55 protein-coding genes, 1 tRNA gene and 2 rRNA genes (1 of these 58 running past the window's edge) are annotated in these 57,671 nt (G+C 37.4%); 56 read left to right on the top strand and 2 right to left on the bottom strand.

Annotated elements, in window-relative coordinates; translation table 11 throughout:
* The 13 genes from rrf to rsmI form a co-directional block, all read left to right on the top strand.
* A 5S ribosomal RNA gene (gene rrf / locus D569_RS0120495) occupies nt 1-43 on the top strand (it extends 74 nt beyond the left edge of the window).
* Between the two features lie 185 nt (nt 44-228).
* The gene (locus D569_RS0120490) at nt 229-984 is read left to right on the top strand and encodes a class I SAM-dependent methyltransferase (protein WP_018934311.1); all 756 of its coding nucleotides are present in this window, start codon (nt 229-231) and stop codon (nt 982-984) included.
* 106 nt (nt 985-1,090) lie between these two features.
* Entirely contained in the window at nt 1,091-1,276 is a 186-nt protein-coding gene (locus D569_RS0120485; RefSeq protein ID WP_018934310.1) for a sigma factor G inhibitor Gin, read from the top strand.
* 87 nt (nt 1,277-1,363) lie between these two features.
* Nucleotides 1,364-2,800 carry an aminotransferase class I/II-fold pyridoxal phosphate-dependent enzyme gene (locus D569_RS0120480; RefSeq protein WP_018934309.1) on the top strand — a complete coding sequence of 479 codons (1,437 nt, stop codon included), beginning with the start codon at nt 1,364-1,366 and terminating at the stop codon, nt 2,798-2,800.
* Between the two features lie 2 nt (nt 2,801-2,802).
* A complete protein-coding gene (gene tmk, locus D569_RS0120475) occupies nt 2,803-3,423 on the top strand; it encodes a dTMP kinase (protein WP_018934308.1) in 621 nt (206 codons plus the stop codon).
* A gap of 152 nt (nt 3,424-3,575) precedes the next feature.
* A complete protein-coding gene (locus tag D569_RS0120470; protein ID WP_018934307.1) occupies nt 3,576-3,905 on the top strand; it encodes a cyclic-di-AMP receptor in 330 nt (109 codons plus the stop codon).
* A gap of 19 nt (nt 3,906-3,924) precedes the next feature.
* Nucleotides 3,925-4,365, top strand: coding sequence for a YaaR family protein (locus D569_RS0120465; protein WP_018934306.1), 441 nt, complete (start codon nt 3,925-3,927; stop codon nt 4,363-4,365).
* Nucleotides 4,366-4,643: 278 nt separating this feature from the next.
* Nucleotides 4,644-5,633, top strand: coding sequence for a DNA polymerase III subunit delta' (gene holB / locus D569_RS0120460; protein ID WP_018934305.1), 990 nt, complete (start codon nt 4,644-4,646; stop codon nt 5,631-5,633).
* Nucleotides 5,634-5,639: 6 nt separating this feature from the next.
* Nucleotides 5,640-6,467 carry a PSP1 domain-containing protein gene (locus tag D569_RS0120455; protein ID WP_018934304.1) on the top strand — a complete coding sequence of 276 codons (828 nt, stop codon included), beginning with the start codon at nt 5,640-5,642 and terminating at the stop codon, nt 6,465-6,467.
* 13 nt (nt 6,468-6,480) lie between these two features.
* Nucleotides 6,481-6,822: a DNA replication initiation control protein YabA gene (yabA, locus tag D569_RS0120450; protein WP_018934303.1), complete on the top strand. Its 342-nt coding sequence runs from the start codon at nt 6,481-6,483 to the stop codon at nt 6,820-6,822.
* A gap of 643 nt (nt 6,823-7,465) precedes the next feature.
* A complete protein-coding gene (locus tag D569_RS0120445) occupies nt 7,466-8,212 on the top strand; it encodes a tRNA1(Val) (adenine(37)-N6)-methyltransferase (protein ID WP_018934302.1) in 747 nt (248 codons plus the stop codon).
* Nucleotides 8,196-8,501 (top strand): GIY-YIG nuclease family protein, encoded by a 306-nt coding sequence (locus D569_RS0120440; protein WP_018934301.1) that lies wholly within the window; start codon nt 8,196-8,198, stop codon nt 8,499-8,501. The genes D569_RS0120445 and D569_RS0120440 overlap by 17 nt, the downstream gene beginning before the upstream one ends.
* Nucleotides 8,473-9,339 carry a 16S rRNA (cytidine(1402)-2'-O)-methyltransferase gene (gene rsmI / locus D569_RS0120435; protein WP_018934300.1) on the top strand — a complete coding sequence of 289 codons (867 nt, stop codon included), beginning with the start codon at nt 8,473-8,475 and terminating at the stop codon, nt 9,337-9,339. The genes D569_RS0120440 and rsmI overlap by 29 nt, the downstream gene beginning before the upstream one ends.
* A gap of 48 nt (nt 9,340-9,387) precedes the next feature.
* Here the strand turns inward: rsmI and D569_RS0120430 are convergent, their stop codons facing one another.
* Nucleotides 9,388-9,666, bottom strand: coding sequence for a transition state genes transcriptional regulator AbrB (locus D569_RS0120430; protein WP_018934299.1), 279 nt, complete (start codon nt 9,664-9,666; stop codon nt 9,388-9,390).
* A 292-nt stretch (nt 9,667-9,958) separates the two neighbouring features.
* Here D569_RS0120430 and metG point away from each other — a divergent pair, with 292 nt between their 5' ends.
* From metG to D569_RS0120300, 27 genes are all read left to right on the top strand, one after another.
* Complete coding sequence (gene metG / locus D569_RS0120425; RefSeq protein ID WP_018934298.1) at nt 9,959-11,911, top strand: methionine--tRNA ligase; 1,953 nt, start codon at nt 9,959-9,961, stop codon at nt 11,909-11,911.
* A 54-nt stretch (nt 11,912-11,965) separates the two neighbouring features.
* The gene (locus D569_RS24510) at nt 11,966-12,241 is read left to right on the top strand and encodes a hypothetical protein (RefSeq protein ID WP_156823020.1); all 276 of its coding nucleotides are present in this window, start codon (nt 11,966-11,968) and stop codon (nt 12,239-12,241) included.
* 50 nt (nt 12,242-12,291) lie between these two features.
* The gene (locus tag D569_RS0120420; RefSeq protein WP_018934297.1) at nt 12,292-13,065 is read left to right on the top strand and encodes a TatD family hydrolase; all 774 of its coding nucleotides are present in this window, start codon (nt 12,292-12,294) and stop codon (nt 13,063-13,065) included.
* Between the two features lie 188 nt (nt 13,066-13,253).
* Complete coding sequence (locus D569_RS0120415; RefSeq protein ID WP_018934296.1) at nt 13,254-14,498, top strand: G5 and 3D domain-containing protein; 1,245 nt, start codon at nt 13,254-13,256, stop codon at nt 14,496-14,498.
* 151 nt (nt 14,499-14,649) lie between these two features.
* Nucleotides 14,650-15,213: a ribonuclease M5 gene (gene rnmV, locus D569_RS0120410; RefSeq protein ID WP_018934295.1), complete on the top strand. Its 564-nt coding sequence runs from the start codon at nt 14,650-14,652 to the stop codon at nt 15,211-15,213.
* Nucleotides 15,210-16,100 (top strand): 16S rRNA (adenine(1518)-N(6)/adenine(1519)-N(6))-dimethyltransferase RsmA, encoded by an 891-nt coding sequence (rsmA, locus tag D569_RS0120405; protein ID WP_018934294.1) that lies wholly within the window; start codon nt 15,210-15,212, stop codon nt 16,098-16,100. The genes rnmV and rsmA overlap by 4 nt, the downstream gene beginning before the upstream one ends.
* A gap of 173 nt (nt 16,101-16,273) precedes the next feature.
* The gene (veg, locus tag D569_RS0120400; protein ID WP_018934293.1) at nt 16,274-16,537 is read left to right on the top strand and encodes a biofilm formation stimulator Veg; all 264 of its coding nucleotides are present in this window, start codon (nt 16,274-16,276) and stop codon (nt 16,535-16,537) included.
* A gap of 649 nt (nt 16,538-17,186) precedes the next feature.
* Nucleotides 17,187-17,366: a small, acid-soluble spore protein, alpha/beta type gene (locus tag D569_RS0120395; protein WP_018934292.1), complete on the top strand. Its 180-nt coding sequence runs from the start codon at nt 17,187-17,189 to the stop codon at nt 17,364-17,366.
* A gap of 92 nt (nt 17,367-17,458) precedes the next feature.
* A complete protein-coding gene (gene ispE, locus D569_RS0120390; protein WP_018934291.1) occupies nt 17,459-18,328 on the top strand; it encodes a 4-(cytidine 5'-diphospho)-2-C-methyl-D-erythritol kinase in 870 nt (289 codons plus the stop codon).
* A gap of 54 nt (nt 18,329-18,382) precedes the next feature.
* Nucleotides 18,383-19,201, top strand: a complete 819-nt coding sequence (gene purR / locus D569_RS0120385) for a pur operon repressor (protein WP_018934290.1) — start codon at nt 18,383-18,385, stop codon at nt 19,199-19,201.
* Nucleotides 19,202-19,367: 166 nt separating this feature from the next.
* Nucleotides 19,368-19,658: a septation regulator SpoVG gene (gene spoVG, locus D569_RS0120380; protein ID WP_018934289.1), complete on the top strand. Its 291-nt coding sequence runs from the start codon at nt 19,368-19,370 to the stop codon at nt 19,656-19,658.
* A gap of 865 nt (nt 19,659-20,523) precedes the next feature.
* On the top strand, nt 20,524-21,888 hold the full coding sequence (gene glmU, locus D569_RS0120375; protein WP_018934288.1) for a bifunctional UDP-N-acetylglucosamine diphosphorylase/glucosamine-1-phosphate N-acetyltransferase GlmU: 1,365 nt from the start codon (nt 20,524-20,526) through the stop codon (nt 21,886-21,888).
* A gap of 28 nt (nt 21,889-21,916) precedes the next feature.
* Entirely contained in the window at nt 21,917-22,864 is a 948-nt protein-coding gene (locus D569_RS0120370) for a ribose-phosphate diphosphokinase (RefSeq protein WP_018934287.1), read from the top strand.
* 82 nt (nt 22,865-22,946) lie between these two features.
* Nucleotides 22,947-23,585, top strand: coding sequence for a 50S ribosomal protein L25/general stress protein Ctc (locus tag D569_RS0120365; RefSeq protein WP_018934286.1), 639 nt, complete (start codon nt 22,947-22,949; stop codon nt 23,583-23,585).
* A gap of 156 nt (nt 23,586-23,741) precedes the next feature.
* Nucleotides 23,742-24,299: an aminoacyl-tRNA hydrolase gene (gene pth / locus D569_RS0120360; RefSeq protein ID WP_026287411.1), complete on the top strand. Its 558-nt coding sequence runs from the start codon at nt 23,742-23,744 to the stop codon at nt 24,297-24,299.
* Between the two features lie 184 nt (nt 24,300-24,483).
* Nucleotides 24,484-24,717, top strand: coding sequence for an anti-sigma-F factor Fin (fin, locus tag D569_RS0120355; RefSeq protein WP_245548532.1), 234 nt, complete (start codon nt 24,484-24,486; stop codon nt 24,715-24,717).
* 126 nt (nt 24,718-24,843) lie between these two features.
* The gene (gene mfd, locus D569_RS0120350; protein WP_018934283.1) at nt 24,844-28,377 is read left to right on the top strand and encodes a transcription-repair coupling factor; all 3,534 of its coding nucleotides are present in this window, start codon (nt 24,844-24,846) and stop codon (nt 28,375-28,377) included.
* A 135-nt stretch (nt 28,378-28,512) separates the two neighbouring features.
* A complete protein-coding gene (gene spoVT, locus D569_RS0120345) occupies nt 28,513-29,049 on the top strand; it encodes a stage V sporulation protein T (RefSeq protein WP_026287410.1) in 537 nt (178 codons plus the stop codon).
* 714 nt (nt 29,050-29,763) lie between these two features.
* Nucleotides 29,764-30,630: a glucose PTS transporter transcription antiterminator GlcT gene (glcT, locus tag D569_RS0120340; RefSeq protein ID WP_033405274.1), complete on the top strand. Its 867-nt coding sequence runs from the start codon at nt 29,764-29,766 to the stop codon at nt 30,628-30,630.
* 197 nt (nt 30,631-30,827) lie between these two features.
* Nucleotides 30,828-32,849: a glucose-specific PTS transporter subunit IIBC gene (ptsG, locus tag D569_RS0120335; protein ID WP_018934280.1), complete on the top strand. Its 2,022-nt coding sequence runs from the start codon at nt 30,828-30,830 to the stop codon at nt 32,847-32,849.
* An 806-nt stretch (nt 32,850-33,655) separates the two neighbouring features.
* On the top strand, nt 33,656-35,224 hold the full coding sequence (locus D569_RS0120330; protein WP_018934279.1) for a putative polysaccharide biosynthesis protein: 1,569 nt from the start codon (nt 33,656-33,658) through the stop codon (nt 35,222-35,224).
* A gap of 11 nt (nt 35,225-35,235) precedes the next feature.
* Entirely contained in the window at nt 35,236-36,693 is a 1,458-nt protein-coding gene (gene yabN / locus D569_RS0120325) for a bifunctional methyltransferase/pyrophosphohydrolase YabN (protein ID WP_018934278.1), read from the top strand.
* A 24-nt stretch (nt 36,694-36,717) separates the two neighbouring features.
* Nucleotides 36,718-36,978: an RNA-binding S4 domain-containing protein gene (locus tag D569_RS0120320; protein ID WP_018934277.1), complete on the top strand. Its 261-nt coding sequence runs from the start codon at nt 36,718-36,720 to the stop codon at nt 36,976-36,978.
* 70 nt (nt 36,979-37,048) lie between these two features.
* Nucleotides 37,049-37,348, top strand: a complete 300-nt coding sequence (gene yabP, locus D569_RS0120315; protein WP_018934276.1) for a sporulation protein YabP — start codon at nt 37,049-37,051, stop codon at nt 37,346-37,348.
* Nucleotides 37,345-37,908 (top strand): spore cortex biosynthesis protein YabQ, encoded by a 564-nt coding sequence (gene yabQ, locus D569_RS23205; protein WP_018934275.1) that lies wholly within the window; start codon nt 37,345-37,347, stop codon nt 37,906-37,908. Before yabP ends, yabQ begins: the two co-directional genes overlap by 4 nt.
* A 27-nt stretch (nt 37,909-37,935) precedes the next feature.
* Complete coding sequence (locus D569_RS0120305; RefSeq protein ID WP_018934274.1) at nt 37,936-38,313, top strand: FtsB family cell division protein; 378 nt, start codon at nt 37,936-37,938, stop codon at nt 38,311-38,313.
* A gap of 73 nt (nt 38,314-38,386) precedes the next feature.
* Nucleotides 38,387-38,797, top strand: a complete 411-nt coding sequence (locus tag D569_RS0120300; protein ID WP_018934273.1) for a S1 domain-containing RNA-binding protein — start codon at nt 38,387-38,389, stop codon at nt 38,795-38,797.
* Nucleotides 38,798-39,609: 812 nt separating this feature from the next.
* Here the strand turns inward: D569_RS0120300 and D569_RS0120295 are convergent.
* Nucleotides 39,610-39,683, bottom strand: a tRNA-Met gene (locus D569_RS0120295).
* 279 nt (nt 39,684-39,962) lie between these two features.
* Here D569_RS0120295 and spoIIE point away from each other — a divergent pair.
* The 16 genes from spoIIE to D569_RS0120210 all read left to right on the top strand — a co-directional run.
* On the top strand, nt 39,963-42,419 hold the full coding sequence (spoIIE, locus tag D569_RS0120290; protein WP_018934272.1) for a stage II sporulation protein E: 2,457 nt from the start codon (nt 39,963-39,965) through the stop codon (nt 42,417-42,419).
* Between the two features lie 83 nt (nt 42,420-42,502).
* Entirely contained in the window at nt 42,503-43,237 is a 735-nt protein-coding gene (locus D569_RS0120285; protein WP_018934271.1) for a vWA domain-containing protein, read from the top strand.
* Nucleotides 43,209-44,153, top strand: coding sequence for a serine/threonine protein kinase (locus tag D569_RS0120280; protein ID WP_018934270.1), 945 nt, complete (start codon nt 43,209-43,211; stop codon nt 44,151-44,153). The genes D569_RS0120285 and D569_RS0120280 overlap by 29 nt, the downstream gene beginning before the upstream one ends.
* 66 nt (nt 44,154-44,219) lie before the next feature.
* Nucleotides 44,220-45,629 (top strand): tRNA lysidine(34) synthetase TilS, encoded by a 1,410-nt coding sequence (gene tilS / locus D569_RS0120275; protein ID WP_018934269.1) that lies wholly within the window; start codon nt 44,220-44,222, stop codon nt 45,627-45,629.
* Nucleotides 45,630-45,640: 11 nt separating this feature from the next.
* The gene (gene hpt, locus D569_RS0120270; protein ID WP_018934268.1) at nt 45,641-46,186 is read left to right on the top strand and encodes a hypoxanthine phosphoribosyltransferase; all 546 of its coding nucleotides are present in this window, start codon (nt 45,641-45,643) and stop codon (nt 46,184-46,186) included.
* A 97-nt stretch (nt 46,187-46,283) separates the two neighbouring features.
* A complete protein-coding gene (ftsH, locus tag D569_RS0120265; RefSeq protein ID WP_018934267.1) occupies nt 46,284-48,308 on the top strand; it encodes an ATP-dependent zinc metalloprotease FtsH in 2,025 nt (674 codons plus the stop codon).
* A gap of 758 nt (nt 48,309-49,066) precedes the next feature.
* Nucleotides 49,067-49,846 carry a type III pantothenate kinase gene (locus D569_RS0120260; protein ID WP_018934266.1) on the top strand — a complete coding sequence of 260 codons (780 nt, stop codon included), beginning with the start codon at nt 49,067-49,069 and terminating at the stop codon, nt 49,844-49,846.
* Between the two features lie 17 nt (nt 49,847-49,863).
* Entirely contained in the window at nt 49,864-50,736 is an 873-nt protein-coding gene (gene hslO / locus D569_RS0120255; RefSeq protein WP_018934265.1) for an Hsp33 family molecular chaperone HslO, read from the top strand.
* A 15-nt stretch (nt 50,737-50,751) separates the two neighbouring features.
* Entirely contained in the window at nt 50,752-51,672 is a 921-nt protein-coding gene (locus tag D569_RS0120250; protein WP_018934264.1) for a peptidylprolyl isomerase, read from the top strand.
* A 96-nt stretch (nt 51,673-51,768) separates the two neighbouring features.
* Nucleotides 51,769-52,695, top strand: a complete 927-nt coding sequence (gene cysK, locus D569_RS0120245) for a cysteine synthase A (RefSeq protein ID WP_018934263.1) — start codon at nt 51,769-51,771, stop codon at nt 52,693-52,695.
* 870 nt (nt 52,696-53,565) lie between these two features.
* Nucleotides 53,566-54,393 carry a dihydropteroate synthase gene (gene folP / locus D569_RS0120240; RefSeq protein ID WP_018934262.1) on the top strand — a complete coding sequence of 276 codons (828 nt, stop codon included), beginning with the start codon at nt 53,566-53,568 and terminating at the stop codon, nt 54,391-54,393.
* 1 nt (nt 54,394) lies between these two features.
* Complete coding sequence (gene folB, locus D569_RS0120235) at nt 54,395-54,760, top strand: dihydroneopterin aldolase (protein WP_018934261.1); 366 nt, start codon at nt 54,395-54,397, stop codon at nt 54,758-54,760.
* Entirely contained in the window at nt 54,757-55,287 is a 531-nt protein-coding gene (gene folK, locus D569_RS0120230) for a 2-amino-4-hydroxy-6-hydroxymethyldihydropteridine diphosphokinase (RefSeq protein WP_018934260.1), read from the top strand. The genes folB and folK overlap by 4 nt, the downstream gene beginning before the upstream one ends.
* Nucleotides 55,239-55,481, top strand: coding sequence for a helix-turn-helix domain-containing protein (locus D569_RS0120225; protein WP_026287407.1), 243 nt, complete (start codon nt 55,239-55,241; stop codon nt 55,479-55,481). The genes folK and D569_RS0120225 overlap by 49 nt, the downstream gene beginning before the upstream one ends.
* A gap of 274 nt (nt 55,482-55,755) precedes the next feature.
* Entirely contained in the window at nt 55,756-57,237 is a 1,482-nt protein-coding gene (gene lysS / locus D569_RS0120215) for a lysine--tRNA ligase (RefSeq protein ID WP_018934257.1), read from the top strand.
* Between the two features lie 350 nt (nt 57,238-57,587).
* Nucleotides 57,588-57,671 (top strand): 16S ribosomal RNA (locus D569_RS0120210); the annotation flags it as partial.

The following is a 57,671-nucleotide window of genomic DNA, read 5'->3' as shown; positions in this document are numbered from 1 at the left end:
TAGTTGGGGCTCACGCCCCTGCAAGAGTAGGACGTTGCCAGGCCATTAATAAAAAACTTCTTAGTCATAGGGACTAGGGAGTTTTTTTGTATGTAAGGAAAGTATAAAAACAGCTGTGTTAATTCTTGCTAGCGTTGTAGATAAAAAAGTTTGAACATGATTTCTATAAATTTAATATCTTGTTCCATAATTTAGTATATAATAGGTGAAAAGATATGGAGGGGTTTTATGGATTTCTGGTCTTCTAATTTGTATGATGAAAGGCATAGCTTTGTATCGAACTTGGGCAAAGGTGTGTTGCGTTTACTTTCTCCCAAGGAAGGAGAGTGGATACTGGATGTAGGATGTGGTACTGGTGACCTTGCAAATGAAATAAACAAAATGGGGGCTAATATTACCGGAGTAGATCGCTCATCTAATATGATACTAGAAGCTCAAAATAAGTACTCAAACCTTCATTTTCAAACAATGGATGTATATGATATGGAATTTCATAATGAATTTGATGCTGTTTTTTCTAATGCTACATTGCACTGGGTGACGAAACCAAAGCAGGCATTGGAAAGGTTATATCAAAGCTTGCATTCAGGTGGAAGATTAGTAGTTGAGTTTGGTGGTAAAGATAATGTGTTATATATAAGACAGGCGATTCAAGAGTCCTATCATCAATTATTTCCAACATATGATCAATTAGAGGAGCCATGGTATTTTCCGAGTATAGGAGAGTACACTTCGCTAATGGAGGAGGTTGGGCTTACAGTTAGTTATGCAAGATATTTCACTAGACCAACTCCGTTAGAAGGGGAAGATGGATTGAAGAATTGGATTTTTATGTTTGCGGCAGGCATGTTAGCCCATTTGAATGATGCGGAAAAGGAACAATTAGTAAAGCGTGTTGAACAGGTATTAAAACCAACATTGTACAAAGATCAACAATGGCATGCAGATTACTGTCGAATTCAAGTGATTGGATACAAGAAATAAAAATGTTTCACGTGAAAAAACAATAAAATTGTCGAAGTGAAAAAATCTATTATTCTTTGTATATTATTTGCTAGATTGGCCATACTACTTAATGGAGGTGTGGCATATGGGGAAGAATATTCATATTTGTGGTATATGTAATCAAACAAAGGAAGACGGAATGTTTTTATATCAACTTTATATTTGTCAGGAATGTGAGGAAAAAATCATTTCCACGAGTCCCAAAGACGAAAATTATCAATTCTATGTAGAAAAATTACGTGCTATCAATCAATCATCTTATACTATATAATGGAGTCACTACTAGTGATTCCATTTATTTTTTTCTAAATTCACATAAGCTATCAATACAAATTATCTATAAAAGAGAGGCAATAGAATGGATAGCAAGCAAAATCAAATACCACTCTATCAAGCAATAACAGACTTTAAGGATAACCAAAATGTATCACTCCACGTTCCAGGTCATAAAAATGGAGAAATATTTGTCGCGAAGGCCAAGGAACAATTTCAAGCGTTTTTGCAAATGGATCTCACTGAATTAGATGGCTTAGATGATTTACATGCACCAGAGGGTGTGATTCAAGAAGCACAAGAAATAGCTGCTGATTGGTTTCGATCTAACTATACATATTTCTTAGTGAATGGCAGTACTGTTGGGAACTTAGCTATGATACTAGCAACATGTGATTCAGGTGATCAAGTCCTCGTGCAGCGGAATTGCCATAAATCGATTTTACATGGGATGGAGTTAGCAGGCGTTCAACCAATTTTCCTGCCTCCAGCTTATAACAAAATCAATCAGAGGTATACAGCACCTTCTGTAGCAACTGTAAAAAAGGCGATAGCCGAATACCAGGAGGCAAAAGCAGTCATCCTTACCTATCCAGATTATTTTGGAGACATATATCCAATTCAAGAGATTATTGATCTAGCTCATTCTTATAACATTACCGTTCTAGTAGATGAAGCGCATGGCTGTCATTTTTCTTTACCATCCTTACCCGTACCATCCGCTGTGGAACTGGGGGCAGATGTTGTTGTTCAGTCCGCACATAAGATGACACCGGCTTTAACTATGGCAGCATATCTTCATGTGCAAAGTAGTCGAGTAGCGCGAGAGAGGGTAAGCTATTATTTGCAAATGTTGCAATCAAGTAGTCCATCGTATCCGATTATGGCAAGTTTGGACTTAGCAAGATATTATTTAGCTACTTTTACGTCAGAACAAAGTAAGTATTTATTTGCTTATATAGAAAAAATTCGTGCATGTTTTAATGATAATAATGGCTGGGTCTTGGAACAAAGCGATGATCCATTAAAAGTATGTTTGCGTGTTAAAGAAGGAGTAAATAGTCAAGACGTCAAACAACTATTTGAGGAAGAAAAGCTTTACCCAGAATTAATAACGGACAAACATATACTATTTATTTTTGGGTTAGAGCCGACAATTGATCCTAACATTTTAATAGATAAAATAAGGAGAATTACTGATAGATTAATTTTTTGCTCTAAGCATGCTACAATAGAAGAAAAAAACCATTACTTTATCGAAGATATTACACCGCTAGCATTATCATATGCAGATATGCGACATCAAAAGCAAAAGTGGTGCATTTGGAAAGAAGCAGCTGGTAAAATTGCTGCAGAGGCAATTATTCCATATCCACCTGGAATTCCCTTGCTTGCAAAAGGTGAGGAAATTAGCGAAACAATAATAAAGAAGATACAAGGTTTATTAGACCAAAAAATAAATTTTCAACCAAAAAATCGAAGAAATGGTTTATATATTTATGATGTAACAGAAGGAGAATGAACGTGTTTATAACATTTGAAGGTGGCGAAGGTGCTGGAAAAACAACTATCATTAACCGACTGGCACAACGCTTAACAGAAGACGGACATCAAGTAATCCAAACAAGGGAGCCGGGTGGTATCCCGATTGCTGAAAGAATTCGTGACATCATTTTAGATACAAAAAATACGATGATGGATGCACGAACAGAGGCATTATTATATGCTGCTGCACGAAGGCAACATTTAGTGGAGATAGTAGAACCTGCATTGAAAGAGGGTAAAATTGTACTTTGTGACCGTTTTGTAGATAGCAGTCTTGCTTATCAAGGTGCAGCACGTGGTCTTGGCGTGGAGGAAGTTTTTCAAATAAATCAGTTTGCCATTGCAGACCAGATGCCAGATCTTACCCTGTTTTTTGATATACATCCGGAAGAAGGATTAAAACGAATTAATAAAAATGTGGAAAGGGAACAAAATAGGTTAGATTTAGAATCATTATCTTTTCATCAAAAGGTTTATGAAGCATATCAACAGTTACTTATAAAATTTCCTGATCGTATCGAGAGAATTGATGCAAACTTTGATATAATAGAAGTAGAAGAACAATCATATAAAAAGGTAAAAGCATATTTATCACGGTGAACGTCTATGGGCACCTATTTAGAAGCATTACAGAAAACTAAGAACTGTTAGTATCTTGATAATTATGCCAATGCAGCGGGATGAAGCAACTTCCCTCTGATGGAAGTCTTATTTTATACTAAGGTGAAATAAAAAATAAGGAGGTGGCAATTGTGAAATTAATTATGGCGGTTGTGCAAGATAAGGATAGTAATCGTTTGATTGATGCACTTGGAGAAAAGCAGTTTAAAACGACGAAATTATCCTCAACTGGTGGTTTCTTAAAGGAAGGCAATACGACACTGATGATTGGTTGTGAGGATGAGCATGTTGATGATGCGCTAGATATTATCCGTGATAATTGCAGTCAACGAGAGCAATTGGTTTCACCTGTTTCTCCGATGGGCGGAAATGCGGATTCTTATATTCCACGTCCAGTCAATGTAGAAGTTGGCGGAGCAACAGTATTTGTCGTACCTGTCGATTCTTTTCATCAATATTAAAAGGTAGGTTTCACCAGTTATGAAAATTAGTCAAGAAATGCGTACACAACTCGAAGCATTGAACAAAAAGGATCAACAATCAAGACCACCATCACAAAGGTTTGATACGATGGTGAGACAGCAATCCACACAATTAAAACAAGCCGAGCTACAAAAATTAATGAGTGAATTAACGGCTCAAGGACAGAAAATTGCTCGATTTCGTTCCTTTAAAGATCTCGCTGCATATAAAAGAATGGTCAAGCGGTTTGTCAAAGAAGCAGTGGATTATGGGATGGAGTTGAAACAATCCCACAGTTTTATGTTAGATGGAGATAACCGTAGATTAACCATTGTAGAAGAAGTAGATGAAAAGCTAGTGGAATTAACTGAATCTGTTATGGATCAAGAAAAAAACTCTATTCAAATCTTGGACTTAATTGGAGAAATAAAAGGTCTCCTCATTAACCTATATACGTAAGCATACAGAGGATAGATTAGCGAAGAAAACTAATCCATCCTCTTCTTTAAAAAAGGGGAAGACAGCTAACCATTGGTATCTCAACTTTTATAAGCAAGTATGATAGGAAGGTTACGTATATTTTAAGAAGCAAAAATAGTTATACAGATGGAGTTACATTTTGAAAAGTAGTTATTTATGAGTACAAACACTCGCATATCCACTTAGTATGTATCGATAAGGACTGGGCGGAAGGTGTTCAGTTTTTCTTAATCAAAAAAAGGAAAGTAGGCAATAATATGGACACGGTATGGGCGGACATGCTAGAAAAACAAACTGTTGTCAGTAAGATGGTAATGAACAGTATTAAAAAATCAAGAATATCTCATGCCTATCTATTCCACGGTGATAAAGGTACGGGGAAGTATGAGCTTGCACTCCTTTTCGCAATGAGTATCTTTTGTAAAGAACGGACAACTGTCGACCCGTGTCATCAGTGTAGTGACTGTCGCCGAATTAAAAGTGGGAATCATCCTGACTTACATATTATCATCCCTGATGGAGCAAGTATAAAGAAAGAACAAATCTTACATTTGCAAAAGGAATTTACGTATACTGGACTGGAGTCCAATAAAAAAGTATATATTATTTTACAGGCGGAAAAAATGACCGATAATGCGTCTAATCGACTGCTAAAGTTTTTAGAAGAGCCTAGTCAGCAAACAACTGCTATTTTATTAACAGAGAATAGTCACGCAATGCTGTCTACGATTCGTTCCAGATGCCAGATGATCGCATTTAAACCACTAAATCCCAAGCAATTAGAGCAAAGTTTACAAAGAGAAGGTTTAACAGAAACAAATGCCCGTCTAATGACTCATATAACAAATAATTTATCAGAAGCAATCGAAAAGAGTAAGGATACTTGGTTTGCACAGTCACGAAAATTAGTGGTACAATTAGTTGAAATGCTTCAACATAATAAAGACGAAGTGCCAATATTTGTGCATACGCAGTGGATGCCACATTTTAAAGAACGTACACAGTTACAAGAAGGTCTCGATTTATTATTATTATGGTTTAGAGATATTGTTCATTATCATTTAGATGAATCTTCTAGGATTGTGTTTGCTAATCACCATAATAAATTAGAAGCAGCAGCGATGTATTGGTCGATAAACCATGCGACTGATAACTTACAATATATTATGGAGGCAAAACGTAAATTAGAGCAAAATGTGCACCCACAGTTAGTATTGGAGCAATTAACACTTCAACTACAGAGGTGAATATTTGTGATAGAAGTTATAGGTGTCCGCTTTAAAAAAGCGGGTAAAATATATTATTTTGATCCAGATGACTTAAAGGTCGATACAGATGATTATGTCATTGTGGAGACTGTCAGAGGAGTAGAGTTTGGTAAGGTTGTTGTTGCGAATAAGCAGGTCGATGAAGAAGATGTTGTGCTTCCCCTCAAGAAAGTAATTCGTATTGCCAATGACAAAGATAAATTGATTGTCGTGGAGAATAAGGAGATTGCTGAAGAGGCTTATCAAACATGTCAGGCCAAAATAAAAGAGCATGAATTGGAAATGAATTTAGTCGATGTAGAATATACATTTGATCGAAATAAAGTTATTTTCTATTTTACAGCCGATGGAAGAGTCGATTTTCGTAATTTAGTAAAAGATCTTGCATCTGTATTCAAAACACGCATTGAATTGCGTCAAATTGGTGTAAGAGATGAAGCTAAGCTGTTAGGCGGTATTGGTCCGTGTGGTCGTATGCTTTGTTGTTCCACATTCTTAGGTGATTTTGAACCAGTATCGATTAAAATGGCGAAAGATCAAAACCTTTCCTTAAATCCATCGAAAATTTCTGGTCTTTGTGGGCGCTTAATGTGTTGTTTGAAATATGAGAATGATGATTATGAAACGGCTAAAAAAGAATTACCGGATCTAGGTGAAGAAATAACGACAGCTTATGGCCATGGAAAGGTAGTCGGACTCAACATCCTGGAACGCCTTATTCAAATCGAAATTCCAGAAAAGGAACGTATGATTGAATACACATTAGATGAACTTATAGATGAAGGAGTTATTAATACCCAGGCCACAGAATAATGGGGTGGAGTACGTGAAGAAAAAGGAATTATTTGAACAAGTTTCTGACATGGAAGAACAAATTGGTCAATTATATCAGCAACTAGGAGATTTGAAACAGCAGTTAGGCGAAATGCTGGAAGAAAATCACCGGCTAGAGATGGAAAATCATCACCTCAGACAACGGTTGGACAATGAATCGGAAAGTTCCGAGCAAAATGAGCAAGCTGATGATGAAGCAGCAATTGGCGAAGGATACGATAATTTAGCCAGACTTTATGAAGAAGGCTTTCATATTTGTAACGTACATTTTGGAAGTCCAAGGCAAGAAGGCGACTGCCTCTTCTGTCTACTATTCCTAAACAAAACCAAATAAACCAAACCAAGGCTGGCATACTCAAGTGTCAGCCTTCGTTTTAGGATTTAACTAAAAAAAAGTGAGCAGAATCCATATACTGCGTAACAACATGGCAAGGATTTGCTCTCTTCCCGTACTGCATTTTGATGAGTGCTTACATGCGCTCCGGCAAGATACTTCGCTTTCCACGGGCACGGCCTTAGCCAGGGAACTACTTGGAATCATCTTCTTTGCTCCCTTGCACCGAGGAAGCCACTTCGAAGCGTTACTAGAAGACGCAGGTGCATCACGGGGTCTTCGGCTCGCGCTGTTCCCGTAGGAGTCCACGTATCTTGCCTCCGCTTAGCGTATTGTTCTAAATTCTGAAAGAAGTAATACACGGGTATTGGTTTCCGAGTGTTTCTTCTTATAAAAGTAGAATTATCTAATAGCGTAGGCAGAATACGGAGACTCCTGTGGGACAGCGAGAGCTGAAGATCCACTTGGTGAAGTGCCTTTCTTCACCAAGTTAGCTGAAGCCGAGCCCACGGAAAGCGGAGTATTCTGCCGGAGCGGTGTTCCAGTACTTCCTATGGAAAGAATGGAGGAAAACCTCACTTCACAAACTTTCACAACTTCGCAGTATATATCAATTATGCACTTTATTGAAGGAGATAAACAAATGCAACTTAAAGAAGACGAACGTATTGATGATCTGTTAGCAGATCAAACCATGCAAATCATTCAAAGCCCGACTAAGTTTGCCTTTTCCATCGATGCTGTGCTACTGGCAGACTTCGCTACAACACCAAAAACAAGAGGAAAAATACTGGATCTTTGCTCAGGTAATGCCGTTATCCCACTGTTATTATCAAGACAATCTAACGTCCCCATTACAGGAGTCGAAATTCAAGCACGTCTATATGACATGGCATGCCGCAGTATTGAGCTGAACAAGCTGGACCATCAAATTAATATGATCCATGGTGATTTAAAGGATATGCCGGATCACTTCAAAAATAACAAATTTGATTTAGTAACCGTTAATCCTCCTTATTTCGAGACTGAGAATAAAAATCATCAAAATCATAATGACTATCTAACAATTGCAAGACACGAAATCTTTTGTACGTTAGAAGATGTGGTACAATCGTGTAGTAAACTCGTTAAATCAGGTGGGAAAGTAGCTATGGTCCATCGTCCGTCACGTTTTGTCGATATTATTACTTTATTCAGGCAATATAAAATAGAACCAAAGCGTGTTCGTTTCGTGTATCCTAAAGAAGGAAAAGAAGCAAATATATTATTAATAGAAGGAATTAGAGATGGAAATCCAGATCTCAAGCTTTTGTCGCCATTATATGCTTTCGATGGAGAGGGAAATTATACAAAAGAGGTAGAAGGTATACTATATGGGAGAAAAAAATAATCATTTTGTCTATATTCTTAAATGTAAAGATGAAACATTATATACAGGCTATACAACCGATATCGAACGAAGGATGAAAATGCATGAACAAGGTAAGGGTGCTAAATATACAAGAGGTAGAGCCCCATTTCAATTGCAGTACCAACAACAATGTAAGACAAAATCAGAAGCAATGCAGTTAGAAGCAAAAATTAAAAAGCTTACTAGAAAGCAGAAGGAATTATGGATTAAAGAAAACCAAACGGAAAGGTATGGCGTATATGCAGATACAGAAGAGCTACCAGACTGATAATGAAAAAGGCACATTATACGTAGTGCCGACACCAATCGGCAATTTAGAAGATATTACGATTCGAGCATTACGTATATTGGAAGAGGCTGATGCTGTTTTAGCTGAAGATACGAGAAATACTGGGAAGCTGTTACATCATTTTGAACTGAAGCAAAAGATGATCAGCTACCATGAACATAACAAAATGGCAAGACAGGATCAAATTCTTGAGATGCTAAGTAATGGGGAAAATTTAGCTCTAGTTAGTGATGCAGGTATGCCAGGAATCTCAGATCCAGGATTTGAAGTAGTACAAGCTGCCATTCAAAGAGATCTTACCGTTGTGGTATTACCTGGGGCAAACGCCGCATTATCAGCCTTAGTTGGTTCAGGGTTACCAACTGATCATTTTTACTTTTATGGCTTTTTGCCACGAAAGAAAAAAGATCGTGATCAGGCACTACAATTACTGCAATCAATGGATACAACGTTTATCTTGTATGAATCACCACACCGTATTAACGAGACAATCAAGTTGTTAAGCGAATCACTTGGTGACAGACAAGTAGCAATAGCAAGGGAGTTAACCAAGAGATACGAAGAATATATAAGAGGGAGATTACCAGAAATAGAAGAGTGGATAGCAGATAACTCGATAAAAGGTGAGTGCTGTATTGTTGTGGAAGGAATTAAGGATAATCCACAAACGAAATGGTGGACAGATCTTACCATAAAAGAGCATGTCGAAAAAGAAATGGAATTAGAGGGATATTCAAGTAAAGAAGCCATCAAAGCTGTAGCAAAAAAGCGCCATATTCCCAAAAGAGAAGTATACAATGCTTATCATATAGAGTAAACAAATAAAAACCCCGTTTCAATCATGAAACAGGGTTTTTATGTATCTTTATTTGTTTAATTTGTTTTGGATTTCGTCAACTAGTGTCTGAGCACCTTCAGGACTAAGTACTAGTTTTCCATCTGCTAATGTAAAGTTGTCGTCAGAGATATCACCAGTAATATGACAAGTCATATTTGGTTTATATTTTTGTAATATGATACGCTCATCATCGACATAAATTTCAAGAGCATCTTTCTCTTCGATTCCTAATGTTCGACGTAGTTCGATCGGAATTACAACACGACCAAGCTCGTCTACCTTTCTCACAATACCTGTTGATTTCATTATTTATTCTCCCCTTTGATAAATAAATTCGGCAATATTCGACATCTATAGCGTTATAATACCATTAGTTGCCATTATTGTCAAACTTAATTTTCTCATTTTTTTCAAGCTTTTATAAAAAAATTGAAGAAATACAAGTCACTAGTTTGTAGTGATTTTTCGACAATTTTAGATGTTTTAAACATAAAATAAATGGTGACAATGTATTTATAATGGAAAATTGTTCGAAAAATCGCTACAATGAAAGCAGACTGTTTATATATAGATAAAAATGTATTGAGGAGGTTATAGCATGACAGAGCAAAAGAAAACTTTTTATATAACAACACCGATCTACTATCCTAGTGGAAATTTACATATTGGCCATGCCTATAGTACGGTTGCAGGAGATGCGATGGCACGATACAAGCGACTCCGAGGATATGATGTTCGTTATTTAACAGGAACAGATGAACATGGTCAAAAAATCCAAAAAAAAGCGGACGAAGCAGGCGTTACCCCACAAGCATATGTAGATGAAATCGTTAGCGGTATTAAAGATTTATGGGAAAAGCTAGATATATCATATAGTGATTTCATTCGTACGACAGAAGAGCGTCATAAAAAAGTTGTCGAAAAAATCTTCGCAAAATTATTAGAACAAGGCGATATATATTTAGATGAATATGAAGGAAGCTATTGTACATCTTGTGAATCCTTTTTCACTGAAAGACAACTAGAAAATGGTCATTGCCCTGACTGTGGTGGTCCGGTTGAACATGTGAAAGAAGAATCGTACTTTTTCAAAATGAGTAAGTATGTCGATCGTCTGCTTGCTTTTTATGATGAAAACCCAGAGTTCATTCAGCCGGAAAGCCGTAAAAATGAAATGATTAATAACTTTATTAAACCAGGACTGGAAGATTTAGCGGTATCTCGTACAACATTTGATTGGGGTATTAAAGTACCTGGAGATCCTAAACACGTGATCTATGTATGGATTGATGCATTAAGCAATTACATCACTGCATTGGGTTATGGTACAGAAGATGACAGTTTATATCAAAAATACTGGCCAGCAGATGTTCATTTAATGAGTAAAGAAATTGTTCGTTTCCATACGATTTATTGGCCAATTATGTTAATGGCACTTGATTTACCATTACCGAAAAAAGTTTTTGCGCACGGTTGGATTTTAATGAAGGACGGAAAAATGTCGAAATCAAAAGGGAATGTTGTGAACCCGATCGATTTAACCGAGCGTTATGGATTAGATGCATTACGCTATTACCTGTTACGTGAAGTGCCATTCGGTTCAGACGGTGTTTTCACTCCTGAAGGGTTCGTAGACCGTACCAATTACGACCTTGCCAATGACTTAGGTAACTTATTAAATCGTACAGTAGCGATGATTAATAAATACTTTGATGGTGAAATTCCAGCATTCCGCGCTTCAGAAGAGTCCTTTGATGAACAATTAGAAACATTAGGGAGAGAAACAGTAGCTAATGTAGAAGATGCACTAGATGAGATGGGGTTCTCTGTTGCATTAACAAACATTTGGAAGTATGTAAGTCGAACCAACAAATATATTGATGAAACAGAGCCTTGGATTTTAGCGAAAGATGAAAGTAAAAAAGATCGTTTAGGTAATGTTATGGCACATTTAGTCGACAGTTTACGTCGAATTGCGATTTTATTACGCCCATTCCTGACACAAACACCGAATCGAATTTTCGAACAAATTGGTGTGAGTGACAACGAAGCACTTCATACTTGGGAGAGTTTATTAGACTTCGGAGTAATTGAGGTAGGAACGAAAGTGGTTAAGAAAGATCCGATCTTCCCACGTTTAGAAGTTGAAAAAGAAGTGCAAATTATTAAGGATATGATGACCAAACCTGAGCCAGAGAAGAAAGAAGCGAAATCCGAAGAAAAAAATGAAATAACGTATGATGATTTTATGAAGCTAGATTTACGTGTAGCAGAAGTAACGCACGCTGAGAAAATGAAAAATGCCGATAAATTATTACGTATTCAATTAGATCTTGGCAGCGAAAAACGTCAAGTAATATCAGGTATTGCACAATACTATACTCCTGAATCTTTAATAGGGAAAAAGGTAATCTGTGTAACCAATTTAAAACCAGTTAAACTGCGCGGCGAGTTGTCAGAAGGTATGATTCTATCCGGAGAAGACAAAGACGGATCTCTATCCTTGGCCACAGTAGAATCAAACCTGCCAAACGGCTCCGTCGTAAAATAAATATCAAAAAGTATACACACATTCCATTTGAAAACGTGTGTGTACTTTTTATTTATGCACAAAAAAATAGACTGCGAAGTAACGTGGATATGGAAAAGAGATATCCCCTCTGTTCCGAGGAAAAAGGCTTCTCTTCCAGGGAAAAGATCTTCTCTTCCGAGGTTAAACGACTATATCCAGGGAAGAGAAGAGCATATCCCCGGAACAGCAAAGGATATCCAGGGAAGGGAAAGAGGTATCCTCGGAACAGAAAGAGATATCCCTGGAAGAGAAGTCCTGTTAACTTTGCAACTAAGCTACTACTTCGCAGTTTGTATCAACTATGAATGAGACGAGCAGGGGAGAATCGGTTTAGTCTGTTTTTTTAAGGAGGAAGAAGTATGTTATTTGATACACACGTTCATTTAAACGTATCGCATTTTGATGAAGACCGTGAGGAAGTATTACAAAGAGCGAAAGAGGCTGGTGTCGAAAACATGGTCATTGTTGGATTTGATCATGAAACGATCCCGAAAGCAATAGAGATGGCCGAACAATATGACCATATTTATGCTGCAGTCGGTTGGCATCCAGTTGATGCTATCGATATGACCGACAAAGAACTAGCATGGTTAGAAGAATTGTCCTCACACCCAAAAGTAGTCGCTTTAGGAGAAATGGGCCTAGATTATCATTGGGACAAGTCGCCGAAAGATGTACAACAAGAAGTTTTTCGCAAGCAAATTCAGTTAGCCAAAAAAGTCAACTTACCCATTATTATTCATAATCGGGAGGCGACAGAGGATATCATCCAAGTATTGCAAGAAGAAAAAGCAGAAGAAGTTGGTGGTATTATGCATTGTTACAATGATTCTGTTGACTATGTTGATGCATGCTTAAAGATGAACTTTTATATATCACTTGGTGGACCAGTAACGTTTAAAAATGCTACTTTACCGAAGGAAGTAGCAAAGTATGTACCAGCAGATCGTTTATTAATCGAAACAGATTGCCCATTTCTCGCGCCACATCCTAATCGGGGAAAAAGAAACGAGCCTGCTTATGTCAAGTTGGTTGCAGAAAAAATAGCAGAACTGCGTGATGTGAGTTATGAAGAAATAAGTAAGCAAACAACTGAAAACGCCAAACGATTTTTCGGTCTAAAAAACGGATGATGCCTTTAGCAGCAAATGTTTCAGGTGATGTTACGGTAATGTAAACAAACTGAAATATTTCATAAAAATAAGCAGCAAAACCCTTTGAATTCAAGGGTTTTGCTGCTTTTTGCTTTTCATAACGCCATTTGACACTGAAAAAGGATCTTTATATAATACAACGGCGAGTAAAAAGGAGGGAAGAGTTCATGAAACGTCTTAAAATTAGTCACTTATTGAACAACAAAGACTTCATATACGCACTTTCTTTATTTGTATTTATCGGCTTTATTTGCACATCATTTTATGAATTATCAAAAGCAGAAGTTACAGTTGTTCAAGAAGGTGAATCAACGACAGTTCGTACACATGCCAAAACTGTCGAAGATGTTCTAAATGAACTTGCAATTGAAGTGGGAGAGCATGATGAACTTTCACATGAATTAAATGACCTCGTAAATAGAGAGATGAAAATCGAGCATACAATTGCAAATCAAGTAATAGTCAGCATAGATGGTAATGAACAAACATATTATACAACTAGTGATACAGTTGAAGAATTTTTGGCAGAGCAAGATATAGAATTAACAGAAAATGATCAATTGTCATTAGCAGCAAATACAAAAATAGATGATAACTTAGTGATTGGTATCGATAAAGCTTTTCAAGTTACCATTAATGATGCTGGTGAAGAACAGCAAGTCTGGACAACTGGAGGTTCTGTTCAGGAACTATTAGCGGAATACGATATTGAATTAGATGAATTAGATCGTGTGGAACCAGAACAGACTGCTTCAGTAGGCAAGAGCACTGATATCGAAATTACACGAGTAGAGAAAGTAACAGATGTTGTAGAAGAAGAGCAAGACTATAGTTTGGTGAAGCGAAACGATAGTTCGCTTGAGAAAGGCAAAGAAGAAGTTATATCAGAAGGTGAACCAGGTCTAGTTGAAAAACACTATGAAGTTGTATTGGAAAATGGGGAAGAAGTATCCCGTGAATTAGTGAAAGAAGAAGTCAAAAAAGAAAGTAAAGAAAAAGTCGTAGCAATTGGTACGAAGGAAAATCAACCAATAACAACAACAGCTTCTGCAAATACATCTTCTAATAGTAACGGAACGGCAAGTAAAACAGTTTCTCGCGGTGATAACGAAGAAAAGGGAGAAACCCTTTACATGAAAGCAACAGCATACAATTGGGATTGTGCATCATGCGACGGTAGAGGTAAGACTTCTACTGGCTATAATTTAAAGGAAAACCCCAACGGAGTTGTAGCAGTAGACCCTAGTGTGATTCCATTAGGTACAAAAGTTTGGGTTGAAGGCTATGGATATGCAGTAGCTAGAGATACTGGCGGCAATATCAAAGGGAATAAAATTGATCTTCACATGCCAACCAAACAAAAAGCTGAGAGCTATGGTATGAAAACAGTACAAGTAAGAATTGTAGAATAAATACAAAGCTTACCTTTCGAAGCAAAGGTAAGCTTTTTTGTGTTAAAATGAGAAAGGTTATGAGTAGGTATAAGCAAAACTTCTACTCGAAAGTTAGGTCATCTGGAAACGTATCAATAAGCTATCTTAAGTAAGAATGGAGGAGCCTTTTTTGAAGGTGAAAGAAATCATTGTCGTAGAGGGAAAAGATGATACCGCAAAATTAAAACAGGCATTAGATGTCGATACAATAGAAACAAACGGTTCAGCTATCAACAAAGATATATTAGCGCAAATTGCACATGCTAAAACTAAACGAGGGGTCATTGTATTTACTGATCCTGATTATCCAGGTCAGCGTATCAGACAAATTATTGATCAGCATGTTCCAGGTTGTAAGCATGCCTTCTTAAAAAGAGAAGAAGCTGTACCAGGCAAAAAGCAGCCTAAGAGTCTTGGCATAGAACATGCTTCATTGGATGTTCTCCGTGAGGCTCTAGGACAAGTCTATGAATTAACAGAGCACGGAGAATCAGAAATTACCAAATCAGATCTGCTCCGTTTTGGTTTAATAGGTGGACATGGTTCAAGAGATAGAAGACAGAAACTTGGGGAACAGTTAAGAATTGGACATATTAATGGAAAACAGTTATTAAAAAGGATACAGATGTTTCAAATTGCCAAAGCTGAGTTTGAACAAGTGATGGAACAAATAATTCAGGAGGAACGTGCATGAGTGAACAGAAAGCAATAGCCACACCGAGACGAACAAAGGAAATCCTTGAAAAATATGGCTTTTCATTTAAAAAAAGTTTGGGGCAGAATTTCCTTATCGATGTAAATATTTTAAGAAATATCATCCATAATGCAGGCATTACGAAAGAAATGAACGCAATTGAGATTGGCCCAGGTATTGGTGCACTTACCGAACAATTAGCGATTGCAGCTAACAAAGTCGTTGCATTTGAAATAGACGGACGTTTAGTGCCGATTTTAGAAGATACTTTACAAGCGTATGATAACGTAGAACTCATTAATCAAGATATTCTCAAAGCTGATTTTGAAGAGGTATGGGACGGGTATTTTAAAGATGATAAACCTGTAAAAGTAGTAGCAAATCTCCCTTATTACATTACAACACCTATTTTAATGCAACTATTGATGGCTAATTTACCTATTTCCAGTATTACCGTAATGATTCAAAAAGAAGTAGCGGAAAGAATGGCAGCTGCTGAAAATACAAAAGAATATGGATCTTTATCGATAGCAATTCAGTACTATACAGAAGCAAAAGTAAAAATGGTTGTACCGAAAACAGTTTTTATGCCACAGCCACGAGTAGACTCAGCAGTTTTGCATTTAGAGAAGCGAGCCACTCCACCTGTTACTGTTGAGGATGAGGAATTCTTTTTTCAATTAGTTCAAGCAAGCTTTCAACAACGGAGAAAAACATTGCGTAACAATTTATCGCGACATTTTAAAGATATACTTTCAAAGGCTCAGATAGAAGAAGGTTTTGAACGAGTTGGAATTGATGGGACAAGACGAGGGGAATCTTTAAATATTCAAGAGTTTGCTGCTCTAGCGAATTATTTTAAGCAGTATGTAATAGAAAATTCCTAAAAAATAAGGAGTTTTCTTTTTTTATACATAATTTTCTTAAAAAAAGGTAAGCTAAACACATAACTTCCAATTTTTTTGTTGACAGCTTTCAATTATAATTGGTATAATGGAATATTTTTAATTGACGGTTGGACAAGAATGTAGTATAATAAATATTAGTGAGGTGGAGTGTATTGGCTAAAACATTGGTTGAAATCAAACAAGGTTTAGATGGAAATGTCGGCAAACGTCTACGAATTAAAGCAAATGGTGGAAGAAAGAAAACCATTGAACGTTATGGAACATTAGCAGAAACATATCCTTCCGTTTTTATTGTTGAACTTGATCAACAAGAGAATGCATTTGAACGTGTATCCTACAGTTATGCAGATATTCTCACTGAAACAGTTGAACTAAATTTTACGGAAGAATTAGAAGCGGTCTCAGGGGAGCAGTAAACAATGTTTGCTGCTTTTTTTATTATAAAAATTAAAGAGACACATAATTTATAGACTGCGCAGTAACTGAACATAGATTTGTTCTCCTCCCGTACTCGTACTGCATTAAGAGATTGAAATATATCATGATGATAACTACCACTCTGGCTGCCCACTTCCCTTTCCGTGGGGTTTGCCCTTCAGCTAACTTTTTCGAGCAAAAACCACTCGAAAAAGTGGATCTTCAGGTCAAACAATTCCCACAGGAGTGAAAGTGGGCGGCCTTCGTTAAGATATGCTCCACTATATGTTGCGTAGGGTACGACTATGCTAAAAGGGTTAGTACTGTAGAAAAGTTTTGTTCCATGAGTTCATTTCTTTCTATAATCAGATAACAAAAATAGCGCAGTATTCTGCCGGAGCGTATGTGAGCAATTCATCATTAATCAGAGTGGGAGAAAGCCTCACTTTTTCTCTTTTCATTATTTCACAGTATTTATCTAATTCGGTTAATAATGCAGTAATTGTGATATCATCTAAGCATGTGACTGCTCATGCAATTTAAAGTGCCAACAAGATGTCTTTCACCCTTTTATTACCTTGTATCATAAAAAGTGAAAAACATAAAATAAGGTTGTCGTAAAACACGACAGAAAGGGAGTATCTTCAGATGGGTCGAAGACGAGGGGTAATGTCCAATCGGTTTAAAGAAGAGCTTGCTAAAGAATTAGGTTTTTACGACACGGTGCAAAAAGATGGTTGGGGTGGAATTACCGCACGAGATGCCGGTAATATGGTGAAAAGAGCAGTACAAATGGCAGAAGAGAGTTTAAATAAGGGCAAAGTCTAAGACTTTGTCCTTTTTGCGCTTTTATTTGTTTTTATGGTATCTTTACATATAGTAAAATTCCTGAATATAAAATGGTCAGTAGGTGAGCGAAATTGTACACGATAGAAAAAGCCCCGGCTAAAATAAACTTAACATTAGATGTACTTTATAAACGTCCAGATCAATACCATGAAGTTGAGATGGTGATGACTACTGTTGATTTGGCGGATCGAATTGAGTTCTTTTTGTTAGAAGAACATAAAATAGAGGTGGCATCAGAAAATCGTTTTGTACCCAATGATGAAAGAAATTTAGCATACCGAGCGGCGAGATTGTTAAAGGATCGTTATGATGTTAAAGAAGGCGTCCGAATTAAAATAGATAAACAAATTCCAGTAGCAGCAGGGCTTGCTGGGGGAAGTAGTGATGCTGCTGCAACATTAAGAGGATTAAATCGGTTATGGAAGCTTAATCTAACGTTGGATGAATTAGCTGATTTAGGAGCTGAGGTTGGTTCAGATGTGTCTTTTTGTGTGTATAATTCCACAGCTCTTGCCAAAGGAAGAGGAGAAACCATTATAGAATTGCCACCACCCCCTCAATGCTGGGTGATTTTGGCAAAGCCTGTTCAAGGTGTCTCCACACAATCTGTGTATAAATCTTTACAATTAGATGACTTAAATCATCCTGATACAGAAGGAATGGTTCAGGCAATTAAACAATCTGATTATCAAGGAGTATGCAGTAGGTTGAAAAATGTATTGGAAACAGTAACCTTGCCCAAAAATCCGGAAGTGGAACAAATAAAGCAACAAATGCTTAGTTCTGGTGCAGATGCAGTATTAATGAGTGGGAGCGGTCCAACTGTTTTTGGGCTAGTACAACAAGAGAGCAGAGCAGATCGAATTTATAACAGCTTGAGAGGATTTTGTGAAGAAGTATATGTGGTTCGCTCATTAGGTTGTCATCAAAGACTTGATTAAACACGTATAAAATGTTATATTTACCACAAAATATTCGGATTTTGGGGTGTAGTAATGAAAAGAAGTGATCGTCTAGTTGCGATGACCAATTATTTAGTTGAACATCCAATGGAATTAATCTCTCTTCCTTTTTTCTCTGATACATATGGTGCTGCTAAGTCTTCGATTAGTGAAGATTTGTCCATTATCAACCACATGTTTAAAGAAGATGGGATTGGTTATTTAGAATCTATTTCCGGTGCTGCTGGTGGAGTAAAATATGTGCCTAATGTTTCATTAAATAATAGTGAATCCATGATCAATAAGTTATGTGAAGAGCTGGAAGATCCAAATCGGATTTTGCCTGGCGGTTATTTGTTTATGAGCGATATTTTAGGCACACCTAGTACTGTTAGAGATGTTGGTAGGCTATTTGCTTCTCGATTTGCAGGATTAAACATTGATTCCATTGTAACGGTAGCAACGAAAGGGATTCCATTAGCCTATGCAGTAGCTTCATTTTTAAATGTTCCAGTAGTCATTGTTCGTCGTGACCCGAAAGTGACGGAAGGTTCAACTGTAAGTATCAACTATGTATCGGGCTCTTCTAAAAAAATTCAGACGATGGTGTTATCTAAGCGCAGCCTGAAGCCTGGTGAAAATGTTTGTATCATCGATGATTTTATGAAGGCTGGTGGTACGATTAACGGTATGAAAAACTTACTGCAAGAATTTGATGCCAATGTGAAGGCGATTGGAGTACTAGCAGAGGCTGAGGACGAAGAAGAAGATCGTGTAGTAGATGATTATACTTCTTTATTGCAAATTAAAAACGTGGATTCTAATAGTAAACAAATAGAGGTAATAAAAGGAAACTACTTTGATCAGTACTAACGGATTGTGTAAAAAGGTCTAATTATATCGAATTATGTCACTCACCACCTATTATAAGAAAATTTTCTTAAAAAGATAATATTTTTTAAAAATTAAGCAGGAATTTTAAAAAATTTGTTGAATTAAGATAATAAGTTCTTAAAAAGGGAAAAGGTGGTGAAACATAGTGGAAGTAACTGACGTAAGATTACGCCGCGTGAATACCGATGGAAGAATGCGAGCTATCGCATCCATTACATTAGATCATGAATTTGTGGTGCATGATATTCGAGTGATTGATGGGAATAATGGGATGTTTGTAGCAATGCCTTCTAAACGTACGCCGGATGGTGAATTTAGGGATATTGCACACCCAATTAACTCTGGTACTAGAGCAAAAATTCAAGATGCTGTTTTAGAAGAGTATCATCGTGCTGGAGAAGCTGAAGTAGAGTATGAAGAAGCAGGAGCTTCTTAAAACAAGGGTAAAAAAAGCCTAATCAATAACATTGATTAGGCTTTTTATTTTTGTCATCGTATACATAAAATATCTGCACATAATCCATAAACTGCGCAGTAACGAAGGAATTGCTCTCTTTCGATCTGTTATTTTGAGAAGTGTTGTCATTCGCTCCGGCAGAATACTGCGCTTTCCATGGGCACGGCCTTAGCCTCCTCGGAAAGCAAAAGTCGCTTTCCTGTGGGGTCTTCGGCTCGCGTGAGTTCCCACAGGAGTCTCCGTATTCTGCCTACGCTATTTTTGTTCTCTGATTTATAGAAAAAAATGAACTCATGGGACTAAATTTTTCTGTTTTATTACAGTACTAATTGGGTGTGAATGCCCCTTAAGCATAGTCGTACCCTACGCTACATATGGTGGAGAAATCGACTAGCTGATTTCGGATAAGTGTTGTGGAGCATATCTTAACGAAGGCCGCCCACTTTCACTCCTGAGGGAATTGTTTGGCCTGAAGATCCACTTTTTCGAGGGTTTTTTGCTCGAAAAAGTTAGCTGAAGGGCAAACCCCACGGAAAGGGAAGTGGGCAGCCGGAGTGGTAGTTATCATCACGATATATTTCAAAATTATCTCTTAGGTGAACGCACATCTAATTATCTCGCAGTTTATATCGACTTCATTATTACAATTTTAATTATTTATTATCACTGAGCCATCAATATTAAAATGTTGCCATATTATAGTTATTTAAATTATGCCATCTTTATTGAAAATACGTTTGTTTTCGTATATATTCATAATTGGGATATTATTGTACAAAAGCACACCCTTTTTTACATATTTTACATAAATATATAAGAAGTGAAGTGGAACGGAGGGACAACCTTGTCAAATCGGTATGCAATTGTTTTAGCTGCAGGAAAAGGAACAAGAATGAAATCTAAATTATATAAAGTTCTTCATCCTGTTTTAGGAAAACCAATGGTACAACATGTGGTTGATCAATTGAATGGATTAGATCTTGCTAGTATAACAACTGTTGTTGGTTTTGGAGCTGAGAAAGTACAGGAACAATTAGGACAAACAAGCGAATTTGTTATTCAGGAAGAACAGTTAGGAACAGGGCATGCTGTACAGCAAGCTGAAAAATACCTAGCAAATAAAAAAGGTACTACCATTGTAGTTTGCGGTGATACACCATTATTAACGAAAAACACCATACAAGCTGTATTGAACCACCATGAGCAGGAACGTGCTGCTGTTACTATTTTAACTGCAAATGCAGAGGAACCTGCTGGATACGGAAGAATAGTAAGAAATGCAAATAATCAAGTTAGCAAAATTGTAGAACAAAAAGATGCGACAGAAGAGGAAAAAGCGATTCAAGAGATCAATACTGGCACATATTGCTTTGATAATGAATGGTTATTTGAAGCACTAAAGAAGGTATCTAATGATAATGCCCAAGGCGAGTATTATTTACCAGATGTGATCGAAATCGCACAAGCAGAAGGCCGAAAAGTAGCAGCTTATCAGACAGATAATTTTGAAGAAACAATTGGTGTTAATGATCGAGTTGCATTATCCCAAGCAGAAATACTTATGAAAAAACGTATTAATGAGCAACATATGAGAAATGGTGTAACGCTTATAGACCCTACCAATACTTACATAGGTACAGATGTAACAATCGGATCAGATGTTGTAATTGAGCCTGGTTGTGTATTAAAAGGAAACACAACCATAGAAGATGAAGCTGTAATTGGACCGAATTCAGAAGTGAATGATTGCCATATTGGAGCGAATACAGTACTTCGTCATAGCGTTGCAACATCAAGCTATATTGGTCAGCGCGTTCAAATTGGACCTTTCGCACATATTCGTCCGGATGCATCGATTGGTAACGATGTAAAAGTAGGTAATTTTGTTGAAATTAAAAAGTCAAAGATAGATAATAAAAGTAAGGTTCCACACCTCAGCTATATTGGCGATGCAGAAATCGGAAGTGGTGTAAATATTGGATGTGGAGCGATTACAGTTAATTATGACGGGAAGAATAAATTTAAAACAACGATAGAAGATGATGCTTTTATCGGGTGTAATGCTAACTTAATCGCACCAGTTACGATTGGTAAGGGAGCATTAGTTGCAGCAGGTTCTACGATCAATCAAGATGTACCAGGTGATGCATTATCGATTGGCCGAGCAAAACAAGTCAACAAAGAGCAGTACGCAAAGAAATATAAATAATTATTAAAAATCACATGGAGGTATACAAATGTCCTATAAGGATTCATCCTTAAAAGTATTTACATTAAACTCGAATCCAAGCCTAGCGGAAGAGATTGCAGCCAATATTGGGGTGGAGTTAGGAAAAAGCTCGGTAACAAAATTTAGTGATGGTGAGATTCAAATAAATATAGAGGAAAGTATCCGAGGTTGTGATGTATATGTTGTGCAGTCTACTTGTGAACCAGGTAATCAGCATATCATGGAGCTATTGATTATGATCGATGCATTAAAAAGAGCATCAGCAAAGTCGATTAATATTGTGATGCCTTACTATGGATATGCCAGACAAGACCGTAAAGCACGCGCACGTGAGCCAATTACAGCGAAATTAATTGCAGACTTACTGCAAACAGCTGGTGCTACCAGAGTAATCACGTTGGATTTACATGCACCACAAATTCAAGGGTTCTTTGATATTCCAGTTGATCAGTTAGTCGGTGTTCCGATTTTATCTAGCTATTGGAGCAAGAAAGGTCTAGAAGATATCGTGGTAGTGTCACCTGATCACGGAGGGGTAACGCGTGCAAGACAATTAGCGGATAGACTGAAAGCACCAATTGCAATCATTGATAAACGCAGACCGCGTCCAAATGTTGCAGAAGTGATGAATATAGTAGGTAATATCGAGGGAAGAACAGCGATTCTAATCGATGATATTATCGATACAGCAGGAACCATTACATTAGGAGCAAATGCTTTAATTGAAAATGGAGCAACAGATGTCTATGCTTGTTGTACCCATCCAGTATTATCAGGACCTGCAATCGAAAGAATCGAGAATTCAAAAATTAAAGAATTAGTAGTAACGAATAGTATTCCATTACAAGAAGAAAAACAAATCGATAAGGTAACGCAATTATCTGTAGCGCCTTTAATTAGTGAAGCGATTATTCGTGTACATGAACGTCAATCTGTAAGTATACTATTTGATTAAGTTTTCTGAAAAAAGAGGTTTAGCCTGTCACACTCGAGGGAAATATAGTAATATCAGTTATTTTCTATGGAGGGTGATTATTTTGGCAGCAACTTTGCAAGCGAAAAAAAGAGAGAATTTAAAAACTTCTAATACAAGAGCAATTAGATCAGCAGGAGAAGTACCAGCGATTATTTATGGTTATCAAGTAGAACCAAAAACAGTGGCAGTAGAAAGTATTGAATTATTAAAAACAGTAAGAGATGAAGGTAAAAATGCGATCATCTCATTACAAGTAGATGGTGATGCAGTTGATGTAATGCTGCATGATTATCAAATTGATCCATTAAGAGATGAATTAGTACATGCAGACTTTTATGCTGTTAACATGAAAGAAGAAATGGATGTACAAGTTCCAATAGTGTTAGAAGGTGAAGCAATAGGTGCTAAAGAAGGCGGCGTTCTACAACAACCATTATATGATTTGTCTATTAGAGCAAAACCTAAAGATATTCCTGAGCAGATTACAATCGATGTTTCAGATTTAGCTGTAGGGGATAGCATCTTAGTTTCAGATTTAAAAGTAGGAAGAAATTATGACATCCTAGAAGATGAGGGAACAACTATTGTTTCTATCTTAGTTCCAGACGAAGAACCTGCAGAAGACTCCGCTGTAGATGAACCGGCAGAACCAGAAGTTATTGAAGGGGATAAAAAAGAACACGGAGACAGTGAAGAATAAAAGACAAATGCGAAGGGTAAACCGGTTGGAGCTAGACATCACTTTTGTAAATTTCTTATGAATAATCAAGACGCAACTATCAAAAGTTGCGTCTTTTCACCGTTTTTTATGTTAAACTATAAGGAAGAAAAAATAGGTAAAGGAAGTCTTTATGCTATGAAATGTATCGTAGGTTTAGGAAATCCAGGCATTAAATATCAGCAAACAAGACATAATGTCGGCTTTATGGTAATCGACGAACTACTGGAGCGTCATGGTTGGACATTAAATAAAAGTAAATTTAAAGGACATTTTGCGATTGAATCTGTTGGAGGAGATAAAGTGATATTACTCCAACCGCAAACCTTTATGAACTTGTCTGGTGAATCACTCCGGCCATTAATGGACTTTTATAATCTTCAACCAGACGAAGTGACCGTTGTCTATGATGATTTGGATTTACCATTGGGTAAAATTAAGTTACGGCAAACTGGTGGACATGGTGGCCATAATGGTGTTCGCTCTTGTATTGATCAATTAGGAACAAAGCAATTTAATCGATTACGTTTTGGTATCGGCAGACCAGATAGTCCGATGTCTGTGATTGATTATGTTCTTGGAAAATTTGATGAAGAGGATCAGGACATATTAAAACAGTCGATTGATCATGCAGCTGATGCATTGGAAGCGTGGCTAAAACAGCCATTTCCAAAAGTAATGAATGAGTATAATTAGAATAACAGGACTTATCGCCAAGAACTAGCAAAGTCTTAGCATTCTTATCAATTTGTACATTTGAACATTCACTACGTCGACGGCTAACATCTAAAATATAAATAAGTCATCATCAAGTATAGTTTTTACCTTTATCGGGTAAAATAACAACTAATTACTATAGCTTTCTGATAAGGAGGCGTGAATGATGACTTTGTTATATACGTGTAAACATTGTGGTACGGAAATCGGAAGATTGAGGCCACAGATGTTGGATTTAGAAAAGATAGGTTGGAATGTATTATCGACAGAGGAAAAGAACCAACTGATGAATTATCAGCAAGATCAGACCGTTACACTACAATCTATTTGTGAAAATTGCCAACAGTTATTAGATCAAAATCCACAGTACCATGAGTTAGATTATTTTATTCAATAGGATAACCTCAACTCTCCTTTAATTACACAATAAGCTTTGGTATGTTCACCAAAGCATTTTTGTGCGTTTTGGCAATTATTGAAGAAATCAACATATATTAGTTTTAAGGTATTTAGGGGGAGCATTATGTATGAAATAAAACGATACTTACAAAACCGGGATGATGTCTATTCCATTATTAATGGGGTCGAATCCGGTTTGAAAGAACAATTAGTCTCGGGGTTATCTGGATCTGCCAGAAGTATGTTTACAACCCTGATACAAGAAGCTACTCACAAGAAAACATTAATTGTTACCCATCAATTAACACAAGCACAACAATTATATGAAGATATGTTAGAGTTTTCGCAAGAGAAAAATGTGTATCTTTATCCCGTTAATGAGCTGCTTGCTTCTGAACTAGCGGTCGCAAGTCCGGAATTATTAAGCCAACGAATCACTGCACTGATCAATTGGCTTAATACTGATAATGCCATTTTAATAGCGCCAGTAGCAGCTTTAAAGCGGATGCTGCCGCCTGTGGAGTATTGGCAAACATACCAACTTCATTTCGAACTCGAGCAGATTATTGACATCGATCAAACCTTAGAATATTTAGTTGAGATGGGTTATCTTCGCCGGGATATGGCTTCAAGCCCTGGGGAGTTTAGTTTGCGTGGTGGAATTTTAGACATCTATCCTATAACAGAAGAACAACCACTTCGGATTGAATTATTTGACGATGAAATTGATTCGATTCGTTACTATGATGCCGAATCACAGCGCTCACTGGAGAAGCAAGAGCAGGTTACAATTGTACCTACGACAGAATTGTTATTAAAGGATAGTGACCTAGTAGCTGCAGGTCAAAAACTAGAACAGTCACTTAACAAAACGGTGAAAAAGGTTAAGAATAAATCTGATAAGCAAGTTCTTACGGAGACGATTACGGCGGACATAGATCGTCTAAACCATTGTGAACGTTTTCAAGAAATAAGAAAATATGCTGCGTTTTTCTACGATGATAACTATAGTTTACTAGATTATTTACCAGAAGACGGATTTATTATATTGGATGAAATGAGTAGGATTCAGGAAACCGCCTCTCATTTGGATAACGAAGAGCAAGAATGGCTCAAAGATAATTTGCAAAGAGGTAAAGCTGTCGGTGATTCTAGGTTATCGTTCGATTGGAATGAAGTTTGGAACAATATGAAGCAGCAGCGGTTATATCTTTCGGTCTTTTTACGTCATATTCCAAATACAAATCCAACGAATATTGTGAATCTTTCATGTCGGGCAATGCAACAATTTCATGGGCAAATGAATTTATTAGAAAACGAAATGGACCGTTGGCATAAAGGGGAATTCTCCGTTATTATTTTGGCACCAAATCAAAGTAGAATGGAAAAAATACAATCTGTTCTGGAAGATTATCAGATGAGTGCCACGATAAGTGAGACCTTACCAAATTTACCGGTGCAGCATCCTGTAATTACCATTGGCAATATTAGTGGTGGCTTTGAATTACCGATGCATAAAATTGCCGTTATAACTGAAAATGAGTTGTTTAAACAAAAAACCACTAGAAAAAAACGCAAACAAAAAATATCGAATGCTGAGCGGATTAAAAGTTATCAAGAATTACAAGTTGGTGACTATGTCGTACATGCAAATCATGGTATCGGTCGATATATAGGTATTGAAACATTAGAAGTGAATGGCTTGCATAAAGATTTTATGCTTGTTAAATATTCAGGGGACGATAAGCTTTTCGTACCGATAGATCAAATAGATTTGGTGCAGAAGTATGTTGGTTCAGAAGGTAAAGAGCCTAAATTATACCGGTTAGGTGGTAATGATTGGAAGAAGGTCAAAAGCAAAGTACAATCCAAAGTGGAGGACATTGCAGATGACTTGATGAAGTTATACGCTGAAAGAGAAGCTGCTAAAGGCTATGCTTTTTCACCTGATACTGAAATGCAGCGGGATTTTGAAGCTTCGTTCCCATATCAGGAAACAGAGGATCAATTACGTTGTATCGAAGAAATTAAGCAAGATATGGAGAAAGAACAACCAATGGATCGCCTTCTTTGTGGAGATGTAGGTTACGGTAAAACAGAGGTTGCCATTCGTGCAGCTTTTAAGGCAATCGCCGATGGTAAACAAGTGGCGATATTGGTTCCGACAACCATTTTAGCGCAGCAGCATTATGAAACGGTAATGGAAAGGTTCCAGGATTACCCAATTAATATTGGTTTATTAAGCCGTTTTCGAACAAGAAAACAACAAACAGAAACATTAAAAGGCTTAAAAAATGGCACAGTAGATATTGTGATTGGGACCCATCGATTATTATCCAAAGATGTTAGCTATAAGGAGTTGGGACTGCTAATTGTTGATGAAGAGCAACGTTTCGGTGTAAAACATAAAGAGAAAATCAAGCAATTAAAAACGAATGTCGATGTATTAACGTTAACCGCTACACCAATACCAAGAACACTGCATATGTCAATGCTAGGAGTGCGTGATTTATCGGTGATTGAAACACCACCAGAGAATCGTTTCCCGATTCAGACCTATGTCATGGAGTATAATGCGCCTTTAGTAAGGGAAGCGATTGAACGTGAGTTATCCAGAGGCGGTCAAGTATTCTTTTTATATAATAGAGTGGAGTCTATCGATAAAATTGCCCAAGACATCCAAGCATTAGTAGAAGATGCCCGGGTAACTGTTGCCCATGGCCAGATGAATGAATCGGAACTAGAGAATGTGATGTTTTCCTTTTTAGAAGGTGAAGCAGACGTATTAGTGAGTACAACGATTATTGAAACAGGGGTAGACATCCCTAATGTCAATACCTTAATCGTTTATGATGCCGATCGTATGGGGTTAAGCCAGTTATACCAATTGCGTGGTCGGGTAGGGCGTTCTAATCGTGTTGCTTATGCTTATTTCACATATCAGCAAGATAAAATTCTAACGGAAGTTTCTGAAAAGAGGTTACAGGCAATTAAAGAGTTCACGGAATTAGGCTCAGGGTTTAAGATTGCTATGCGCGACTTATCTATTCGAGGTGCTGGGAATATCTTAGGTGCTCAGCAGCACGGCTTTATCGACTCTGTCGGTTTCGATATGTATTCCCAGATGTTGAACGAAGCTGTTGAAGCGAAGAAACAAGGCAAAGCTGTCGAAGAAGTACAGCCTTTTGAAGTGGAGTTAGACTTAAAAATTGATGCCTATATTCCAGATCAATATATACCAGATGAGAAACAGAAGATTGATATGTATAAACGGTTCCAGGCTATTTATTCACAAGAAGATGTTCATGATTTACGAGATGAACTAATTGATCGTTTTGGCGATTACCCAGAAGAAGTCGAAAATCTTTTCCACGTATCGACACTAAAAATGATGTCCAAGAAGGAACGAATCGAAGCGATCACAGAACGAAAACAAAAAATAGAAGTAATAGTAGAAGAAGAGAGAAGCCAAGAACTGGATGGTGCGAAATTATTTGAATTTGCCAATCAGTATGGCAGGCTAATTCAGTTAGGGACGGAGAATCGAAAGTTAAAAGTGGAGTTCCGCTTTGATAAGTCCCAATACATCAAGCGATATGAGATTTTAGAGGAATTTATCCAGACATTAAATGAGATGAAACAAACACCTGTAGCGTAGAATTATGAAATTATCTCCGAAAAAAGGTATAGTTTCCATTTTAATTAATCATACTAACCTTACAACATAATTATTTCTCTTAAAGAAATAATTGTATGTACTGCTCAATTATAGAAAGTGAGGTAAATGATTAATATGAAGGCTACAGGAATTGTACGTCGTATTGATGATTTAGGAAGGGTTGTTATTCCAAAAGAAATTCGCCGCACGTTGCGGATTCGTGAAGGTGATCCACTTGAAATTTTTGTGGATCGTGACGGTGAAGTGATTTTAAAAAAATATTCTCCCATTAGTGAGCTAGGTGATTTCGCAACTGAGTATGCGGAGGCATTATTTGATTCCTTAGATTTATCGGTACTTATTAGTGATAGAGACGAGATTATTGCCGTTGCAGGTGAATCGAAAAAAGACTACTTAGGTAAGCATATTTCGAAAAAGATTGATCAATTAATGGATAGTCGTGAATCGGTTATCGAAACGAATACTAACACATTAGAGATTATCGAAAATAAAGACGAGGAATTAGAAGCATATTTACTGCAACCAATCATTGCAGGTGGCGACCCGATTGGTTGTATGGTGTTGTTTACAAGGGAGAATAAGGATTTTGGTGATGCAGAGAAAAAAGCAGCCCAAGCAGCAGCAACCTTCCTCGCTAAACAAATGGAATAAGAACAACGGATAGTATAGAAGTATATTGCTTCTATACTATTTTTGTTTAGAAGTAAAAATGGCGCGCTAAATAGATAAACTGTGAAGTAAAGTGGACATTGATTTACTCTCCTCCATTCTTTCCTTGGAGAGTGCAACAAATCGCTCCGGCAGAATACTGCGCTTTCCATGGGCACGGCCTTAGCTTCCTCGGAAAGCCAAAATCGCTTTCCTGCGGGGTCTTCGGCTCGTACTGTTCCCATAGGAGTCTCCGTATTCTGCCTCTGCTAATTAATGTGTTCCAATTATAGAAAGAAATGAACTCAAGGAATTAAGCTTTTTGGGTTTCCTGTCACTTGATCAGAACAGTATACTAAGCTGCGGAAAAATGCGACACTCCTGTGGGACAGCGAGAGCTGAAGATCCACTTGGTAAAGTGGTTTTCTTTACCAAGTTAGCTGAAGCCGAGCCCACGGAAAGGGAGTATTTTTCCGCAGCGACGAATTAGCACTCAAATTCATAAGAATGGAAGAATGTTATACTAAACAGAATTTTCATTACTTCGCAGTATGTATCTAATTTGCAGTTGTTGAGAGTAAGCGTTATTTTGTTATACGAATTCTAATATCGTGTTCTATAGTTCATTTGAAATAATGGATGGGACATTATTCCTGCTTCATTTACTCATTATAGGTGATATCTTTGGCGGTTTTTAGTACAATAGTGTAATGTGTTATGGTGGAAAGGGAGGTGGAGAGTTTGGACGAGCAACAAATGGCGGTTAAGAAAGCGCTAAATAATAACGTGATTATCGCGACCCACCCATTATATAAGGAAGTTATCTTAATCGGTAAAGGGATTGGTTTTGGTAAGAACAAAGGAGATATTGTACCACAAGAACAGGCAGAAAAAACATTTCTGTTAAAGGATGAGCAAGAGCAGGCGCAATATAAACAATTGGTGTCATATATTGATCCACACGTTATGGAAGTGTTGCATGAGATTATGCTATTAATTGAGAAAAGAATGGATGAAACACTCCATGAGCATATCCATGTTGCTTTAACTGATCACTTATCGTTTGCAATTAGCCGTGCACACCAAAATGTACAATTTTCTAATCCTTTTCTTTTTGAGATCGAATCATTGTATCCGAAAGAATTTCAGGTAGCTCAAGAAGTTGTTTCCGTAATTCAAGAGCGTGTTGGTGTAACTTTTCCTGAAGGGGAAGTTGGATTCATAGCATTGCACATTCATAGTGCTGTAACGAACAAAACCATCCATGATATGAACCGTCATCATCAACTTATTTCGAAATTAGTAACCATCATTGAAGAGAATTTAAATATCGAGTTGGAACGAAATGATATTAATTATAACCGTCTTATACAGCATCTCCACCGTGCAATTGAAAGGGCTTATCAAGGCGAACAACTTGGTGAACAAACAAATTTAGCAAAAGTCTTGAAAACAACTTATCCGGTATGCTATAATCTTGCTTGGAAATTGATCAAAGTAATGCAACAACAATTACATATACGAGTTGATGAATCAGAAGTATTGTATCTAACGATTCATCTACAGCGATTAACGCAATCATAAACGTGTTACTGATACGATCAGGCATGAGTAAAAAGGTTGTTTTAGGAAAAGATAGGGGAGAAGTGTATACTTCTATCATTTTCCTAAAACAGAAAGCCTTTTACTCATGCCTTTTTTATTTGCTTACGTATATGAAGTGAATGTTCTGTGAACATAGCTGTTGCATGTATAAAAACAACAAGAGGAGGAAATAGATCATGTCCAATTTATTTGGTACCCTGCAAAAAGTAGGGAAAGCATTGATGCTACCGGTAGCATTATTACCAGCTGCTGGTATTTTACTTGCATTTGGTACAAGCTTTGCTCAAGATCAATGGGTAGAGAAATTCCCATGGTTTGGTAATGAAATTGTACAAACTATTTTAGAGGTAATGTCTGAAGCAGGTGGTGTAGTCTTTGATAACTTACCATTACTCTTTGCTGTCGGTGTTGCAATCGGTTTAGCAAAAGGTGATGGTGTTGCAGGTTTAGCTGCCATCATCGGATATTTGATTATGAATGTAACGATGAGTGTCTTTGGTGGTATCACAGATGGAATGACAGAAGAGGCTGCATATGAAAGTGTTCTCGGTATTCCAACCTTAGGTACTGGTGTCTTTGGTGGTATTATAGTCGGTATATTGGCCGCCTATATGTATAACCGGTTCTTTGATATTGAATTACCGCAATTTTTAGGTTTCTTCGCTGGAAAACGTTTTGTGCCAATTATTACTGCGTTTTCATCCTTATTATTAGGTATTGTGATGTATTTAGTATGGCCATTTGCTCAAGAAGGTTTAAATGCTGTTTCTCACTTTATGTTAGAAACAAATAGAACCCTTTCAACTTTTGTATTTGGTGTTATTGAACGAGCATTAATCCCGTTTGGTTTACACCATATCTTTTATTCACCGTTCTGGTTTGAATTTGGTACTTATACAAGTGCAGCGGGAGATGTTATTCGAGGAGACCAAACAATTTTCTTCGAACAGCTTAAAGACGGTGTAGATTTCACAGCTGGTAACTTTATGACTGGTAAATTCCCTTTCATGATGTTCGGTCTTCCAGCTGCGGCATTAGCGATTTATCATACAGCAAAACCTGAGAGAAAGAAAGTAGTTGGAGGTATCATGTTCTCCGCAGCTTTAACATCTTTCTTAACAGGTATTACTGAACCGCTTGAATTTTCATTCTTATTCGTAGCACCATTACTGTTTGCGATTCACACTGTTTTCGCAGGCTTATCATTTATGACGATGTACTTATTAGATGTAAAAATAGGTATGACATTCTCCGGTGGTCTAATCGACTATATCCTGTTCGGAATTATGCCTAACCGTACGGACTGGTGGTGGGTAATCATCATTGGTTTAATTTTCTCTGTTATCTATTACTTCGGTTTCCGATTTGCGATTCAGAAGTTCAATTTAGCAACTCCAGGTCGTGAAGATGAAGCACAGGATGCTGAAGAAGACGGAGAAGTGGACGATCGTCCATTTGAAATTCTAGAAGCAATGGGTGGAAAAGAAAATATTACAAACCTTGATGCTTGTATTACACGTCTGCGCGTAAGTGTAGATGATAAAGGCAAAGTAAATAAAGACCGTTTAAAACAACTTGGTGCTTCTGGAGTAATGGAAGTAGGTAACAATATCCAAGCTATTTACGGCCCAGTCTCTGATACGATTAGAGGTCAAATGCAAGACATTATGGATGGCAAAACACCAACGAAGAAAGCGGAGCCTGAAAAAGAGGCTGTACCATCTGACAATAATGTAGTGGGAGACCTTGATTTTGTTAGCCCAATGCAAGGGGAAGTAATGCCGTTATCTGATGTACCTGATCAAGTATTCTCACAAAAAATGATGGGAGACGGTTTCGCGGTTAAGCCATCAGCTAGTGAGATTGTGTCACCTGTTAATGGTAAAATCATTAATATCTTCCCAACAAAACATGCGATCGGTATTGAAGCTGATAATGGAACAGAAATTCTAATCCATATCGGTATCGACACAGTAAACCTAAAAGGGGAAGGCTTTACAGCTAAAGTGGCAGAAGGCGACGAAGTAAAACAAGGTCAAACCTTGATGGAAGTCGATCTCGACTTTATTAGCAACAATGCACCATCAACGGTAACACCAGTTATCTTTACTAACTTAGCAGAAGATCAATCAATCCAATTAATCAAGACAGGAAACATCAACAAAGAAGATAAAGACATCTTCCAAATTAATCAATAATAAAAACCACGCGTTTCAAAAACAACGAAACGCGTGTTTTTTTGCAATCAATTTTAGTGCATAGTATCCATAAACTGCGCAGTAACGAGGACAAGGAATTGCTCTCTACCATCATTCTTGACTTAGAGAGTGGTATGCAAACCGCTCCGGCAGAATACTGCGCTTTCCGTGGGCTCGGCTTCAGCTAACTTTGCAAAGAAAACCACTTTGCAAAGTGGATCTTCAGCTCTCGTGAGTCCCACAGGAGTCTCCGTATTCTGCCTACGCTATTGTTGTGCTCTGATTATAGAAAGGATAGAACTCATGGAACTAAACTCTTTGAATTTCTTGTCACTTGATCAGAATTGTATACTAAGCTGTAGAAAATGCGACTTCCAAAACTACATATGGTGAGAAATCGACTGGCTGATTTCGGATAAGTGTTGTGGAGCATAGCTTAACGAAGGCCGCCCACTTTCACTCCGGTGGGAACTGTTTGACCTGAAGATCCACTTTTTCGAGTGGTTTTTGCTCGAAAAAGTTAGCTGAAGGGCAAACCCCACGGAAAGGGAAGTGGGCAGCCGGAGTGGTAGTTATCATCACGATATATTTCAAAATTATCTCTTAGGTGACCGCACATCTAATTACCACATTACTTTGCAGTTTATATCGACTGCGAATCTGATAACAGTGCATGATTTGGTTTTTCTTTGTTACTAAAGATTGAAGCGATATATGAATTGGGGAATGATCGACTGTTTTTTCATCTAGATGTCACGTGTCTGTGTTATAATGGCAAGGAATTTAGAAAATGAAGGAAGAACAAGATGAATAATGATAAGAAAGACAACCAAGTTTATAGAGGTGCTTTTGCCCTCCTTTTAGCAGGTATACTAAGCAAAGTGATCAGCGCCTTTTACCGGATACCGTTACAAAATTTAACCGGTGATATTGGCTTCTATATTTATCAGCAAGTATACCCGATTTTAGGGATCGCCTTCATGTTAGCCTTATATGGCTTCCCTGCTGCAATCTCTAAGTTTTTAGCCGAGAATGGAAAAGAACAACACCACCAAAAGATCTACATATCGATTTTTAAGGTGATGATGAGCTTTGCAATATTTCTTTTTCTTACGCTCTTCTTATTAAGCCCTGTTCTTGCTAACTGGATGGGGGACCATCTGTTAACCGATCCACTCCGTCACGTTTCTTGGGTGTTTTTGTTTATACCTTTTGTTGCCCTATTTAGAGGGATTACCCAATCAGATCAATGGATGGAACCGACTGCTTATTCGCAAATGATCGAACAGTTATTACGCGCTACTATCATTATTGTTACGGCAATACTGATATATCAAGGGCACCTACACGTATACAAAATTGCGGATGGAGCAATGATGGCAAGTATTATCGCATTGAGTATATCTTTTATTTTCATTTATTTATATGCTACAAAAAGTAGCACATGGAATCACGGCCATTCATCGAAAAGTATACCCATTAGTCACTTAATCTCCCCGGTCATTGTTGCTGGGCTTATCATCAGTATGAATCATATGTTGTTATTGCTTATGCAGCTAGCTGATGCATTTACAATGGTTCCAGGGCTACTTACATTTGGTGAAACATTAAGAGAGGCTACAGCGACAAAGGGAGTTTTTGATAGAGGACAACCATTATTACAACTAGTGACCGTTGTTGGATCATCATTTGCAATGGCATTGGTTCCACAAGTAACGAAAATAAACTGGCAAATTAGCAGAGAAGAAACCATCGAAAAGCTTCAATTAACAACTAAATATTGTATATTACTTTCCGTGGGAGCTACAGTAGGTTTGTTTACATTATTTCCTGAAGTGAACCAGTTATTGTTTCAAAATCAACTAGGTACTTCTAGTTTGCGAATATTAACGATTTCTCTATTGTTTACTTCTTTAACAGTAACGACCGCCTCTACTTTGCAAGGGTTTGGATATATGAAGTGGACGGCGATTATTCTTTTTTTAGGATTATGGGTTAAAATGGTGCTGAACTACTTCCTTATTCCTTTATGGGGGATGGATGGAGCTGCTATAGCAACTGTTAGCACCTTAATCATTATATGTATGACGAACTTTTTGTTGCTCCGATCGGTATTAAACGGAGACCGATTATTTGTGATCCCTTGGATAAAGGTAATAATAGCGAGTTTAGTGATGGCGGTTGTGTTAGCTATTTTAAAACAGATAGCCTTCTATTTTAATTCGTTCGAGAATCGATTAGCTCTATTCCTTTTTGTAATAGGGAGTGTAATAATCGGCTTTATCGTCTATGCTATTGTTGTTGTTAAGTGGCGTATTTTAACGAGGAATGAGCTTGCACCGCTCCCACTATTAAATAGATGGAAGAAAGGATAGGATATAAGAACATGAAACCTTTTATCGAAATTATTGGTCTTGGTGGAGGAGATATCAATCAGCTCCCATTGGGAATATATCGAAAGCTCACAAGCGAACAACAAGTATGTTATGTAAGGACGCTCGACCATCCGGTAATTCAGGCATTGCAAGAGGAATCGGTAGATTTTCATTCGTTTGATGATATCTATGAAAAGCACGATCATTTTGATGCAGTGTACCATGAAATCGCTAGGAAATTATTAGATACGGCTAACGAGAAGGGGAACATTGTTTATGCAGTGCCAGGTCATCCAATGCTTGCTGAGCAAACCGTACAGTTATTAATACAAAGTCAAGAGGTGGAGGTAGAGATTGTCGGTGGCCAAAGTTTCTTAGATGATTTATTTTCTGCATTAAAAATAGATCCGATCGAAGGATTTCAATTTGTAGATGCGACCTCATTCAGCCGCCGTCACCTGCAATATCAACAACATCTTGTTTTTTGCCAAGTATATGATGCTTTTATTGCATCAGAGGTGAAGCTAACTTTGTTGGAGGACTTACCAGCAGATTATCCAATTTATTTAGTGGAAGCAGTTGGTAGTAAAGAAGAGTCTATTCAAGAAATCCCGTTAGTCGAGTTAGATCAGCAAATGCAGCTAAGTAACTTAACAAGTGTCTACATCCCACCGATAGACAAAGAAAAACTTCATCACCAATTTTATCGTTTGAAAGAAGTGATTGCAGCTTTAAGAGCACCTGGAGGGTGCCCGTGGGATCAAAAGCAAACACATGAAACATTAAAAAAATATTTAATTGAAGAAGCTTATGAAGTGATCGAAGCAATAGATAATGAAGATGATGAAGCATTGGCAGAAGAACTTGGTGATGTACTGCTGCAAATCATGTTACATAGTCAAATTGGAGAAGAAGCAGGATTTTTCACCATTGATGACGTAATATATAGTATCACAGAAAAAATGATTCGACGTCATCCACATGTCTTTGGTGAATTAGAGGTTGAAGATGAAACAGAAGTAATCAAAAATTGGGAAGCTATCAAAAAGGAAGAAAAGAGAGAACAACAGCCAACGATTTTATCCGAATTGAACAAAGGGTTACCAGCAACATTACTAGCAGAAGAAATCCAAAAAAAAGCTGCGAAAGTAGGTTTTGATTGGAGTGAACCAGATTCGATTTGGGCCAAGGTTTATGAAGAGTTAGAAGAATTTGAAAATGCAAGGGAATATGAAAGTTTTGAGGCGCAAGAAAAAGAATTTGGAGATATACTATTTGCAATGATCAACTTAGGAAGATATTATAAAATTAATCCAGAAATAGCTTTAATGCGAACTAATCAAAAATTTATACATCGTTTTCAATTCGTAGAGCAAAAGGTGAAGGGAAGTGAACGAGCTTGGGAGTCTTTCACATTAAATGAATTGGACCAATTTTGGGAAGAGGCAAAGCGTCTTGAAAACGAATGACAATGTAGAGGAAGGGAATTATCGATGCGACTGGATAAATTTTTAAAAGTTTCTCGTTTAATTAAACGAAGGACCCTAGCAAAGGAAATTGCAGACCAAGGTAGAATTCTTATCAATGGTAATGTTGCGAAAGCTGCTACTTATGTAGCGGTGGGTGATGAAATGAAGATTCAATTTGGTCAAAAACTATTAACCATACAAATTGATGATTTAAAAGAAACGGTCAAAAAAGATGAAGCAAGTAATTTATATACGATTAAACATGAGGAATATATCAATCAATAGTGTTCTATTAAGTTCTAAACTTGTCCCTTTATTCATATATTAGTGATGGATAAAAGGGAGGGAAAAACTAATGAATTACTATGATAAAAAAACGATGCCAGCACCACAAATGGAACACCACGTGAAAATGACCAACCGTCGTCTCTTGGAGATAGATGGAGTCAAAGAAGTTGATAGCTTTGATAGTGAAGAGTTTCTACTGCAAACCGTTATGGGTTATCTAGTTATTCGTGGAGATAATTTACAAATGAAAAACCTCGATGTAGAATCTGGCCATGTTTCCATTAAGGGTAAGATTTATGAATTATCTTATTTGGACGAGCAACATGGGGAGAAGGCTAAAGGTTTGTTTAGCAAGCTATTCAAATGACATTAAGTACACAATTTATCACAATCATAGCGATGGTGGTATCTGGTGTCTATCTCGGTGCTAGTTACCATACGTTCAAACGGCTGGAACGATTGTGGACCTCAAGCATACTATGGAAATATGTGTTGGAGATTCTCTTTTGGCTCATACAAGCAGCGATTCTCTATTTTATATTGTTTTTTGTCAATGAAGGAATTTTAAGATTCTATATATTTTTGGCAGTGCTATGTGGTTATGCGATGTTCAAAAGCCTTTTCGAACAGGCTTTTGGACGCGTTGTAGATACGTTAATCCGAATTGCACTTCGTATTTATCGCTTTCTATACCGAATAATAGAAATTTTAGTTGTAAAGCCTATCGTATTTATCGTATCATTAATAGTAGTATGTATTAGCAAAGTATTTATCGCTTTATATTCATTGCTATTATTGCTATTAAACGTATTGGGGTGGCCGGTAAAGATGATTCTTTCTATCTTACAGCCATTATTACCAAAAAATGCAAAGAAATATTTACATCCTTTTTATCGATTTTATAGTAAAATAAGAAGAAAAGAATAATTTCCACAAGGGAGGCACTGGTGAATTATGGCTAAACGCAACAAGGTATCTCGTATCAATGACGCCTATATTGAACAATACGACGCTCAAGTAAAACGTCAAAAACGCAGAAAAAAGAAATTATATCGTAGATTAATGTTATTTGGCATAATTGTCTCCGTCACCATGGTTAGCCTCATTACTTTTCATATTAATCAACGTGTGAAATATCAGGATATGCAACAGGAATATACGGAGCTTTCCGAAGAATTAACTACTCTTCAAAACGAAGAAAAGAAACTGACTGAAGAAATAGAGCTTTTAAATGATGAAGAATATTTGTTGCAAATTGCAAAAACGAATTATTTCTTTACGGAAGAAGGAGAGATCGTCTTTAAATTGCCAGAAGAGGATCCATCTTATTGACACCGTTTTAATTGCTTGGCTATAATATAGTTGTAGTATATTTTTTTAAAATTTAAGGAGGAGCAATTTTTTTATGTCAATCGAAGTAGGCAGCAAGTTGCAGGGAAAGGTAACAGGAATCACTAATTTTGGAGCGTTTATTGAATTACCTGGAGGTAAAACAGGTCTAGTTCATATTAGTGAAGTTGCCGATAATTATGTAAAAGACATTAATGAACACTTAACTGTCGGTGATGAAGTAACAGTTAAGGTTCTTAATGTGGAAGACGATGGTAAAATCGGTTTGTCTATTAAAAAAGCAAAAGACAATCCACCGCCATCTAATCGTCGCAAAAATCAAGGAAATCCAAAAAATAACCGCGAAAGAGGCGAATCATTTGAGCAAAAAATGAATCGTTTCTTAAAAGATTCTGAAGATCGCTTAGCGACTCTTAAAAAGCATACAGAATCAAAACGCGGAGGACGAGGGGCGAGAAAAGGCTAAAACTTGCTGTCTATGTAACGTAAAGAAGACGGATGTGACTCGTAATTATATATTATAAAGAAAAAGCTATCGATCAAATGATCGGTAGCTTTTTCAGTGTAAGGGGTAAGTGTATAGAATGGAGGTACTGGATTAACTATAGAATCCTTCGCAAATAAACATATTAACACAAATACATAAAACTATCTCGAGGATCTACGCTGTCCAACCTCCCATAGAGAGTGCACCGAATACCGCTCCGGCAGAATACGGCGCTTTCCGTGGGCTCGGCTTCAGCTAACTTTGCAAAGTGGATCTTCAGCTCTCGCTGTCCCACAGGAGTCTCCGTATTCTGCCTCCGCTATTTTAGTTCTCTAATTATAGAAAGAAATGAACTCATGGAATTAAATTTTTCTGTTTTATTACAGTGATAATTGGCTGGGAATGCCCCTTTTCCATAGACGTACCCTATGTTACATATGGTGAAGAAAACGACTGGATTATTTCGGATAAGTGTTGTGGAGCATAGCTTAACGAAGGCCGCCCACTTCCACTCCTGAGGGAATTGTTTGACCTGAAGATCCACTTTTTCGAGCGGTTTTTGCTCGAAAAAGTTAGCTGAAGGGCAAACCCCACGGAAAGGGAAGTGGGCAGCCGGAGTGGTAATTATCATCACGATATATATCAAAATTATGCCTTAGATTACCGTATCACATTACTTTGAACAAATAGAGCTTTCATTACTTCGCAGTATATATCTACATCGAATCAAATAGAGTTGTATTAGTTTATATAAAAAAAGACTTAGGCAGTTGCCTAAGTCTTTTGCTTTATAGCGGCGGAGGGAATCGAACCCCCGACCTCACGGGTATGAACCGTACGCTCTAGCCAGCTGAGCTACACCGCCATGATATAAAAATAGGGTTGTCTTATTTGAAAGACACAAAAAATATAATACAACAGCTTTACCTATCTGTCAACAAACAACTTCAAATTTTTTATTATCTTTTCTGTATCTACAAGGTCTGTCAAAAAAATTGAAAGAAATCAAAGGAAATGTAAGAAGAAAATGTCGTTTGGTTCTTTATATAAAGAATAGCGTCGAACTTTTTAGAACGGCATCTTCCTTGTTTTGACAAAATATCGAGAGGAGATGTGATTTAATGTGGACAGAGGAGTGATATAAATGAACACATATACGGATAATAAACCAAAATCTTTTTTTTCTAGTTCTCATCCGATGATGAGTAACTTACGTCAAAAGATCGGTCAACATTGGACAAGCTTATTGTTTGAGAAAGGTTTGCTTATTTGTATTATCGGTTTTCTATTAGGAAGAGCTGTCATTTTATCGACACTTTCACCATTTGTCATCGCCTTTGTTGCGGCAGTCTGGTTTTTACGTCGAGACAAAGTACTTCCCCTTATTACATTCTCATTAATAGGAGCTTTTACATACGGTCTGTCACATAGCTTCTATATATTTTTATCTATTTCTATCTTAATAGTCCTCTCCTTTTTTATCTATCAATCGAAATCGGTCGAGAGGATCTTACCGTTTTTCGTCTTTTTTGCAGCAAGTATTCCTAGAATCAGTACTTATGCGATGACAATGAAGCTAACATATCTGGAGTGGGTCATCGCTCTTGTTGAGGGAATATTAGCAGCTGTTCTATTACTAATCTTTATGCAAAGTATTCCATTATTATCACCAAAAAGATATAAACCAATCCTAAAAAATGAAGAAATTGTTTGTTTTATCATTTTATTAGCTTCGGTACTAACAGGAGTGATTGGTGTAGAAATCTATGATGCGCAAATGGAACAGGTTTTAGCACGATATTTAGTATTGCTTCTTGCATTAGTTGGTGGTGCTGCAATTGGTTCCACTGTTGGGGTTGTGGCAGGATTAATATTGAGTCTTGCCAGCATCGCCAACATGTTTCAAATGAGCTTATTAGCTTTCTCAGGCCTATTAGGTGGGTTACTGAAAGAAGGAAGAAAGCTAGCTGTCAGTTTAGGGTTATTAATTAGTACGTTGTTAATCAGTTTATATGGCGAATCCTTTGATTATCTGGCAACTGCATTAATGGAATCAGCGTTAGCGATATTATTGTTTTTAATAACACCGAGCAAATTGATTAAACAGATTGCTAAATATATACCTGGAACGGTTGAACATACCAATGAGCAAGAGCAATATTTGCAAAAGGTTCGAAACGTGACTGCCCATCGGGTCGAACGGTTCTCTAATGTCTTTAAAGCTTTGTCTCGCAGCTTTCAAACAGAATCTAACCAATGGCAGGAACAGGATCTAGAAGTGGACTACTATTTAAGTAATGTCACGGAAAAAACTTGTCAAACATGCTTCAAAAAAGAAACCTGTTGGGTACAACAATTTGATAAAACATACGATTTAATGCGAGATGTCAAAGATCAATTGGAGACAGATAACCAATTGAATAATATAACGAACAGACAATTTGAAAATCACTGTATTAAATCTCGTAAAGTGATTGATATCATGCAACAAGAACTATCCTTTTTTGAAGCAAACAAACAACTGAAGAAACAAGTGTTAGAAAGTAGACGTTTTGTCGCAGATCAATTAAGTGGTGTATCAGAAGTCATGGAGAATTTCGCTAATGAGATTCTTAAAGAAAAGGAAAACCATGAGCAACAGGAAATTGAAATAGTTGCGGCGTTAAAACATGTAGGGATTGAACTAGAAAAACTAGATATTTATAGTTTGGAGAAAGGAAACATCGATATTGAAATGGTGATTGCGTTCCAGCAATACCATGGAGAAGCTGCCAAACTGATTGCACCAATTCTCTCTGATATTTTGGATGAAACGATCATTGTCGTTACGGAAGACCTTTCTCCTCTAGCAAAAGGGCATAGCTTTTTTACCTTTGGTTCTGCCAGGAAATTTGTCATTAATACTGGGGTGGCACACGCAGCTAAAGGAGGAGGATTAATATCAGGGGATTGTTACAAATCAATGGAGCTTGGTGCCGGAAAATATGCTTTAGCTATAAGTGACGGGATGGGAAATGGAGACAGAGCACATGAAGAAAGTACCGAAACATTACGGTTATTACAACAAATCTTAGAATCTGGTTTGCACGAGCAGGTAGCAATTAAATCGATTAACTCCATCTTAGCACTTAGAACAAATGAAGAGATTTATGCAACATTGGATTTGGCAATGGTAGACCTCCACCATGCAGTAGTTCGCTTTTTAAAAGTAGGTTCTACTCCTAGTTTTATTATGCGAAGTGATGCTGTAGAGAAGATAGAGGCTAGCAACCTTCCAATCGGGATTATTCAGGAGGTAGAAGTTGATGTTGTCAGTGCACAATTGAAAGCAGGCGATTTCTTAATCATGATGAGTGATGGGATATTTGACGGTCCGAAAGAGATAGAGAATGTCGATCTATGGTTGAAGCGAAAACTGCTAGAAATGGAGACGAAAGAGCCTCAAGAGATCGCTGATTTATTACTAGAAGAGGTGATTCGAACTCAAAGTGGTGAGATTGAAGATGATATGACGGTATTGGTAGCTCAAATTACGGAAAATCAGCCACAATGGGCACCTATTCGTTCTTTTCGACAATTTGAAAGAGAGGACATTAGTTAATGACAAGCAGGTCAAACGTATAATTCCCCCCATTATTGGCGAACCTTACTAATAATAAACGACCAATAATAGGAGGAAAATGTATGAAAACGGGGACACTTAAACAAATTCTTTTAATTACGGATGGTTGCTCGAACCAAGGAGAAGATCCAGCACTAGTAGCTAGTTTAGTAGCCGAACAAGGAATTACGGTTAATGTCATTGGCATATTAGAAGATGATCATACAGAACAACCAGAGGGATTGGAAGAAGTAGAAGAAATCTCTGAAAACGGCCAAGGGGTTAGTCAAATTGTTTATCAGGATGCCTTAGCACAGACCGTTCAAACTGTGACCAAACAAGCGATGACGGAAACGTTGCAAGGTGTGGTGAATAATGAATTAAAGCAAATCTTAGGTAGTGAAAAAACAATGGAAGAATTACCTCCAGATCAGCGTGGGGAGGTAATGGAAGTAGTGGACGAACTAGGAGAGACTTGTGATTTAGAAGTATTAGTACTCGTTGATACAAGTGCTAGTATGACCAATAAACTACCAACTGTTCAAGAAGCTCTTATTGATCTTTCCATCAGTATGAATGCAAGAATTGGGCGAAGCCGTTTTGCTGTATATCAATTCCCGGGACGGAAGAAGCCGATTCAACAATTAGTAGATTGGACATCGAAACTAGATTCCATCACTTCTATTTTTGCCAAAATATCAAGCGGTGGTATTACACCGACTGGGCCTGCTTTAAAAGAAGCCATGTATCAATTTGGTAAGAAGACGTTACGAAGGAGATTTACGAGCGATGATTACACAGACATCGAAGAAGCCTGATATTCAGTTAAGAAAAGGACAAATTGTCAAAGGTAAATGGCACCGTCATCATTACCATGTCGTAAAAAAACTGGGGAGTGGTGCGATAGGATCTGTTTATCTTTGTGTACACGAAAACAAACAAGTAGCACTGAAAATCAGTAAACAAAGTGCTTCTGTGAGTTCTGAAGTAAACGTATTGAAGTCCTTCCAAGCGGTTCAAGGTTATCACCTTGGACCTTCTTTGATAGATGTGGATGATTATCAGGCTCATAATGGCTTTACCTATTCTTTTTATGTAATGGAATATATATCTGGTGAGTCGTTACATGATTTTATGCGAAGAAATGGTCATGAATGGTTAGTATCTCTTTTGATCAAATTTGCTAATGATTTACACGTATTACATCAGCAAGGGTATGTATTTGGTGATTTAAAGATAGAAAATTTAATTGTATCACGTAAGCCCGTTCAATTAAGATGGGTTGATGTTGGTGGGACAACCTTACAGGGTAGAGCAATTAAAGAGTATACTGAATTCTATGATCGTGCGTATTGGCAATGCGGTTCACGTAAAGCTGACCCAGGCTACGATCTCTTTGCGTTAGCAATGGTGATTTTGCGTGTCTATTATCCAAATGGTTTTACAAAAGGAACTAATCCTAAAAAAACGTTACAACAGAAAATCAATCAAGCAGTGACAATCGATCCATTGAGAAAACTATTACTGATGCTCATTAATAATTCTATAACCGAGGCAAAACAGATAAAAGATTATTTGTTAAATTATTTTATTCATCAGAAGTCAAAACGAGATAAGAGAAGACAGCATCAAAAAGCAAAAAGCTCTCATGAAGCATTATATCCTTTTCTTGAAATAGGTAGTATATTAACCATTGGAGGTGCCTGTTATCTTTATGTTACATTTTTTATGTGATAAAAAGATTTTATCATTCATATTATGTTAAAATAATGTAAACAAGATTGGATGGGGTGGTGGTGTTTGAGTAAATCAACCCTTTATGATAAATTAAAGCCATTTATGGAGAGACATCAATTATTACATAAGCATGCCAAGGTATTAGTAGGTGTTTCAGGTGGTGCAGATTCTTTGCTATTACTACACTGTTTAGTAAGTTTGCAGAATCTATGGGATGTACAAGTTAAGGTAATTTCCATCGATCATGGTTTGCGTGGGGAAGAGTCTGCGGCAGATGTTCAATACGTTGAACAGATTTGTGAGCAATTAGGCGTCCCTTTTATAGGGAAAGAGGTAGATGTGAACAGGAGAAAAGCAATACATAAAGAAGGGACACAGTTAGCGGCCCGTACTTTGCGTTATCAAGTATTTGAACAGGTTATGAAGGAAACAGGTTCTGACCTTTTAGCTTTGGCACATCATGGTGATGACCAGGTAGAAACCGTCTTAATGCGAATGGTACGTCAGTCTAATCCTGCTGCTTTAACTGGTATCCCAGTAAAAAGAAAATTCGCAAATGGATACATCGTTAGGCCTTTATTATGTTTATCTAAAAATGAAATTTATCAATATTGTCGAGAGTTCGAGATCGTACCTAGGGAGGATCCTTCGAACCAATCTATCGATTATACACGCAATTTTTTCCGGTTGCATGTTTTACCGTTGCTCAAGCAACAAGACCGTCACGTTCATCTTCATGTACAGGAAATGACAGAGCGTATGACGGAGGACGAGGAATTTCTTCAAGCACAAACGAAAGCAATGAGGCATGAAGTCGTAACATGTGAAAAAGACTCGGTATTTTTTAATATTGAAGCTTTTCGATCTTACCCGATAGCTTTACAAAGACGAGCCTTTCATCTAATATTAAACTATCTTTATCAAGAAGTACCAACAGATTTATCTACACAACATGAAAAAGCTTTTTTTGCATTATTAGATCAAGAAAAGAGTAATGTTACTTTAGATTTCCCAAAATCCTTAAAGGTAACGAAAAATTACCAAGAATTGCGTTTCCACTTTCTCTCCCAAGTCGAAAAGAAATGGAAAGACCACCAATTCATAAAGGTTCCCGGTGAAATGTTACTACCGAATGGCGCCATTCTGACAGCCACATATACCTCTGGAGATATTCAAGAAGATAATAATTATACTTTACATATCCCGATTGAATGTGAATCATTATTACCACTCAGTATGAGAGTGAGAATGCCAGGGGACCGTATCAAAGTGAAAGGGTTAAACGGTCGGAAGAAAGTAAAAGATATATTTATTGATGAGAAAATTCCGGTTTATTTAAGAGATAGCTGGCCGCTCATCTTTGGTGCAGATGGATCTTTGCTTTGGATTGTTGGTTTAAGGAAAGCGGAACTAGTTCATGAAGGTTCTGTTGGTAAATATATTTCATTAACATATAGGGATTCAAATGAATAGGAGGCAGCAAGATGCATGATGAGATAAAGGAAATATTAATTTCCGAAGAGCAAATACAAGCGAAATGTCAAGAGCTTGGTGAGCAGTTAACCAAAGAATATGAAGGAAGGTTTCCGTTAGCGGTTGGTGTGTTGAAAGGTGCATTACCTTTTATGTCGGATATTTTACGTTCGATTGATACACACCTAGAAATGGATTTTATGGATGTTTCAAGTTACGGGAATGAAATGCGTTCCTCTGGTGAAGTTAAAATCGTGAAAGATTTAGACACAAAGGTAGAGGGCCGTGATATTTTAATTATTGAAGACATCATTGATAGTGGTCTAACATTAAGTTATTTAGTTGATTTATTTAAGTATCGTCAGGCAAATTCTATTAAAATTGTCACATTATTAGATAAACCTGAAGGAAGAACTGTTGATATTAAAGCAGATGTAGTAGGTTTTGAAGTGCCAAATGAATTTGTGGTGGGTTATGGACTAGATTATCAAGAGAAATATCGAAACTTACCATATATTGGTATTTTGAAGCCAGAAGTTTATGGTGGCGAAGAATAATTAAAATCAAACAAAGGTCAGTTGTAATTAGTTGTCATAAAGTCTTGCAATATGATACTATTTACTATAGTTTTCTCGTTTCGGGAGGAGGTAGGCAATGAATCGGATTATACGTAATGTGATCCTCTATTTCGTAATCTTTTTAGTTGTGATAGGGATCATATCAGTATTCAGCAGCCAAAACAACCAGGCTGAAGAATTAAAAGTAAACGAATTTATGCAAGCATTGGAAAATAACCAAATCAAAGAAATGGAAATGCGCCCTTCCAATGGTGTAATACGTGTGGTAGGGGAATTAGAGCAAGATGATAAACCCTTTATGACTAATATCCTAGATACTCCTGGTATCGTTGAACAGGTGGAAGATACCGCTAAAGATCAAGGGATATTAACAATTGAGGAAGAGGAACAACCGAGTGGATGGGTTACGTTCTTAACGACCATGATTCCATTTGTTATTATATTCATTCTGTTTTTCTTCTTACTTAACCAGGCTCAAGGCGGTGGTAGCCGTGTGATGAACTTTGGTAAGAGTAAGGCGAAAATGTACAATGAAGAGAAGAAAAAAGTTCGTTTCAGAGATGTTGCTGGTGCGGATGAAGAGAAGCAGGAATTAGTAGAAGTAGTTGACTTCTTAAAAGATCCACGTAAATTCTCTGCTATTGGTGCAAAAATACCAAAAGGGGTTTTACTAGTAGGACCTCCTGGTACAGGTAAAACATTACTTGCTAGAGCCGTTGCAGGTGAAGCAGGAGTTCCGTTCTTCTCTATAAGTGGTTCGGATTTCGTGGAGATGTTTGTGGGTGTTGGTGCATCTCGTGTACGTGATTTATTCGAAAATGCGAAGAAAAATGCACCATGTATTATCTTTATTGACGAGATTGATGCAGTAGGTCGTCAGCGTGGTGCTGGTGTAGGTGGCGGTCACGATGAACGTGAACAAACCTTAAACCAATTACTCGTTGAAATGGATGGTTTCGGTGAGAATGAAGGAATTATCATTATCGCTGCAACTAACAGACCAGATATTTTAGACCCTGCGTTATTACGTCCGGGACGTTTTGACCGTCAAATTACCGTAGATCGTCCAGACTTAAAAGGTCGTCAAGACGTATTAGGTGTTCACGCACGTAATAAACCATTAGCAGAAGATGTTGATTTGAAGACAATCGCTATGCGTACACCAGGATTTTCAGGTGCAGACCTTGAAAACCTCTTAAATGAAGCAGCACTTGTTGCAGCACGACATGATAAAGAGAAAATCGATATGGAATCAGTAGATGAAGCAATTGACCGTGTCATCGCTGGACCTGCTAAGAAAAGTAGGGTTATTTCAGAAAAAGAACGCAATATTGTTGCTTATCATGAAAGTGGTCATACGATTATTGGTATGGTGCTAGATGATGCTGACATGGTACATAAGGTAACGATTGTACCTCGTGGTCAAGCAGGTGGTTATGCCGTAATGCTTCCGCGTGAAGATCGCTACTTTATGACAAAACCAGAGTTGTTCGATAAGATCACCGGTTTATTAGGTGGTCGTGTAGCTGAAGAAATCATCTTTGGTGAAGCAAGTACTGGTGCTCATAATGATTTTCAGCGTGCAACCGGAATTGCTCGTAAGATGGTAATGGAATATGGTATGAGTGATAAGATTGGACCTCTTCAATTTGGAAGTGGTGGAGGGCAAGTTTTCTTAGGTCGCGATATGCAAAATGAGCAAAACTACAGTGATGCGATTGCATATGAAATCGATCAGGAAATCCAAAACTTCATCCAAGAATGTTATAACAGAGCAAAACAAATTCTCACAGAAAATCGTGACAAGTTAGAACTTGTAGCGAAGACTCTACTAGAGGTTGAGACATTAGATGCTGGTCAGATTAAAGGCCTGTTTGAAGATGGTAAACTTCCAGATCCGGTAGTTTCTGAACAAGATGGTAAAGAAAAACCATCTCCAACAGAAACGGATGATACAAAGGAAGATGATAACAAGTCATCTGACTTTAAAGTAAACATTCAACCGAAAGAAGAAGAAGAAAGCTATTTTGACCAGGATTCAAAAAGCTATTTCGACCAAGACAAATCAACTGAAGAGTCCGACGATAAAGATAAACAATAAAACGAAAAGCAGTTCCTAAAAAAGGAACTGCTTTTTTACGCTTCAAGAAACAGAATACATAAACTGTGAAGTAACGAGCACAAGGAATTGCTCTCTACCATTCTTCATTTAGAGAGTGCATGCAAACCGCTCCGCCAGAATACTGCGCTTTCCGTGGGCTCGGCTTCAGCTAACTTTGCAAAGAAAACCACTTTGCAAAGTGGATCTTCAGCTCTCGCTGTCCCACAGGAGTCTCCGTATTCTGCCTACGCTATTTTTGTTATCTGATTATAGAAAGGAATGAATTCACGGAACTAAATTCTTTTGTTTTACTATAGTTCTAATCGGCTGTAATTCTGTGATATATGGTGGAGAAATCGACTGGCTGATTTCGGATAAGTGTTGTGGAGCATATCTTAACGAAGGCCGCCCACTTTCACTCCTGTGGGAATTGTTTGACCTGAAGATCCACTTTTTCGAGCGGTTTTTGCTCGAAAAAGTTAGCTGAAGGGCAAACCCCACGGAAAGGGAAGTGGGCAGCCGGAGTGGTAGTTATCACCACGATATATTTCAAAATTATCTCTTAGGTGACCGAACATCTATTAGTTATTACTTCAGGGCCTTTTTTATTTATGGATTGAAATATTTGTGTTTTCTCAAGTGTATGATATAACTGATGTGAGTTAGGTCTACAACCATAAAACTTGCGACTTGTTGCTTGCAAGCTATACAATATGAAAATAAGTAAACAAATTTTTTTGGATATTTTGGAGGATATTATGATCTTTGTATTAGATGTTGGTAACACAAACACTGTATTAGGAGTGTTTAATGATGGCCGATTAACATATCAATGGCGCATGCAAACGGACAAAAACAAAACAGAAGACGAATATGCCATGTTTATTAAATCGTTATTAGGACATGAAGGATTAACATTTTCAGACATTAACGGTATTGTCATCTCATCTGTAGTTCCACCAATTTTATTTGCCCTGCAGCGTATGGCAGATAAATATTTCCATTGTAATCCCATGATAATTGGTGATGAAAAAGTGAATCCATACTTAAAAATGAAGTACCCTAATCCTAAAGAGTTAGGTGCTGATCGTGTTGTCAACGCAGTAGGCGTCATTAAAGAATATGGTTCCCCGAGTATTATTATTGATTTCGGGACGGCTACAACCTACTGTTACATCAATGAAGCAGATGAATATGTCAGTGGTGTTATCACCCCGGGCATTAATATTTCTTTAGAAGCTCTATACCAGAATGCTGCCAAGTTGCCGAAAATAGAAGTGAAAAAGCCAAGTCAGGTTTTAGGGCAATCAACGGTAGAAGCAATGCAATCTGGTGTTTACTTTGGGTACGTCGGTCAAGTAGATGCTGTCGTAAACCGGATAAAAAAAGAAGTTGGAGGGTCACCAAAAGTGATCGCCACAGGAGGTTTAGCAACATTAATTGCCAAAGACTCCTCTGTAATTGATATCGTCGACCCTTATCTAACCTTAAAAGGTTTGTACGAAATATACCAAAAGAATGAGCAAGATTTTGCGTAAAGAAAGGACGTTTATAAATGAGTGACTATTTATTAAAAGCAACAGCATTTGGCGGAGATGTAAGAGCCTACGCAATCCGTTCAACAGATACAGTAGAAGAGGCGCGAGTTCGCCAGGATACATGGGCAACTGCTTCGGCTGCACTTGGAAGAACACTTTCCATTTCCACGATGTTAGGTGCGATGTTGAAAGGTGAAGACAAGCTGACGGTAAAAGTAGAAGGAAACGGACCAATGGGAGCAATCATTGCTGATGCCAATGCTAAAGGGGAAGTACGTGGCTATGTCGGAAACCCACATGTCGATTTTGAATCAAATGCACAAGGGAAATTGGATGTAAGAAGAGCAGTTGGAACCGAGGGAACATTAAGCATTGTTAAAGATTTAGGCTTAAAAAATCATTTTACTGGTCAAGTTCCCATTGTATCTGGAGAAATAAGTGAAGATTTCACCTATTACTTAGCTAACTCTGAGCAGGTTCCATCAGCGGTAGGAGCAGGAGTTTTAGTCAATCCAGATCATAGTATTTTAGCTGCTGGAGGATTTATTGTACAGATGATGCCGGGAGCATCAGAAGAAACCATTGCTCAAATTGAGGAAAAGGTTGCCAATGTTCCACCTATTTCAAAGTTGATCCAAGATGGGAAACAGCCAGATGAGATATTAGAGTTGTTATTAGGTGAAGGAAATCTAAAAGTTCATGAGCGTTTACCAGTACAATTTTCTTGCCCTTGCTCAAAAGAAAGACTGGAAACAGCAATCCAAAGTTTAGGAAACGAAGAGATTGATTCGATGATTAGGGAAGATCATGGTGCTACGGCTTCTTGCCATTTTTGTAATGAAACATACAAATTTACGATCGATGAGTTGCGGGCATTGAAGACAGAGTAATAGGGGGAGTAATAGTTGAGGGTATCACGTCTGGTATTATGGTCTATTATTTTACTATTGCTCATAACAAATATTACAACCATTTTTATCTTTTCAGGACAAAACAGCTCAGATGAATTTGTAGTATTAGATGAGAATCCGGTGGATCGTAATCAACCTTTAGCAGAAATCGGGGATGAGGAAGTTTTATATCAAGATTGGATGAGCGAATTAATAGAGCAATATGGCGAATCCGTTTTACATGATTTAATTGATAAGGAAGTTGTTTTTCAGTTAGCAGAGGATAAAGACCTTGAGGTCCATCCGAAAATTATCGACCGAGAATTATCGAGAATGATGGTAATGCAAGGATTGTTATCTGAAGAGAAAAAAGAGAAAAAAATTGAAAAATGGACCGAGCAAATAAAATATCGTTATTATCTACAACAACTTTTAAGTGAAGGTGTTAGTGTTTCTGAAGCAGAAATAGAAGAGTATTATCAATTTTATCAAAACCAATACCAGTTTGATGATATGGTCCAGCTGTCACATATTCTCGTTTCGACACAACAAGAAGCAGAATATGTGATGGCAAGGTTGGATGATGGCGAACCTTTCAATGAGGTTGCAAAAGATTTGTCCATTGATGAGGAAAGCGGAACGGATGGCGGATATTTAGGGTTTTATTCTGAGACAAGCAGTTTTATACCAAGGGAATACTATGACACGGCGATTTCATTAGAGGCGGGGACATATAGTGAACCAATATTAGTGAATAACGGATATGCAATTATCTTCCATCACCAACATCTCCCTGCTATTGAATTGAACTATGATGAAGTGTATGAGGAAGTACGTCAAGATATTGCCTTAGATCAATTACAGTCTGAAGTAGATGCTTCAGCTCTGTGGGATCAAATAGAAGTAGAGTTAAACTATAAAAATGAAAAAAATTAACAAGCCCTTTCCAGTTTATGGGTTGACATTGTATACCGTTTCATGTACATTGTATATAAAACCAATAATTTTACTTGGATTTGAGGAGGAACTGGAATGAAAGTAGCTCAAAATGTTGCGGAATTGATTGGAAATACACCGATTGTGAAATTAAATCGCACAGCGGATCCTGAAGGTGCAGAGATTTATTTGAAGTTGGAATTTATGAACCCTGGTAGCTCTGTTAAAGATCGTATCGCACTAGCGATGGTTGAGGCTGCAGAAGAAGAGGGTGTTTTAAAAGACGGAGAAACCATCATTGAACCAACAAGTGGTAATACTGGTATTGGTCTAGCATTAGTTGCCGCTATTAAAGGTTATAAAGCGATTTTAGTAATGCCTGATACAATGAGTATGGAAAGACGTAATCTATTACGAGCTTATGGTGCAGAGTTAGTATTAACACCAGGTGCAGAAGGTATGAAAGGTGCAATTGCGAAAGCAACAGAATTACAAAAAGAAAATGGCTACTTCATGCCTCAGCAGTTTAATAACGTAGCAAACCCTGCTGTTCATGCTCGTACAACTGGTAAAGAAATTGTCGAGCAAATGGGTGATCAACTAGATGCATTTGTTTCGGGAATTGGAACTGGTGGAACAATCACTGGTGCAGGTAAAGTCTTGAAGGATCAGTACAAGGATATTAAAATTTATGCGGTAGAACCAACTGATTCAGCTATATTATCTGGAGGTAAACCGGGTCCTCACAAAATTCAAGGAATCGGTGCAGGGTTTGTACCAGAAGTTCTTGATACAGATATTTATGATGAAGTGATTACGGTATCCAATGATCAAGCCTATGAAACAGCTCGAGAGGCAGCTCGCAAAGACGGCGTACTTGGTGGTGTATCTTCAGGTGCTGCTATTTACGCAGCTAAACAAGTAGCACAAAAACTTGGTAAAGGCAAAAAAGTTCTTGCGGTTCTTCCAAGTAACGGAGAACGCTATCTCTCAACCCCTCTTTATCAATTTGACGAAGAATAAACAACAAGGCGATTTAATAAAGAGAATAAATAAGTACAACCCCGTTTCAGTTCATATTGAAACGGGGTTTTATTTTGCATAACCATCGCAGTAAACATAAACTGCGAAGTAACTCTCTTGAGGATCTGCTCTGTCCATCCTCCCATAGAGAGTGCACCCGAATACCGCTTCGGCAGAATACTGCGCTTTCCGTGGGCTCGGCTTCAGCTAACTTTGCAAAGAAAAGCACTTTGCAAAGTGGATCTTCAGCTCTCGTGAGTCCCACAGGAGTCTCCGTATTCTGCCTACGCTATTTTGGTTCTCTGATTATAGTAAGAAATGAATTCATGGGAATAAAAATTTTCTGTTTTATTACAGTACTAATTGGCTGTGAATGCCCTTTAGCATAGTCGTACCCTACATTACATATGGTGGAGAAATTGACTGGCTGATTTCGGATAAGTGTTGTGGAGTATATCTTAACGAAGGCCGCCCACTTTCACTCCTGTGGGAACTGTTTGACCTGAAGATCCACTTCTTCGAGTGGTTTTTGCTCGAAAAAGTTAGCTGAAGGGCAAACCCCACGGAAGGGAAGTGGGCAGCCGGAGTGGTAGTTATCATCACGATATAGTTCAAAATTATCTCTTAGGTGACCGCACAACTAATTACCACGCTACTTCAGACAGAACTTTCATTACTTCGCAGTTTATATCTAATGAATAAAGCATTCTGGTATCTGGTGGGTATCGCAATGTGTTTTTTACTATTGGATAAAAGTAGTGCTAGTAGTAGAGAATATTTTTCAATAGACCTAAACTTTCAATGTTTATTTGTGGTATAATATTTTGTTATGAATAGATTATAGAATTCGTTTCGTGAGGACGGGGTATCATGGAAAAGTGGTTACGAACAAAAATAAAAGACTATCATTATCCAGAGAAAACATTAGTAATGGGTATCTTAAATGTAACACCAGATTCTTTTTCTGATGGAGGAAAATATAATAATATCCAAGCCGCGATCCGCCAGGCTAAAAAAATGGAAGAGCAAGGCGCTGATATCATCGATGTTGGTGGTGAATCAACAAGACCCGGACACACACCGGTATCTGAAAAAGATGAAATAGACCGAGTAATTCCTGTGATTAGAGCACTTGTTGATGAAATCAATATACCTATTTCCATTGATACATGGAAAGCTAAGGTAGCAAAGCTATCAATAGAAGCAGGCGCATCAATTATTAATGATGTCTGGGGTGCCAAGAAGGAACCAGATATTGCAAAAGTGGCAGCAGAATTGGATGTTCCCATTATACTTATGCACAACCGGGAAAACCCAAGATATGATGAACTGATGGAAGATGTGTTATCTGATTTAAAAGAAAGTATCCAGATTGCATTAGATGTTGGTGTGAGAAGTGACCAGATTATTCTCGACCCGGGCATTGGATTTGCTAAGACATATGAAGAAAATATTCAAGTCATGCAGGAAATGGATCGACTTCGAGAATTAGATTATCCTGTTTTACTAGGAACCTCCCGTAAGTCCATTATTGCCAAAACTTTAAATTTGCCAGTGGATGAGCGGGATGAAGGAACTGGGGCAACTGTATGCTACGGTTTAACAAAGGGTTGTGAAATAGTCCGAGTTCATAATGTCGAGATGCATGTAAGAATGGCTAAGATGATGGACAAGCTGATTGGTAAGGGTGGTGCATAAGATGGATAAAATATACCTTAATCAAATGACCTTTTATGGGTTTCACGGTGTATTTCCTGAAGAAAAGAAGCTAGGGCAACGCTTTTTAGTAGATGTAGTATTGGAAGCAGATTTGAAACAGGCAGGTCAATCAGATGATCTTCAGCATTCCATTGATTATGGCCTCGTGTATCAATTGACGAAGCAAATCGTTGAAGGAAGATCAAAAAATTTAATTGAAGCAGTAGCTGAAGAGGTTGCAGAGACACTTTTATCCCAGTTTGATCCATTACAAGCTTGTACTGTCAAGGTAATGAAACCTGATCCTCCTATTCCTGGTCATTATCAGTCGGTTGCTGTTGAAATTTATAGGGAGAAATCTTTATGAAAAAAGTATATATAGCGCTTGGATCTAATATCGAACCAAGATTAGCTTATTTAAATAAAGCTATGGAACAATTAGCTGTACATGATAAAATAGAAATCAAAGATCAATCTTCAATATATGAAACAGACCCTGTAGGTTTTGTGGAACAAGATCAATTTTTGAATATGGTGATTGAAGTTGCAACAGATTTAGATCCAAATTCTCTGTTGAACGTTTGCCAAAGTATCGAACAGAATCTCGGTAGAAAAAGAGAAGTAAAATGGGGACCGAGGACAATTGATCTTGACATTTTAGTATATAATAAAGAAAATATAGAAACAGAGCGATTAATTTTACCACATCCAAGATTACATGAGCGAGCATTTGTTTTAATACCATTAGCAGAAATAAATCCATTTTTGTATATAGCATATTTTGATAAGAATATAACGGAATTATTAGCAAGTATACCTGCAGAAGATAAAGAAGGTGTAGTCAAATGGCAACCAATAGATGGGGTAAGAGAATCAAAGCATTTCGGAAGTTGAAAGGTTATACGCAAATTGAATTTGCGGATGAACTTGGAATATCGGTTTCGCAATTAGGAGAAATTGAAAGAGGTAAAAGAATTCCTACTGAGGATCATTTAAAATATATTGCAGCTAAGCTCGATATTTCATTAGAAGAGCTGCAACCTAAAATAGAAGATAATGAAGAGAAACGGTATGTGGAACACAGATGATATTAACATCCGTAACCAGGTTGTTTTAGCACCAATGGCTAGTTGGTATTTAAAAGGAAATGGTAAAGTACGTAATTAACGAAACAGAGTCCAAGAACTAGATGGACTGTTATACGACTACGTAGAACAACAAGTAAGAGTTTCCTGAGTGTGTAAACATTGACACAGACAAGTTCCTTTTCTATACTAATCATGAATGAATATGATACTGCCAGTGTGATGCTGGCAGTTTTTTGATATATATTACATAAATTAATTATAGAGGTGAACGAAAATGAGCGAAGAACTGAATGAACACATGCGTGTGCGTTTGGATAAAATGAACAGTTACCGTGAACAAGGGATTGATCCGTTTGGTGATAAATTTGTTCGTACACATTTGGCAGAAGAATTAAAAGAACATTATGATCAGTTCTCTAAAGAGGAATTAGAAGAAAAAGCAATTGAAACGACAGTGGCAGGCCGAATTATGACGAAGCGCGGAAAAGGAAAAGCTGGTTTCTCACATATTCAGGATTTAAGCGGCCAAATCCAATTATATGTACGGAAAGATAGAATCGGAGAGGAAGCTTATGAAATCTTCAAATCAGCAGACTTAGGAGATATTGTTGGTGTTACAGGTACAGTGTTCAAAACAAATGTAGGAGAACTTTCGGTTAAAGCAAACGAATTTACAATGCTAACGAAATCTCTTCGTCCTTTACCAGAAAAGTTCCACGGTCTAAAAGATGTAGAACAACGTTATCGCCAGCGGTACCTAGATTTAATTACTAATATGGAAAGTAAAAATACGTTTGTTCTTCGCAGTAAGATCATTCAGTCCATGCGACGTTACTTAGATGAGAGAGGTTTTTTGGAGGTAGAAACTCCAATGATGCATGGTATTGCAGGTGGTGCATCTGCACGTCCGTTTGAAACACACCATAATGCGCTCGATATTCCATTATATATGCGTATTGCCATTGAGTTGCATTTAAAACGATTGATTATAGGCGGTATGGAAAAAGTATATGAAATTGGCCGTGTATTCCGTAATGAGGGGGTATCTACTCGCCACAATCCGGAATTTACTATGATTGAATTGTACGAAGCATACGCAGATTATCATGATATTATGGAGTTGGTTGAAAACTTGGTGTCTCATATCGCTGAAGAAGTAACTGGATCTACCACAATTACTTATGGGGATTATGAGGTTGATTTAGCGCCAAAATGGACAAGGCTTCATATGGTAGATGCGATTAAAGAACATACAGGTGTTGACTTCTGGAAAGAGATGACGGATGAAGAAGCAAAAGCTTTAGCGAAAGAAAACGGGGTAGAAGTAGAAGATACGATGACATTTGGACATGTTGTTAATGAATTCTTTGAACAGAAGGTAGAAGAGAAACTAATCCAGCCAACGTTTGTGTACGGTCACCCTGTGGCAATATCTCCTTTAGCTAAGAAGAATAAAGAAGATGAACGTTTCACAGATCGTTTTGAACTGTTTATTGTTGGGCGTGAGCATGCAAATGCATTCTCTGAGTTAAATGATCCAATTGATCAGAGAGAAAGATTTGAAGCACAAGTTAAAGAAAAAGAGCAAGGTAATGATGAAGCACATGAAATGGATGAGGATTTCTTGGAAGCACTAGAATATGGTATGCCTCCAACTGGTGGTTTAGGTATAGGTATTGATCGATTAGTTATGCTGTTAACTAACTCACCGTCGATTAGAGATGTTTTACTTTTCCCTCAAATGCGTAATAAATAATAGTATGGAAGAACCTTGACCGTTCTTGGTCGAGGTTCTTTTTATGGGAGTAACTAAGATAGAAGATGACTTATTTAAAAAAAGTGAAAAAAGTTGTTGACTTTAAATCTAACCACGTGTTATATTATTAATCGTCGCTGAAAACGACATGACAAAAAATCATCCATCACGACTTAAAAACGCAACTTAAAATTTTAAAAAAGGTTGTTGACATAATGTGAGTGAGATGATATGATATAAAAGCTGTCGCAAAAAACGGCAGTCATATTGATCTTTGAAAACTGAACAAAACAACCAGTATGATTTTAAACATGAAACAAGCTAGCTTATAGAAGCGAGCGCAAGTCAACTTTATTGAGAGTTTGATCTTGGCTCAGGACGAACGCTGGCGGCGTGCCTAATACATGCAAGTCGAGCGCGGGAAGCTTGTCTGA

It is taken from the genome of Gracilibacillus lacisalsi DSM 19029 (genome assembly GCF_000377765.1).
Lineage (GTDB): Bacteria > Bacillota > Bacilli > Bacillales > Amphibacillaceae > Gracilibacillus > Gracilibacillus lacisalsi.
Note: the sequence above shows the minus strand (reverse complement) of the source record. Positions and strands in the feature narration are given on the sequence as shown.

Coding starts and splice junctions, on each gene's coding strand:
- mfd (WP_018934283.1), top strand. CDS start 24,844: ATGTATGAAATAAAACGATACTTACAAAACCGGGATGATGTCTATTCC.
- D569_RS0120465 (WP_018934306.1), top strand. CDS start 3,925: ATGAAAATTAGTCAAGAAATGCGTACACAACTCGAAGCATTGAACAAA.
- D569_RS0120440 (WP_018934301.1), top strand. CDS start 8,196: ATGGGAGAAAAAAATAATCATTTTGTCTATATTCTTAAATGTAAAGAT.
- D569_RS0120490 (WP_018934311.1), top strand. CDS start 229: ATGGATTTCTGGTCTTCTAATTTGTATGATGAAAGGCATAGCTTTGTA.
- holB (WP_018934305.1), top strand. CDS start 4,644: ATGGACACGGTATGGGCGGACATGCTAGAAAAACAAACTGTTGTCAGT.
- D569_RS24510 (WP_156823020.1), top strand. CDS start 11,966: ATGCACAAAAAAATAGACTGCGAAGTAACGTGGATATGGAAAAGAGAT.
- purR (WP_018934290.1), top strand. CDS start 18,383: ATGAAAAGAAGTGATCGTCTAGTTGCGATGACCAATTATTTAGTTGAA.
- spoVT (WP_026287410.1), top strand. CDS start 28,513: ATGAAGGCTACAGGAATTGTACGTCGTATTGATGATTTAGGAAGGGTT.
- folK (WP_018934260.1), top strand. CDS start 54,757: ATGAAAAAAGTATATATAGCGCTTGGATCTAATATCGAACCAAGATTA.
- pth (WP_026287411.1), top strand. CDS start 23,742: ATGAAATGTATCGTAGGTTTAGGAAATCCAGGCATTAAATATCAGCAA.
- ptsG (WP_018934280.1), top strand. CDS start 30,828: ATGTCCAATTTATTTGGTACCCTGCAAAAAGTAGGGAAAGCATTGATG.
- hslO (WP_018934265.1), top strand. CDS start 49,864: ATGAGTGACTATTTATTAAAAGCAACAGCATTTGGCGGAGATGTAAGA.
- cysK (WP_018934263.1), top strand. CDS start 51,769: ATGAAAGTAGCTCAAAATGTTGCGGAATTGATTGGAAATACACCGATT.
- D569_RS0120370 (WP_018934287.1), top strand. CDS start 21,917: ATGTCCTATAAGGATTCATCCTTAAAAGTATTTACATTAAACTCGAAT.
- D569_RS0120415 (WP_018934296.1), top strand. CDS start 13,254: ATGAAACGTCTTAAAATTAGTCACTTATTGAACAACAAAGACTTCATA.
- glcT (WP_033405274.1), top strand. CDS start 29,764: ATGGTGGAAAGGGAGGTGGAGAGTTTGGACGAGCAACAAATGGCGGTT.
- lysS (WP_018934257.1), top strand. CDS start 55,756: ATGAGCGAAGAACTGAATGAACACATGCGTGTGCGTTTGGATAAAATG.
- D569_RS0120420 (WP_018934297.1), top strand. CDS start 12,292: ATGTTATTTGATACACACGTTCATTTAAACGTATCGCATTTTGATGAA.
- yabN (WP_018934278.1), top strand. CDS start 35,236: ATGAAACCTTTTATCGAAATTATTGGTCTTGGTGGAGGAGATATCAAT.
- D569_RS0120260 (WP_018934266.1), top strand. CDS start 49,067: ATGATCTTTGTATTAGATGTTGGTAACACAAACACTGTATTAGGAGTG.
- fin (WP_245548532.1), top strand. CDS start 24,484: ATGATGACTTTGTTATATACGTGTAAACATTGTGGTACGGAAATCGGA.
- D569_RS0120225 (WP_026287407.1), top strand. CDS start 55,239: ATGGCAACCAATAGATGGGGTAAGAGAATCAAAGCATTTCGGAAGTTG.
- D569_RS0120285 (WP_018934271.1), top strand. CDS start 42,503: ATGAAAACGGGGACACTTAAACAAATTCTTTTAATTACGGATGGTTGC.
- metG (WP_018934298.1), top strand. CDS start 9,959: ATGACAGAGCAAAAGAAAACTTTTTATATAACAACACCGATCTACTAT.
- spoIIE (WP_018934272.1), top strand. CDS start 39,963: ATGAACACATATACGGATAATAAACCAAAATCTTTTTTTTCTAGTTCT.
- D569_RS0120320 (WP_018934277.1), top strand. CDS start 36,718: ATGCGACTGGATAAATTTTTAAAAGTTTCTCGTTTAATTAAACGAAGG.
- D569_RS0120330 (WP_018934279.1), top strand. CDS start 33,656: ATGAATAATGATAAGAAAGACAACCAAGTTTATAGAGGTGCTTTTGCC.
- D569_RS0120430 (WP_018934299.1), bottom strand. CDS start 9,666: ATGAAATCAACAGGTATTGTGAGAAAGGTAGACGAGCTTGGTCGTGTT.
- D569_RS0120300 (WP_018934273.1), top strand. CDS start 38,387: ATGTCAATCGAAGTAGGCAGCAAGTTGCAGGGAAAGGTAACAGGAATC.
- rsmI (WP_018934300.1), top strand. CDS start 8,473: ATGCAGATACAGAAGAGCTACCAGACTGATAATGAAAAAGGCACATTA.
- yabP (WP_018934276.1), top strand. CDS start 37,049: ATGAATTACTATGATAAAAAAACGATGCCAGCACCACAAATGGAACAC.
- rsmA (WP_018934294.1), top strand. CDS start 15,210: ATGAGTGAACAGAAAGCAATAGCCACACCGAGACGAACAAAGGAAATC.
- D569_RS0120480 (WP_018934309.1), top strand. CDS start 1,364: ATGGATAGCAAGCAAAATCAAATACCACTCTATCAAGCAATAACAGAC.
- yabQ (WP_018934275.1), top strand. CDS start 37,345: ATGACATTAAGTACACAATTTATCACAATCATAGCGATGGTGGTATCT.
- hpt (WP_018934268.1), top strand. CDS start 45,641: ATGCATGATGAGATAAAGGAAATATTAATTTCCGAAGAGCAAATACAA.
- D569_RS0120305 (WP_018934274.1), top strand. CDS start 37,936: ATGGCTAAACGCAACAAGGTATCTCGTATCAATGACGCCTATATTGAA.
- folP (WP_018934262.1), top strand. CDS start 53,566: ATGGAAAAGTGGTTACGAACAAAAATAAAAGACTATCATTATCCAGAG.
- D569_RS0120280 (WP_018934270.1), top strand. CDS start 43,209: ATGATTACACAGACATCGAAGAAGCCTGATATTCAGTTAAGAAAAGGA.
- ftsH (WP_018934267.1), top strand. CDS start 46,284: ATGAATCGGATTATACGTAATGTGATCCTCTATTTCGTAATCTTTTTA.
- D569_RS0120485 (WP_018934310.1), top strand. CDS start 1,091: ATGGGGAAGAATATTCATATTTGTGGTATATGTAATCAAACAAAGGAA.
- D569_RS0120395 (WP_018934292.1), top strand. CDS start 17,187: ATGGGTCGAAGACGAGGGGTAATGTCCAATCGGTTTAAAGAAGAGCTT.
- folB (WP_018934261.1), top strand. CDS start 54,395: ATGGATAAAATATACCTTAATCAAATGACCTTTTATGGGTTTCACGGT.
- D569_RS0120445 (WP_018934302.1), top strand. CDS start 7,466: ATGCAACTTAAAGAAGACGAACGTATTGATGATCTGTTAGCAGATCAA.